General features: G+C 47.2%; 51 protein-coding genes (1 of these 51 running past the window's edge). 19 read left to right on the top strand and 32 right to left on the bottom strand.

Going from position 1 to position 57,671, the window contains the following annotated elements; genetic code table 11:
• Positions 1-539 carry the 5' portion of a leucine--tRNA ligase gene (leuS, locus tag NG796_RS09320; protein WP_261206084.1) on the bottom strand. The gene continues 2,026 nt to the left of window position 1, outside the view, so only the first 539 of its 2,565 coding nucleotides appear in the window; it begins with the start codon at positions 537-539; the stop codon falls past the left edge of the window.
• 661 nt (positions 540-1,200) lie between these two features.
• Here leuS and NG796_RS09315 point away from each other — a divergent pair.
• From NG796_RS09315 to NG796_RS09305, 3 genes are all read left to right on the top strand, one after another.
• Positions 1,201-4,140, top strand: coding sequence for a Calx-beta domain-containing protein (locus tag NG796_RS09315; RefSeq protein ID WP_261206078.1), 2,940 nt, complete (start codon positions 1,201-1,203; stop codon positions 4,138-4,140).
• Positions 4,141-4,959: 819 nt separating this feature from the next.
• Positions 4,960-6,036: a fatty acid desaturase gene (locus tag NG796_RS09310; protein ID WP_261206066.1), complete on the top strand. Its 1,077-nt coding sequence runs from the start codon at positions 4,960-4,962 to the stop codon at positions 6,034-6,036.
• A gap of 351 nt (positions 6,037-6,387) precedes the next feature.
• The gene (locus NG796_RS09305) at positions 6,388-8,310 is read left to right on the top strand and encodes a GTPase family protein (protein ID WP_261206057.1); all 1,923 of its coding nucleotides are present in this window, start codon (positions 6,388-6,390) and stop codon (positions 8,308-8,310) included.
• Between the two features lie 369 nt (positions 8,311-8,679).
• Here the strand turns inward: NG796_RS09305 and NG796_RS09300 are convergent, their stop codons facing one another.
• Positions 8,680-8,922, bottom strand: a complete 243-nt coding sequence (locus NG796_RS09300) for a DUF4278 domain-containing protein (RefSeq protein ID WP_261206055.1) — start codon at positions 8,920-8,922, stop codon at positions 8,680-8,682.
• Between the two features lie 519 nt (positions 8,923-9,441).
• Here NG796_RS09300 and NG796_RS09295 point away from each other — a divergent pair.
• The 3 genes from NG796_RS09295 (at position 9,442) to NG796_RS09285 (ending at position 12,723) form a co-directional block, all read left to right on the top strand.
• Positions 9,442-9,765 carry a hypothetical protein gene (locus NG796_RS09295; RefSeq protein ID WP_261206053.1) on the top strand — a complete coding sequence of 108 codons (324 nt, stop codon included), beginning with the start codon at positions 9,442-9,444 and terminating at the stop codon, positions 9,763-9,765.
• Positions 9,766-9,771: 6 nt separating this feature from the next.
• Positions 9,772-11,955 carry a pentapeptide repeat-containing protein gene (locus NG796_RS09290; protein ID WP_261206051.1) on the top strand — a complete coding sequence of 728 codons (2,184 nt, stop codon included), beginning with the start codon at positions 9,772-9,774 and terminating at the stop codon, positions 11,953-11,955.
• A gap of 249 nt (positions 11,956-12,204) precedes the next feature.
• Positions 12,205-12,723 (top strand): hypothetical protein, encoded by a 519-nt coding sequence (locus tag NG796_RS09285; RefSeq protein ID WP_261206036.1) that lies wholly within the window; start codon positions 12,205-12,207, stop codon positions 12,721-12,723.
• A gap of 68 nt (positions 12,724-12,791) precedes the next feature.
• Here NG796_RS09285 and lepB read toward each other — a convergent pair whose 3' ends face one another.
• The 3 genes from lepB to NG796_RS09270 form a co-directional block, all read right to left on the bottom strand.
• Positions 12,792-14,270, bottom strand: coding sequence for a signal peptidase I (gene lepB / locus NG796_RS09280; protein WP_261206034.1), 1,479 nt, complete (start codon positions 14,268-14,270; stop codon positions 12,792-12,794).
• 356 nt (positions 14,271-14,626) lie between these two features.
• Entirely contained in the window at positions 14,627-15,400 is a 774-nt protein-coding gene (locus NG796_RS09275) for an SDR family oxidoreductase (RefSeq protein ID WP_261206030.1), read from the bottom strand.
• An 11-nt stretch (positions 15,401-15,411) separates the two neighbouring features.
• Complete coding sequence (locus NG796_RS09270) at positions 15,412-16,038, bottom strand: 4Fe-4S single cluster domain-containing protein (RefSeq protein ID WP_261206019.1); 627 nt, start codon at positions 16,036-16,038, stop codon at positions 15,412-15,414.
• A 56-nt stretch (positions 16,039-16,094) separates the two neighbouring features.
• Here NG796_RS09270 and NG796_RS09265 point away from each other — a divergent pair, with 56 nt between their 5' ends.
• Both NG796_RS09265 and NG796_RS09260 read left to right on the top strand, forming a co-directional pair.
• The gene (locus tag NG796_RS09265; RefSeq protein ID WP_261206017.1) at positions 16,095-16,736 is read left to right on the top strand and encodes a transaldolase family protein; all 642 of its coding nucleotides are present in this window, start codon (positions 16,095-16,097) and stop codon (positions 16,734-16,736) included.
• Positions 16,737-16,831: 95 nt separating this feature from the next.
• Positions 16,832-17,737, top strand: a complete 906-nt coding sequence (locus tag NG796_RS09260) for a hypothetical protein (protein WP_261206275.1) — start codon at positions 16,832-16,834, stop codon at positions 17,735-17,737.
• 93 nt (positions 17,738-17,830) lie between these two features.
• Here the strand turns inward: NG796_RS09260 and arfB are convergent, their stop codons facing one another.
• Positions 17,831-18,244, bottom strand: coding sequence for an alternative ribosome rescue aminoacyl-tRNA hydrolase ArfB (arfB, locus tag NG796_RS09255; protein WP_261206006.1), 414 nt, complete (start codon positions 18,242-18,244; stop codon positions 17,831-17,833).
• A 228-nt stretch (positions 18,245-18,472) separates the two neighbouring features.
• Here arfB and NG796_RS09250 point away from each other — a divergent pair, with 228 nt between their 5' ends.
• The gene (locus NG796_RS09250; RefSeq protein WP_261205992.1) at positions 18,473-19,456 is read left to right on the top strand and encodes an SDR family NAD(P)-dependent oxidoreductase; all 984 of its coding nucleotides are present in this window, start codon (positions 18,473-18,475) and stop codon (positions 19,454-19,456) included.
• 14 nt (positions 19,457-19,470) lie between these two features.
• Here the strand turns inward: NG796_RS09250 and NG796_RS09245 are convergent, their stop codons facing one another.
• Positions 19,471-20,547: a hypothetical protein gene (locus NG796_RS09245; RefSeq protein ID WP_261205982.1), complete on the bottom strand. Its 1,077-nt coding sequence runs from the start codon at positions 20,545-20,547 to the stop codon at positions 19,471-19,473.
• Positions 20,548-20,628: 81 nt separating this feature from the next.
• Positions 20,629-20,892: a hypothetical protein gene (locus tag NG796_RS09240; RefSeq protein WP_261205980.1), complete on the bottom strand. Its 264-nt coding sequence runs from the start codon at positions 20,890-20,892 to the stop codon at positions 20,629-20,631.
• 303 nt (positions 20,893-21,195) lie between these two features.
• Here NG796_RS09240 and NG796_RS09235 point away from each other — a divergent pair, with 303 nt between their 5' ends.
• Together NG796_RS09235 and NG796_RS09230 are read left to right on the top strand one after the other, a co-directional pair.
• Positions 21,196-24,453, top strand: coding sequence for a DEAD/DEAH box helicase (locus tag NG796_RS09235; protein WP_261205978.1), 3,258 nt, complete (start codon positions 21,196-21,198; stop codon positions 24,451-24,453).
• A 5-nt stretch (positions 24,454-24,458) separates the two neighbouring features.
• On the top strand, positions 24,459-25,298 hold the full coding sequence (locus NG796_RS09230; RefSeq protein WP_261205958.1) for an SWIM zinc finger family protein: 840 nt from the start codon (positions 24,459-24,461) through the stop codon (positions 25,296-25,298).
• Positions 25,299-25,407: 109 nt separating this feature from the next.
• Here NG796_RS09230 and NG796_RS09225 read toward each other — a convergent pair whose 3' ends face one another.
• The 12 genes from NG796_RS09225 to NG796_RS09170 all read right to left on the bottom strand — a co-directional run bounded on the left by NG796_RS09225 (position 25,408) and on the right by NG796_RS09170 (position 35,008).
• Positions 25,408-26,073, bottom strand: coding sequence for a Na(+)/H(+) antiporter subunit B (locus NG796_RS09225; protein ID WP_261205952.1), 666 nt, complete (start codon positions 26,071-26,073; stop codon positions 25,408-25,410).
• The gene (locus tag NG796_RS09220) at positions 26,073-26,669 is read right to left on the bottom strand and encodes a DUF4040 domain-containing protein (RefSeq protein ID WP_261205951.1); all 597 of its coding nucleotides are present in this window, start codon (positions 26,667-26,669) and stop codon (positions 26,073-26,075) included. Before NG796_RS09220 ends, NG796_RS09225 begins: the two co-directional genes overlap by 1 nt.
• Positions 26,662-26,940 (bottom strand): monovalent cation/H(+) antiporter subunit G, encoded by a 279-nt coding sequence (locus NG796_RS09215; protein ID WP_261205933.1) that lies wholly within the window; start codon positions 26,938-26,940, stop codon positions 26,662-26,664. The genes NG796_RS09220 and NG796_RS09215 overlap by 8 nt, the downstream gene beginning before the upstream one ends.
• Complete coding sequence (locus tag NG796_RS09210) at positions 26,937-27,188, bottom strand: hypothetical protein (protein WP_317619291.1); 252 nt, start codon at positions 27,186-27,188, stop codon at positions 26,937-26,939. Before NG796_RS09210 ends, NG796_RS09215 begins: the two co-directional genes overlap by 4 nt.
• A gap of 11 nt (positions 27,189-27,199) precedes the next feature.
• On the bottom strand, positions 27,200-27,586 hold the full coding sequence (locus NG796_RS09205) for a cation:proton antiporter (RefSeq protein WP_261205930.1): 387 nt from the start codon (positions 27,584-27,586) through the stop codon (positions 27,200-27,202).
• Positions 27,587-27,588: 2 nt separating this feature from the next.
• Positions 27,589-29,031 (bottom strand): cation:proton antiporter, encoded by a 1,443-nt coding sequence (locus NG796_RS09200; protein WP_261205928.1) that lies wholly within the window; start codon positions 29,029-29,031, stop codon positions 27,589-27,591.
• On the bottom strand, positions 29,028-29,369 hold the full coding sequence (locus NG796_RS09195) for an NADH-quinone oxidoreductase subunit K (RefSeq protein WP_261205925.1): 342 nt from the start codon (positions 29,367-29,369) through the stop codon (positions 29,028-29,030). The genes NG796_RS09200 and NG796_RS09195 overlap by 4 nt, the downstream gene beginning before the upstream one ends.
• A gap of 436 nt (positions 29,370-29,805) precedes the next feature.
• Positions 29,806-33,399, bottom strand: coding sequence for a methionine synthase (metH, locus tag NG796_RS09190; RefSeq protein ID WP_261205923.1), 3,594 nt, complete (start codon positions 33,397-33,399; stop codon positions 29,806-29,808).
• A gap of 350 nt (positions 33,400-33,749) precedes the next feature.
• Positions 33,750-34,037: a DUF1778 domain-containing protein gene (locus NG796_RS09185; protein WP_261205908.1), complete on the bottom strand. Its 288-nt coding sequence runs from the start codon at positions 34,035-34,037 to the stop codon at positions 33,750-33,752.
• Between the two features lie 237 nt (positions 34,038-34,274).
• Positions 34,275-34,577, bottom strand: coding sequence for a DUF3368 domain-containing protein (locus NG796_RS09180; RefSeq protein ID WP_261205906.1), 303 nt, complete (start codon positions 34,575-34,577; stop codon positions 34,275-34,277).
• 9 nt (positions 34,578-34,586) lie between these two features.
• Complete coding sequence (locus NG796_RS09175) at positions 34,587-34,763, bottom strand: hypothetical protein (RefSeq protein ID WP_261205898.1); 177 nt, start codon at positions 34,761-34,763, stop codon at positions 34,587-34,589.
• Positions 34,760-35,008, bottom strand: a complete 249-nt coding sequence (locus tag NG796_RS09170; RefSeq protein WP_261205892.1) for a UPF0175 family protein — start codon at positions 35,006-35,008, stop codon at positions 34,760-34,762. The genes NG796_RS09175 and NG796_RS09170 overlap by 4 nt, the downstream gene beginning before the upstream one ends.
• A gap of 198 nt (positions 35,009-35,206) precedes the next feature.
• Between NG796_RS09170 and NG796_RS09165 the strand changes: the two genes are divergently transcribed.
• Positions 35,207-35,530, top strand: a complete 324-nt coding sequence (locus tag NG796_RS09165; RefSeq protein WP_261205891.1) for a DUF4926 domain-containing protein — start codon at positions 35,207-35,209, stop codon at positions 35,528-35,530.
• An 86-nt stretch (positions 35,531-35,616) separates the two neighbouring features.
• On the opposite strand, the gene NG796_RS09160 is transcribed toward NG796_RS09165, so the two are convergent.
• The 8 genes from NG796_RS09160 to sipA form a co-directional block, all read right to left on the bottom strand.
• Complete coding sequence (locus tag NG796_RS09160) at positions 35,617-36,006, bottom strand: 6-pyruvoyl trahydropterin synthase family protein (protein WP_261205889.1); 390 nt, start codon at positions 36,004-36,006, stop codon at positions 35,617-35,619.
• Positions 36,007-36,277: 271 nt separating this feature from the next.
• Positions 36,278-36,805 carry a DUF192 domain-containing protein gene (locus NG796_RS09155; protein WP_261205888.1) on the bottom strand — a complete coding sequence of 176 codons (528 nt, stop codon included), beginning with the start codon at positions 36,803-36,805 and terminating at the stop codon, positions 36,278-36,280.
• A gap of 30 nt (positions 36,806-36,835) precedes the next feature.
• Positions 36,836-37,528: a GDYXXLXY domain-containing protein gene (locus NG796_RS09150; protein ID WP_261205887.1), complete on the bottom strand. Its 693-nt coding sequence runs from the start codon at positions 37,526-37,528 to the stop codon at positions 36,836-36,838.
• A gap of 154 nt (positions 37,529-37,682) precedes the next feature.
• Positions 37,683-39,086: a DUF2157 domain-containing protein gene (locus NG796_RS09145; RefSeq protein ID WP_261205878.1), complete on the bottom strand. Its 1,404-nt coding sequence runs from the start codon at positions 39,084-39,086 to the stop codon at positions 37,683-37,685.
• A 219-nt stretch (positions 39,087-39,305) separates the two neighbouring features.
• Positions 39,306-39,938: a hypothetical protein gene (locus NG796_RS09140; RefSeq protein WP_261205876.1), complete on the bottom strand. Its 633-nt coding sequence runs from the start codon at positions 39,936-39,938 to the stop codon at positions 39,306-39,308.
• Entirely contained in the window at positions 39,851-40,399 is a 549-nt protein-coding gene (gene coaD, locus NG796_RS09135) for a pantetheine-phosphate adenylyltransferase (protein WP_015150586.1), read from the bottom strand. Before coaD ends, NG796_RS09140 begins: the two co-directional genes overlap by 88 nt.
• Before the next feature lie 654 nt (positions 40,400-41,053).
• Positions 41,054-41,953: a YegS/Rv2252/BmrU family lipid kinase gene (locus NG796_RS09130; RefSeq protein WP_261205869.1), complete on the bottom strand. Its 900-nt coding sequence runs from the start codon at positions 41,951-41,953 to the stop codon at positions 41,054-41,056.
• Positions 41,950-42,210, bottom strand: a complete 261-nt coding sequence (gene sipA / locus NG796_RS09125; protein WP_261205866.1) for a regulatory protein SipA — start codon at positions 42,208-42,210, stop codon at positions 41,950-41,952. The genes NG796_RS09130 and sipA overlap by 4 nt, the downstream gene beginning before the upstream one ends.
• Before the next feature lie 584 nt (positions 42,211-42,794).
• Here sipA and NG796_RS09120 point away from each other — a divergent pair.
• Both NG796_RS09120 and NG796_RS09115 read left to right on the top strand, forming a co-directional pair.
• Complete coding sequence (locus tag NG796_RS09120) at positions 42,795-44,639, top strand: CheR family methyltransferase (protein ID WP_261205851.1); 1,845 nt, start codon at positions 42,795-42,797, stop codon at positions 44,637-44,639.
• A 197-nt stretch (positions 44,640-44,836) separates the two neighbouring features.
• Entirely contained in the window at positions 44,837-46,174 is a 1,338-nt protein-coding gene (locus tag NG796_RS09115; protein WP_261205850.1) for an ATP-binding protein, read from the top strand.
• 223 nt (positions 46,175-46,397) lie between these two features.
• Here NG796_RS09115 and hisA read toward each other — a convergent pair whose 3' ends face one another.
• The gene (gene hisA, locus NG796_RS09110) at positions 46,398-47,171 is read right to left on the bottom strand and encodes a 1-(5-phosphoribosyl)-5-[(5-phosphoribosylamino)methylideneamino]imidazole-4-carboxamide isomerase (RefSeq protein WP_261205845.1); all 774 of its coding nucleotides are present in this window, start codon (positions 47,169-47,171) and stop codon (positions 46,398-46,400) included.
• A 346-nt stretch (positions 47,172-47,517) separates the two neighbouring features.
• Here hisA and NG796_RS09105 point away from each other — a divergent pair, with 346 nt between their 5' ends.
• The 5 genes from NG796_RS09105 (at position 47,518) to NG796_RS09085 (ending at position 53,456) form a co-directional block, all read left to right on the top strand.
• Positions 47,518-48,981, top strand: a complete 1,464-nt coding sequence (locus NG796_RS09105; RefSeq protein WP_261205842.1) for a GH25 family lysozyme — start codon at positions 47,518-47,520, stop codon at positions 48,979-48,981.
• Between the two features lie 303 nt (positions 48,982-49,284).
• Complete coding sequence (locus NG796_RS09100) at positions 49,285-51,729, top strand: dynamin-like GTPase family protein (protein WP_261205828.1); 2,445 nt, start codon at positions 49,285-49,287, stop codon at positions 51,727-51,729.
• A 106-nt stretch (positions 51,730-51,835) separates the two neighbouring features.
• On the top strand, positions 51,836-52,204 hold the full coding sequence (locus tag NG796_RS09095) for a KGK domain-containing protein (protein ID WP_261205820.1): 369 nt from the start codon (positions 51,836-51,838) through the stop codon (positions 52,202-52,204).
• A gap of 186 nt (positions 52,205-52,390) precedes the next feature.
• Positions 52,391-52,636 carry an HNH endonuclease gene (locus NG796_RS09090; RefSeq protein ID WP_261205813.1) on the top strand — a complete coding sequence of 82 codons (246 nt, stop codon included), beginning with the start codon at positions 52,391-52,393 and terminating at the stop codon, positions 52,634-52,636.
• Positions 52,637-52,787: 151 nt separating this feature from the next.
• Positions 52,788-53,456 carry a helix-turn-helix transcriptional regulator gene (locus NG796_RS09085; RefSeq protein WP_261205811.1) on the top strand — a complete coding sequence of 223 codons (669 nt, stop codon included), beginning with the start codon at positions 52,788-52,790 and terminating at the stop codon, positions 53,454-53,456.
• 23 nt (positions 53,457-53,479) lie between these two features.
• Here NG796_RS09085 and sppA read toward each other — a convergent pair whose 3' ends face one another.
• The 3 genes from sppA to pyrR form a co-directional block, all read right to left on the bottom strand.
• Positions 53,480-55,309, bottom strand: a complete 1,830-nt coding sequence (gene sppA / locus NG796_RS09080; RefSeq protein WP_261205804.1) for a signal peptide peptidase SppA — start codon at positions 55,307-55,309, stop codon at positions 53,480-53,482.
• Positions 55,310-55,513: 204 nt separating this feature from the next.
• The gene (fni, locus tag NG796_RS09075) at positions 55,514-56,590 is read right to left on the bottom strand and encodes a type 2 isopentenyl-diphosphate Delta-isomerase (protein WP_261205796.1); all 1,077 of its coding nucleotides are present in this window, start codon (positions 56,588-56,590) and stop codon (positions 55,514-55,516) included.
• A 298-nt stretch (positions 56,591-56,888) separates the two neighbouring features.
• Positions 56,889-57,428, bottom strand: a complete 540-nt coding sequence (gene pyrR, locus NG796_RS09070) for a bifunctional pyr operon transcriptional regulator/uracil phosphoribosyltransferase PyrR (RefSeq protein ID WP_261205784.1) — start codon at positions 57,426-57,428, stop codon at positions 56,889-56,891.
• Positions 57,429-57,671 lie beyond the last annotated feature (243 nt).

The following is a 57,671-nucleotide window of genomic DNA, read 5'->3' as shown; positions in this document are numbered from 1 at the left end:
GATCGCCAGGACCGACCCTCATTATCTACTTGTTCATTAGCGAGCACCGTTTGGTCAATGGGGTCCCAGTTAACCGCCGCTTCTTTTTGATAGGCGAGTCCGGCATTAAAAAACTGCAAAAATATCCATTGAGTCCACTTGTAATAGTCGGGGGAACAGGTGGCAACTTCTCTAGTCCAATCGAAGGCAATTCCCAGGCGTTCGAGTTGCTGTTTCATCTGGGCAATATTTTGATAGGTCCACTTCGCCGGATGAATCCCCCGTTCAATGGCGGCATTTTCTGCCGGGAGTCCAAAGGCATCCCATCCCATCGGATTCAGGACGCGATACCCTTGCATCCGCTTGAGGCGGCCAATCACGTCGGTGATGGTGTAAACTCGGACATGACCCATGTGCAGGTTGCCCGAGGGATAGGGAAACATGGACAGGGCATAAAATTTAGGCCGATCGCGGGTTTCTGGGGTTTGGTATAACTGGCGTTCTGTCCAAGTTTGTTGCCACTTTTCCTCAAGGGATGCGGGATTGTAACGGGATTCCACGACAAATCTCCTACTCAATTGCTCGATCGCGTTTGCATCGATATTTTGACATACTCTTGAGGAAATTTGGAGACCCCCGGTTGCTGCCGGTGGCGTCTGAGGCAGGATGAGAACCCCGGGAGAAGCGATCGGCTGTCTGGCCCTAATCCCTTGCCAACTGCCCCCAATTTTCTCAAAAAACTGGGTTCCTAACCTGACCCGCTACCCCCATTTGAGGGGATGCTTCTCATCCCTTACCCCCGCCCTTATGCTACTATTTTTACCAGGAATTTTACCATCAGGGAGCATCTGGACGCTGAAAATACGTCAGATGCTATATCGAAAACGCTTACAGTTGGGTCTCGATGTGGCATCGACAGGCAACTGGATCGGCAGCAAATTGCTGGCATCAACTGCCGGATGATTTGAAGAGGTCTTTAAATGGGGAAAGAACCGATGGGTGTAGCATTAAACTCTTCACCTATTTAAGAAAATCAAAGATTCATATTTTCGGCTGTCCCTTGGGGAGGGTCCGAGAAAATTTAGGAAGATGGGAATCCGTCATTTTGCAGGGCAATTTCCATTGATTTTAAATGCCAGATCGTGCCGACGCCCCGCTTCGCGATCAGATGCATTAGGGTGCATTGGGGCAAGCACAACGGGTTAATAGGAGGATTAACGGATGACGTTCATTTTTGGGGATAATCAAGGGAATACTTTAATAGGTCCGGATAGTGAAGATACTATCATTGGCGGTGACGGGAATGATTCTATCCTGGGCAATGGTGGAGAAGATATTCTCTTTGGAGGGGTGGGGGAAGATACCCTAATTGGCGGTCCCGGGGCGGATATTTTTGTCTTAGGATTGGGCACAGATAGAATTGTTGATTTTGAAAAAGGGGTAGATAGACTGGCCGTTTCTCGCACCTTAAGATCCGCACAAATTCGCCTCGAACCAATTTTTGATCCAACGGACAATCGGAATCCGAATGCGGTGGCGATCGCCACTCAATTGATCGTCTTCCAAAATGGCGATCGCCAGGTGATTGGGGAGGTATTCGGGTCGATTAATTTGGATGCTACGGATTTTTTAAATGAAACCCTAGACCCCCTCTCCAGTATCGTGGAGTTGAGTGCGGCCAATTTTACAGTTCAGGAAGGGGTTCCCAGTGTAGAAGTGAGGTTACTTCGCACGGGAAACCTAAGTGAGGCGGCCAGCGTGACGATTCTGCTAACCGATGGAACGGCGATCGCCTCAGCCGATTACATCCCCGGTTCTCGGGTAGTCACCTTTGTCCCCGGACAATCTCAGGCGGTGGTGACCCTGCCAATCATTGATGATCAGATTGTGGAACCGACGGAAACCTTCAATTTGAGCTTAGTCAATCCCACAGAGAATCTGGGAGTTGGAGGGCGATCGCAATCCACCATCACGGTTTTAGATAATGATATAGCACTCTCGTTGGGTGAGCAAACCTTTACCCAAAATGACCAAGGTGAGGCGATCGCCACGATCACAGTCCTCCGCAGTGGGATAGTAGAGGGTACAGTCGGTGCAACCCTCAATCTCTCTCCCGATATCCCTATCCCTCTCAATGATCTCAATACCCGGCAGATTCCCCTCAACTTTGCCCCGGGAGTCACCGCACAAACTATCACGATTCCCCTCGTCAATGAACTGATTGCCGCAGGGGTCGAAACCCTCAGTTTGACCCTCACCTCTCCCACCGGAGGCACAACCCTAGGCACAACAAATACCGCCACTTTCACCCTGATCGATAATACGGTCAATCCCGTTAGCATACAGTTCAATCAAACCAACTTTCAAAGTGGGGAAGATGGTATCCCCCTTGTTCCCGTCACCGTAACCCGCACAGGTTCTCTCAATCGTCCCGTTACCGTAACCCTTGCCCTCGCCGGGGAGACTGCAACTGCACCGGCGGATTTCAATAATACCCCGATTTCCGTAACTTTTGCCCCGGGAGAAACGATCCAAACTGCCTCACTTCCTATCATCAATGATAGCAGTTTAGAACCTGATGAAACCTTAGCCCTCACGTTAGTTAATCCCACCGGAGGCGCAACCCTGGGAACCCCGAATACCGCCACATTTACTATCCTTGATAATGATGCGGCGTTGCAGTTTACTCGCCCCGATTTTAGTGCCGTCGAGGACGGTACCCCCATCCAACCCGTTCAAGTTCAGCGCATCGGGTTTACAGGAATCCCCACTGGGGTTACCATTGGATTACGTGATGCTACGGCTACCGCCCCCTTGGATTACGACCCCACCCCAATTTCTGTAGAGTTTGCACCGGGGGAAACCCTCCAAACCGTAGAACTTCCCCCAGTGGATGATGACATCCTAGAACCGGATGAAACCCTCAATCTAGCCTTACTGAATCCCACCGGCGAGGCAACCCTGACCGAACCGAATACGGCAGTATTCACGATTGTTGATAATGATGTGCTATTGCAGTTTAGTACAGGGAACTTTGTGGTCAATGAAGATGGCACAGCGATCGCACCCGTAACCCTCACCCGGGAAGGCCGACTGGAGAGCGCCTTTTCCGCCGCAGTCACCCTCACCGATGCCACGGCGACTGCTCCCTTGGATTACAATAATACCCCAATTCTTGTCAATTTCGCCCCCGGAGAAACCGTCCAAACCGTTGCCGTTCCCATTGTTAATGACACCGAAAGCGAACTCAACGAAACCCTCCAATTAACCCTCACTAATCCCAGCACAGGGTCACGAATTGGCCCGCAAAATGCAGCAACTTTGGCGGTTTTAGACAATGATATCCGCGTAGAATTTAGTGCGCCCACCTTCATCGTCGCAGAAGATGGCACCGAAATTATCGCGGTCACCGTCACCCGCGCGGGAGGACTCCATCTCCCTGCCGGTGTCACCCTAGTTTTAGGGGATGGGACCGCCACAGCACCATTGGATTATGATAATACCCCAATTCCCGTCACCTTTGCACCGGGAGAAACCGTGCAAACCGTGACCCTTCCAATTGTCCCTGATGCGATCGCCGAAGTCCCAGAAACCCTCAATCTGGCCTTAGTCAATCCCACCCCCGGGGTAGAAATCGGTACCCAAAGCAGTGCCAACCTCGTCATTTCCCGCAACGATCTACCGGCCTTACTCAACTTTGAAGGGGTGAGAAATTTAGACCCTGTAAGCGGATTTTATGGCGATCGCGGGATATCTTTTTCTGGCAACGCCTTGGGAATCATGAGTAACGATGCCTTAGATGCCTTGGGATTTCCCGATGAATTCGGCGGTAATTTTGCCCCTCCCCCCAGCGGTACAACTGCCCTCACTTATGGAGAAGAGGGGGCGATCGTCATGAACGTAGAAGGAGGATTTGACAATCAACTCTCCTTCTTCTATGCCTCCCCCTTCACCAGTCACACCGTCACTCTCTATGATGGATTAGGCGCATCTGGCAACATCTTGGCATCCATTCCCTTATCCACCACTGCCGCCGGTTCCTTACCTCATGTATATGGAGAATTTGAGCAAGTAACCCTTCCCTTTGCCGGAGTCGCCCGTTCAGTTAGTTTCGGCAGTGTTCCCAACAAGCTTATCCTAGATGATATTCTCCTCGGATAATGTTTCTCATGTTCGTAGTTCCGTCGTTACTACGAACATGAAACAACAACTGAAGGGGTTACTAAAAAAAAGGGAAAGCGGCGATCGCAGGCCCAAAGTTTGAGACACTCCTTACATTCAAAACCACTGCCCATTAACCCTTCGATAAACAGTGCTAAATAGTGCGAACTTTACTCCTGTATCCGTTGGTTTCCTCAAACTTTTTGGTCTGACAACAATATTTTAGAATAGGGCGATCGCCAAGTGTTGTTACCCTCATTAGGATTAATCAGGGTTGATGCAATTTAGTGAATTTCAAGGTCAGGAGGCATTGTCTGCTGTAGCCGTAACTGCTAAGGTGGCTTAATGAGTTCAGGTGATTGATGATGAGTGATTGGTTATGAGTGATACCAGTCAATACCTTTAACCAATTTCTTTTTATCAAATTACCTATTGCCAACTAGAAATCTTTTTTATGACTGCGATCGGGTATCCCGAGGCAGAAATAGGCAGAGGTTATGAGTTTTAGGCAGAATAATTCATAATTTTGAAATGTTTCTTAACAATTCAGCTCAAAACGGGTTAAAATGAATTCCGTTTATCGGCTGCGTTTTTCATCTTCCGTCTCCCGGAAGTTTTTTATAAAGCGTCAGGGAGTTCTGAGGGTTTTCAGACCCGTGGGGTTCAATCCGTTAGATCATGAGGAGAACCGCATCGGGGACATGAATGGACTGAATAACGAGGGTCTCCTTGGGAAAAGACTTTGAAGCCTTTCCAGGCTGAAAGGGACGGGTGAAAGGTGAAAGGCCGGTTTGAAAATCAGGTAAAAGCGGAAATTTCGTGCAAGCAAACACAGTTTTTAATCAGACGACGGGTACAGTTTCACAGACACCAACCCAAGAGTTACCCTTTACTCTTCAGGATGTGAAGGCGGCAATTCCTGCCGAGTGTTTTGAACCCTCGATATTCAAGTCGCTGAGTTACTTTTTTCTGGATATTGGGATTATTGCGGGACTGTATGCGATCGCATACAATCTGGATTCCTGGTTCTTTTTCCCCATTTTCTGGGTGATGCAAGGGACGATGTTTTGGGCATTGTTTGTAGTGGGTCATGACTGTGGTCATGGCTCTTTTTCTAAGCTCAAATGGTTGAATAACCTAATCGGACATTTGTCTCATATTCCCATTTTAGTGCCTTACCACGGTTGGCGGATTAGTCATCGGACCCATCATGGGAACACGGGAAATTTGGACACAGACGAAAGCTGGTATCCGGTATCTGAGGAAAAATATAATCGGATGCCTTGGTATGAAAAGCTATTCCGCTTTTATTTACCCTTACTCGCCTATCCGCTTTATCTGTTCAAGCGATCGCCCGATCGCGACGGTTCCCATTTTCTCCCCAGCAGTCCCCTGTTCCGTCCCTCGGAAAAATGGGATATTGTGACCAGTTCGGTCCTGTGGGTGATGATGGTCGGATTTCTCGGGGTACTCACCTATCAATTTGGGTGGGTGTTTTTGGTTAAATATTACCTCGTACCCTACATCATTTTCGTGATGTGGTTGGACTTAGTGACCTTCTTACATCATACCGAAGATGATATTCCCTGGTACCGAGGAGAAGATTGGTATTTTCTAAAAGGTGCGCTTTCCACCATCGATCGCGACTATGGATTTATCAATCCCATCCATCATAATATTGGCACTCATGTGGCGCATCATATTTTCTTAAATATGCCCCACTATCATTTAAAGACAGCAACTGAGGCGATTAAACCCCTGTTAGGTGATTATTATCGCTCCTCTAGCGAACCCATTTTAAAGAGCTTCATTCGCTCTTATTTGTCCTGTCATTTTGTGCCAAATAATGGGTCTAAAGTGTACTATCAATCTCCCTGGAAGACCGAATCTAAATAACTAGAAATAGTCCCAATCCCTTGGAGTTGGGACCGTTGGCAAATGGCCCGCCTGTGCGGGCTATTTTTTTGTTCTGGATTGTAAAAACCCGCAGGCTGTTCGCGTGGCGTTCCGTAAGGAAAGACTGGGGCTATATGGACAAAGCCAGCGGGCGCGGGCTACTCATATAGAATTCGGCATTCAAAGATCTATCAAAACCCCCAGGCTTCAGCCTGCGGGTTTTTTTATTGGGTTTAGTCTAAAATTGGGGGGAAGACTGGATGCACCTATCCTGTCAAACTAGACCAATGTAGGCGCTGTTCACTCTATATCAATTTAAAAAATCCAATTTATTTCAGGAGGCAGAGATCAATGGTTAGATTAAAAACGTGGCAATGGGTTGTTTTAGCCTTGCCGATCGCCGCGATTGTCAGCTTTTTGCTGGTGGCAGCCGGAACCCAAATTCATGAATGGAATCTGAACTGGATTTGGGCAATTTTCACCCTGGTTTTAGTCGGGTGGCGATGGTTATTAGTGCAGTGGACTCAACCGATGATGGCGGAAATGGAAGCAGCGATCGCCCAGGTGAATCAGGACATCGAAGAGTCTAAGCAACAAAACACCGGACCTACTGCGGATGAAGCCACTCAAAAAGCTGAAATTGCCTTACAAAAAATCTTAGAAACTTCTCGGACTGACCCGCCGATTTGGGAGGATTTACAAATCTTTGGAACGCGATGTCAAGAAGTCGTAACGGCCATTGCCTTAATTTATAATCCCCAAGTTAAATATCCCCTGCTGAATATTTACATTCCCCAAGCCTATGGACTGATTCGAGGGACTGTGGATGACATGGACCGCTGGATGCAACAACTCTCCCCAGCCCTCAATCAAGTCACTGTAGGACAAGCTTTTGAAGCTTATGAAATGTATCGAAAATTGGAACCTTCGGCGCGCAAATTGTTCCAAGTGTGGAACTGGGTACAATGGTTTGTAAATCCTGCGGCAGCGGCTGCCCGAGTGGCTTCCCAGGGTTCTAGTAATCGCGCTACGCAAGAATTATTAGTAAATTTGGGACAACTGTTGCGAGAGGCGGCATTACGGAATTTGAGTCGGCAAGCGGCTACTTTGTATGGGAAGCGGACTGTATTACCTGAGACGGCTTCACCGCTGTCTACTCCCGCTTTACCGAAAGCCAAAACCCAAACCCTGCGAGAGATTATCTCCCAAGCAGAACCTGTGGAAACGATCGCACAAAAACCCGTGAATATCTTGTTAGTCGGGCGCACAGGGGCAGGAAAAAGTAGTCTGATTAATACGTTGTTCGATAGCGATCGCGCCGAGGTAGATTTGTTGCCGAGTACGGATTTAATCTCTAACTATCACTGGCAGAGTGAGGGCGGGGAAACCCTGATTTTATGGGATACCCCAGGATATGAACAAGCCAAACGGGCTGATTTGCGAGAAATGGTGCTCGACTATGGCAAAACCGCCGATTTGTTATTGTTAGTCACCCCCGCGATGGATCCGGCCCTGCAAATGGATGTGGATTTTCTCAAAGAAATCAAGGCAGAGGTATCGGATTTACCGGCGATCGCCGTGGTGACTCAAGTTGATCGCTTGCGTCCGATTCGGGAATGGAATCCGCCTTATGATTGGGTTTGGGGAGATAAACCGAAGGAAAAATCGATTCGGGAAGCAACTCAGTATCGCACTGAACAATTGGGGGAATATTGCGATCGCATTTTACCCATTGTGACCCAAGACTCACAACAAGGGCGAACGGCTTGGAATGCCGATACCCTAGCGGTGGCCCTGATTGAGGCGATCGACCCGGCGAAACAACAGCGTCTCGCCCGATTTTTGCGCGATCGCGAATCTCGGATTGTGACCGCAGCTAAAATTATTGATCGCTATACTTTCCAGATGGCAACTACCCAAGGATTGACCTCGTTACTCAAGAGTCCTGTCCTCCAGTTTATTTCCACCCTTTCCACCGGGTCCCCGACCCTCGCCTACGCCTTGGCCGAACAAATTCCTGTAGAACAGTTACCCATAGTCATTGGTAAACTACAAATGGCTTATGACTTATTTAATTTGTTGAATACCGACGCTAAACCCTATCAGTTTGATTTGCTTTCCCTGTGGCCCTTGCTGCGCGAGAATCGGGGAACCAGCGATCGCAACGCTTGGGCTTTCGGTCATGCTTTAGTCGAATATTGGACCCAGAAATTAACCTTAGAACAATTGCGATCGCGTTTTGAATCCTATTTAGAGCAACAACCGATATCCTGAAGGGTGCAGGTTTGGGTCGTTACGCCGTTTAGCGGAACAAAACTCCGTCATTTGGCGGATGCCCGGGAGGAAAACTCCCGGCCATAATACAGATTAAGAGAGTCAATTATAGAGAAAGGAACTGCCCCAGTTAAACCAAATAACTGGGGTTTTTGCTTTTTAGGGAACTCCAAAAAATAAAATCTTCTATCAGAGATCCCCCCAACCGATTGGCGTTCTTAAGGGGGGCTTGAATAATTCGGCATTACTTCTAATGCAGAACTTTTTTTATGGAAATCCCTTATGGCCCCAGTTAAACCAAATAACTGGGGTTTTTGCTTTTTATTCAGGAGAGAGTCGCTGGATTAACAGCCTGATTTTAAATGGAATTTAAACTAAAGCCGGTTGTAATGGCATGGATTCAAGGGCGTTTTGCGGTTGTCCAACTGCCGGATCTAGGGAATAGCTAACTCCTCGGTACTGAAGGGTCACCGCAGGGGGTGCAGAAATTTCCGATTCAGAATGAAGAGAATAGCTGAGTCCGCGATATTTGGCTTGGAGGGGAGATTGGGTAGCAGGTACAGAGGCAGCAGTAGAGGTTTGATAGGAGATACCGCGATAGGATAAGTGCATTAGTTTTCGTGGGGGGTGAATGGGTTGTTGCTTCTATAATGCGCCAGGGAGATGGGGAGTAGTGTGATACCCCTCTCACTTTTGAGTAACTTTGATCGCTTCAATTCTGGGGATTAATCACCTGTAGCTACGATCGCAATCACAGGCACCAAACAAACCCTGGCCTTTAAAGGGTGAGGGATGGAGTTAACCCGATAACGACAATAAAAAACCCCCAAATTTTTGGGGGTTCGCCATGCACATTTCTCAATCTCTATCAATCCTACTGTTCACCCTTGAGAAAGAAATCCGCCAAAGTGCGGATTTCTAGGGGTTAAATGTACCTATTTTTGCCAAAATTCCTCCTAAATTTCTTCATCATGAGGGTTGGCAAAACCCATCAATCGTCTCAAATTTTCCAGAGTCATCTCGTTCAAACCGCCTGATTAGACCGAGGTTCGCTACAATCACAGGAGCAGCTTCCCCAGTCTCATGGGGGACTGGAGTTCAATAGCATCCTCCTCGAATCATCGAAAACTTATGAATCCTCAAGAACGCCAAAAATTAACGCGCCAACTGGAAGATTTAGAGGCGCAAATCCACCAAACGCAACCCTTGCCCACCTCGACCCCGGACGCCCCCTCCTTAAAATCGGTCTATCAACAGTTAACTCTGTGGTATCAAGGGCTGCCTGATGGGGGGAAAGTGGTGGCGATCGCCGTCGGGGGAGTCTTTGCCTTATCTGCCGTGAGTACGGTCTTAAATTTGGTTCGGTTAGCCTTTACCTTGGCCGCCGTTGGGGTGTTAGGGTTTGTCGGATATAAATTATTTTTAGCGTCCAAATCCTCCAACCCAAATCAATAAATCAGAGTGACCGGGAAATCTAAAGACCCAAAGCGAACTGGACCCAAGGCCCAATCGACTAAAAAAAGCAAACCCCCGACTCAGGGGAAAATCCACCCCGTACCCCTATTCCCCCGTCGGTTGGCTGCGAGTACGGTAGAACTGGCGCTGATTGCTGTTAGCGCCCTAGTTCCCCTGTCTTTGGGATGGCACGCCACGCGGTATCTGAATGTGCAACCTGTCCCCCTGAATCCGGTTCTGATGACCCTGGAACGGGCGATCGCCCAGACCTTGGCCCTGCCCCCAACTTGTAACCATCCCCGAAAACAAAGCTGCACCCGTCTGGTCCCTCCCCTCGTCAATTTCCTCTGGACAATTGGCCCGATCGCTGCCTTAACCGTCAGTATTTGGCAATTATATCTACTCGGACTCACGGGTCAGACTTTACCGAAGCGCTGGTTGCGCCTCCAGGTGGTGACGGATTCGGGAAAAGCGCCCGGTTTTGGGCGTGCACTATTGCGAGAGGCTGTAGGCCGCTGGGGAGTAACCCTCACCAGTGCCTATCTGATCTGGCTGATCACCGGCGCTGTACCGGACTTAGTAATCTTAGGAGTAACAACGGCCTTGATGGTGGCCTGGGATGGACTCTGGAGTTACTTTGATCCCAAGTCCCGCACCCTGCACGATCGCCTCGCTGGAACGTGGGTCCGCAGTAGCCGACACAGCGTTTCGGGACCTAGTAGAAAAATGAACAGCAGCAACTCAAAACCGGCGGGGATTCAGTTAGAGGCAGGCGGCCCCCTTGAACGGATACCGGAATCAAAACCCTTGTTCGATCAGGGATGGAATAGGATTCGCCTACACAGTAGCGCCAAAAAAGCTCTGGCATTAGGCGTGGGGTTGGCGGCAATTTTGGGAACTTTCGTCACGACTCAACTTTATATCCAATCCCAAGAAAATGCTCGGACTCAAGCGGCGCGGGATCAGGAAAAGTTTCTCACTTGGGTCCAGCAATTTGCACCGGATGAACGTCAAGGTGCGATTCTGGGATTAGCGAGTTTCGAGAATCCCGAGGCACAGTATCAGATTTTAGCGGATATGCTGGCTTTGGAAACCGATGCGGCTCAATTGGATGTTCTCCAGCAAGCCCTAGTCAGCAGTGGCGAGCGATCGCTCCCCTATTTGCAAAAATTAAACCAATCCACCCGCACAGACCTGGATTCCCTGCGTTATAGCACCAATGAGGAGCAGTTGGAAGTCGTGCAACTGCGACTCCAAGCCACCCAACGGGCGATCGCTAAACTCCTCCACCTCTATAGCACGGAGTTCGACACCCTCGATCTCAGCCGCACTCATTTGGGCCAAGTCACCACAGAAGCGGCCCCCTTCACCTTGGTGTTAGAAAAAACTGACTTATCTGGGATTCGATTTCGGGGGACGATTTTAAGCCATGCCAGTTTTAAAAGTAGTCAATTTTCCAGTCCCGGACCCGATCGCCGTTTCGGAAGTGTGGATGACCAAAAAGCCGACTTGACTGCCAGCATTCTCACCGATGCCGACTTGACGGGAGCATTTTTGAGTCATGTTATTCTCGCCTATAGCAATCTTAGTCGCGCGAAACTCGATCGGGCGAACCTCTCCCATGCGCAACTCACCGGGGCCAACCTTAGCAGTGCCCAGGCGATCGGGGCAGATTTGCGAGAGGCGGACCTCACCAATGCTACCTTGGTGGGTGCGCAGTTAGGAGAAGCGAACTTAAGCGGCATTCTTGCTATCGGTGCTCGGTTCCCCCGGGTGGTGGCAACGGGGGCGACCCTGGCAAAGGCGAATTTAACGCGATCGGACTGGCAAGGGGCAGATTTGAGTCGGGGGAATTTCACCCAGTCTAATCTTCAAAATGCTAACTTGAGCGAGACCCGATTGGCCGGTGCAAATTTGAGTTTTGCTCAATTACAAAATGCTAACTTTCACCACACTGATCTCACCTCGGTGAATTTTCAAGGGGCGAATGTAGAAGGGGCCGATTTCCAAGGGGCCGTGTTTTTCAAACCCCATAGCCAAAGTGGCGATCGCCTCTTGCAATCCACTGACCCTGCTACATCCGGATTTTTGCGGGGGGTTGATTTTAGCAACGCGCGAAATTTAGATAATAAACAAATTGTTTATATCTGCGCTCAAGGGGGAATTTATCCCCTGTGTTCCCAACCTTAAAAGGTGGGTTTTCCCCAGGGCCTCTGTTCCGAATGCCAGACCTGAAACCAGCTTGAGGGTTGAAATACGGAAATTTTTGAACCGGGTTAACCCGGGTTCACCCTTGATTCAGACCCTTGAATTCTCTGGGTTTTGCCGTTCCCGAGGGGATAGGGAAACGGACTGGGTGATGTTCCATCGATTCAACTTAAGCTAGAATCGACGGAACATTGGAAGTATTCGTTTTTAGTGGGATAGAGGAGTAGGGAAATGGAACGTCTGAAAAAAATTGGATCGACTTTGGGTGCACTCATGTTAGGGACCGGCGCGATCGCCAGCAGTTTAGCCCTGGGGAGTCAACCGGCATCGGCTCAAGCCGCGTATGGGAGCTATATTGGGATTGGTGGATCTGCTGGAATCAGCGAACTCGATGGCGATCGGGAAAACGCTTTTTTACTATCAGGCCGCTATAAACTGCTCCCCGTGCCGATTTCATTACGCGCTCAGGCATTTTTTAGCGGCGATGGGACCGCAGTCGTTCCCACCATTTCCTACGACTATCCCCTCACCTGGCAAACCGATATTTATTTGGGTGCAGGGGCGGCCCTCGCCACTGGGGATACTCCCGTGGGTCAAAAAGTCAGCTTTGCCATTCAACCCGGGGTAGATTTCGCGGTTCCTAATACCCGATTTATCGTCTTTGGGAATGCGGTGATTGCCCTCGATGCTTATGACGATGAAAGCAAACCCGCCGTTTCTGTCCAAGGCGGCGTCGGTTTACGATTTTAAGCCGGGGCGATCGGGTGGAGTGTTTAGAGACTTGCTGGGCAGGTTTCTAAACACTCCCCTACCCGGATTTACCGCAATGGTCCGATCCGTTCTGGAGGCCAGTATATTTTATACGCCTTGCCGATAATGTGATTTCTCGGTACATAGCCCCAAACGTGAGAATCAAAACTATTGTTACGATTGTCTCCTAATACAAAATAACTATCTGCCGGAACTACTTGCGGTTCTAAATTATACTGGGCCGGACCTTCAACATAGTCCTCAGAAAGCGGATCATTATTGATATAAATAATCCCATCCTTGAGCCGGAGGACGTCTAAGGGCATCCCGATGGTACGTTTGATAAATAAATCGCCCGCATTGGGGTCAAGAGTTTTCGCAAATTCCGGAGCACGGAAGACAATCAAATCGCCCTTTTGTGGAGGACGCCCCCGAGCTTTGAGCGCAAGGATTTGGTCCCCAGAACGGAGGGTGGGAATCATTGAATCACTGGGAATCGTAAACCGTTGTACAAAATCATGTTCGACCCAAGCGGGAATCAAAATCCCTGTGAGCTTGAAGGCGACAATTAAAATGACAATCATCACAATCGGGTCCTGGGAATGGAGGGCCGATCGCGGACAGGAAAAATAAGCATGATAACAGGCGATCGCATACAGCAACGGCGGAACCAGCAACCATCCCGGATGAAATCGGGCAATATTAGAGGCGACAATTAGGCTAATCATCAAGACTGCACCTAGCCCAAAGTTTCTTAAATAGATATGGCCTAGTCCGGGTAACAATTGAGATAAAAATACGGCAACCCAAGGATTATTTTTATTTCTTTTATTTTTAAGAACCCGTTCCAATCGTAAAAAAGAAAGGGTTTTAAAACATCGATGAGCATCGATAATATTGACCAAATAAATGCCAAGAATGGGCAAGACTAATCCCAAACTGGTTAGGGTATTTCCTTCGGGACTAAAGAACGCAATGACTGCCACAGTAATTAAAACGGCTTCAATCAAAATAATTCCCAACCCGCGAAAAATTTTCCCTGCATAAATCTGTCCGAGTCCGGGAAACAAGACGGATAAATTAACCGCTAACCACGGGTCTTTTTGGAGTTTGGCAGGGCGCGATCGCCTCCGTTGTATCCGATCACCGGAGGAGGACCGAGGGGTAACTCGGGATAATCCCCCTACAAAAGCATCTGTTTTGTGGTTATTTTGCGGTTTGCGCCGCCGGGTAGCACCGTTTCGCACATCAGTTCCATTGCCGAGGGCAAATTCTTCACTCCAAATCACTGAGCGATCGCGATTTTTGCCCAAAATCCGGACCCGCGCGATTGCCGGAATTTTCAGCTTGGTCAATAGTTCCCGAATCGTAGAAACGCACCGTTGCCGATGTTTGGGAGTCGGCGCATGAACACTGACGGACAATAAACCCTGATGCAAACGCACCTGTGCTCTCATGCCGTGGGGGGTTAAACTCTCATCAATCAAGGCAGCGATCGCCCGCAAATCGCCTTGTTTCGCTTGTGCTTTGAGCTTTGCCAGTGTCATGATGCTATTCCCCAAGATCTGGTACAGCACAAATCACCCCAACCCTCAACCCTCGCTAAGTTGAGAGTCGGTTTGCCGGGAATATTGCCCTGAATTGGGGGATTAGAGGTGTTGGAAAAGTCTGGATTGATCCCCCCAACCCCCCTTAAGAAGGGGGGCTTTTGAGGGTTCTGCGAAACGTTTCTAGTTAACCCTGTTGGGCGATTAGAGGTGTTGGAAAAGTCTGGATTGATCCCCCCAACCCCCCTTAAGAAGGGGGGCTTTTGAGAACTCTGTAAGAAGTTTCGGGTTAACCCTTCACCCTGAGTCCTAAATTGCATCTGTAGTCTGTCCTTCATGCGCATCTTTCATTCAGTTTAGCGTCGGCGATGAACAAGGGTCGCATTCGCCTGATCCACCGGGACAACTAACATTTCGCTAATATTCACATGGGGGGGTCGAGTGACAGAAAACAGCACTAAATCCGCAATATCCTCCCCAGTGAGGGGCGTTAAATCTTGATATACCTTGTCGGCGCGATCGCGATCGCCATGAAAGCGGACGAGACTGAATTCTGTTTCAACTAAACCCGGTTCAATTTCCGTCACCCGCACCGGAGTCCCGATTAAATCTTGCTTCAAACCGTCGGAAATCGCCCGGACAGCGGCTTTTGAGGCACAGTACACATTCCCACCCGGATAGGCCACCCGACCAGCGATCGAGCCTATATTCACCACATGACCCGCTTGCCGTTCCACCATCCCGGGTACCACTGCGCGAGTCACATAGAGCAATCCTTTGACATTGGTATCCAGCATTTCCTCCCAGTCATCAATATTGCCTTCATGGAGTTTGGATAATCCCCGACTCAAACCGGCATTATTGACTAAAATATCAATCTGATTCCAAGGGTTGGGAAGATTGGATAAGGTAGCGTCAACTGCTTGGCGATCGCAGACATCCAACCCCAAAACATGAGTCTGAATCTGATACTGTTGCGCCAGTTGAGTCCCTAATGCCTGCACCCGTTCCAAACGCCGCGCCGCTAAAATTAAGTTAGCACCCGCCTGGGCCAACAATTGGGCGCAAGCGGCCCCAATCCCACTACTTGCACCTGTAATTAAAACAATTTTACCCTTGAGGGACACCATAATTCTTGCTATCAACGGTTATCAATCACCTGTTTAAAGGTATCAGAGAAATGGCGAGGCGGTACACCCACCATCAACGCGGAATCATTTCTCAGGTGAATTTCCACATCCCGCAGACGAGAAGAAAATGCAGGCGCTTCACCTAACAACCGAGGGGTGAGAAAATGCACCCGTTGATTAGCAGAACCGCGCCACCCTTGGTTATCGTTGAGTTCAGGTCTATAAAGTCCATCAATTAACACATCAATTTGGGATAATACCCGGGCGATCGCTGGGTCAGATTTGGCCTGTAACTGTTCTAATGTAAACCCGGTATAGCAGATAATCGAACAATCCACCCCGGCCAAACGTGCAAATAATTCACTGAGTGCCTGCGCTTGTAACATCGGTTCTCCCCCAGAAACCGTTAATCCTTCCGTTCCCGGGACCGATAAAATCATCTCCGCCAACCGTCCCGGTTCCACCCAAGTCCCCGACACCTGGGGAATCCAATCTGGAGAGATACAACCGGAACAGTTAAAACAACAGCCTTGCACCCAAATTGCAAACCGCTGACCCGGACCGAGAGTACGGGTAATGGGACAAAGTTCGGCCAAGTTCAGTAAGGTCATGGGGTTAAGGGTTGGAATAGGGTCCATTGTCAAGATATGCCAATTTCCCGTATTTTTGGGATGGAACTGAACGGGAAAAAATCATGGCAATTTATTTAGATTCAGCGATCGCCGCAGAAGCCGAACTGGCCCAAAAAATGGGCTGGGTGAAAGGCATCACCACCAATCCAACCTTATTGGCAACCAGTGAGTTATCTCCCGAGGAGACGTTGAAAACATTGGTAACCCTCACATCGGGACCCTTATTTTACCAGCTTACAGCATCGGATTTTCAGGGCATGGTCAAAGAAGGCCAAAAAGCGCGGGATATTATCGGCGATCGCACTATTTTAAAAGTTCCCGCTACACCCATTGGGTTTGAAGTCGTCGCGCATCTATCTCCAGACATACCTTGTTCCGTCACCGCCATTTATAGTGCCGCCCAAGCCGCCGTCGCTAAGGAAGCGGGGGCAAAAATGGCGATCGCCTATGTCAATCGCGCTACCCGATTATTAGGGGATGGCATTGCCTTAGTGCGATCGATGGCTGATATTTTAAAAGGCAGCGATGTAGAAATTCTCGCCGCCAGTATTAAATCCCCAGAAGAAGCCGCCGCCTCCTTACAAGCCGGGGCGCATCACTTAACATTACCCCTCGCCATGTTGAGAGCCATTTCCTCCCACGAACTCTCGCAACAAACCGTAGAAGAATTCAATCACAAAGGCATCGGTTTAAATTTCTCATAACCGACAAAAAATTGATTTATAATAATAGGAGTGTACAGGCTTTGCCAAACCACTCCTATTTTCAATATCAGGGATATCCGCAATTAAACCAAATCATGACCCGAACTGCTCATGACCAATTTGCGAAACAATATTTAGAGGAATTATTAGCCTATCTGGGACAAGTCCAAACCAGTCGTGATGTTCCCAGTGAAGTGCGACAAATCGATGTCTATTTCGTTCCGGCTGCTACTCCCTCCACTGCACCAGAAACCCTGGGAGTTTTGGGACAAATGGCAGCTACAACCGGCTTGTTTGAAGTTTTTAGAAACCCACCCACCCCCGTTGAGATTAGAACCTGCAAACTCAAACTCTACTCCCTACAAGGAGACCTCTTGCGACAAGCGCGACGAGAGAAGAACTCCCTCGATGAATCCGACTTACCGCGACTCTGGGTATTGTCCCCCTCCTGTTCCGAAAGACTGGTGAACGGATTTGGTGCCCAACTGGATCAGTCAGGAAATTGGATACGGGGTATTTATTTTATGCCAGAATTTGAGAAGACCGCACTGGTGGCGATCGACCAACTCCCCGCCAACCTCAATACCCTATGGTTGCGAGTCTTAGGAAGAGGGACCACCCAACAACAAGCCGTGAATGAATTACTCTCTCTACCCCAGGGACATCCATTTCGGCGCAACTTGTTAGAAATTCTCTCAAACTGGCGCATCAACGTACAACTCAGGCAAAATCAAGATGAAGAAAATCGGGAGTTAATTATGAACTTATCCCCAGCTTATTTAGAGTGGCGAGAAGCCACCTTACAGGAAGGAATCCAACAAGGGGTCGAAGAACACCGGAAGAAAACAGTTGAAAATATTTTACGGTTTAGATTTGGTTCGATTGATGAAGAACTGATTTCCATTATTGAGGCATCATTGCAGGTATCCGATGAAGAATTAACTCCGTTGTTATTAACCCTTTCTCGGGAAGAGTTACTGCAACGTTTTAGCCGCTCATAGTCATTTGAGTTGAGTGGCATAAGTTTGCCACTCAATATCAAGTTTCAAAAAAATTACCTAAAATCAATCTCGCCTCTGTTTTAATCCGGATGATTAATCCATAACCGTCCGTCTCATCGCTTTAATCTGTCCCCGCTTTGTTTTGCTATCGAGGCGTTTGCGCTGAGAACTGCGGGTGGGTTTGCTTTTAAAACGCTTTTTAGGGACAGCAACCGCACTTTTAATCAGTTCTTGTAAGCGCATCAAGGCTTCATTACGGTTTTCTAACTGACTGCGAGATTCTTGGGCTTTTATAATAATGACACCCTCTTGGGTAATCCGATGATCGCTGAGAGTCAATAGGCGATTTTTATAGCGTTCCGGTAGGGAGGATGCTTTAATATCAAAACGTAAATGAATCGCGGTTGCCACCTTATTTACATTTTGCCCCCCTGCCCCTTGAGAACGAACCGCACTAATTTGAATTTCGTTTTCTAGGATACTGACGGTGTTGGAAATTTGTAGCATAATTTAAGAATAAAATGAGAATTTCACTGGGTTGGTTTAGCAACTTGTTAGAGGATTGGCAGCGGCGATCGCTATTCTATTATAGCCCATCGGGGAATCAGCGAGTTGGCGGAGATACCTTATAAAAATAGCCCGTGACTCAAGACCAATCACCACCCTACCTTAATGCTTGTAGTAAAATGATTCATTAATTAAAACATTCATAACCCAAATAATCATCAATTCATCATGACTAAATCACTAGAAGGCAAAGTTGCAGTTGTGACCGGGGCGACCAGGGGCCTGGGCAAAGGGATTGCCATTGGACTGGGGGAAGCGGGGGCGACGGTGTATATCACTGGGCGGAGTCTGGACCCGACGAGGGGAGAGGGGGAACTTGCCGGGAGTCTGAAAGAGACGGAAGCGGCAGTAGAAGCGGCAGGCGGGCTATGTATTCCCGTCCAGGTGGACCACAGTGATGATGACCAAGTGCGATCGCTGTTTGACCGGATTCAATCGGAGTTCGGACAGCTTGACCTGTTGGTAAATAATGTATATGCTGGGGTGCAAACCTTGATGAAGAGTCAGGGTCGCCCATTCTGGGAGAGTGAACCGAGTTTTTGGGATGCTTGTAACAATGTGGGTCTGCGAAGTCACTATGTGACCAGCGTTTTGGCGGCCCGCATGATGACTCCGCGTCAGCAGGGGCTGATTTGTACCATTTCTTCTTGGGGAGGGCTATCTTATATTTTCGGAGTGCCTTATGGGGTGGGTAAATCCGGTTGCGATCGCCTCGCCGCAGATATGGCAGTAGAACTCAAACCCTATAATGTTACCTCCCTCTCGATTTGGCCGGGGATTGTGGGAACGGAACTCATGTCCAGTATGGTGGATCAAATGGCCGTAAGTGAGACGGACGATCGCCAATTTTCAGGATTCCGAGAACGGTACAACTGGGAAACCCCTCTCCTCACCGGACGGGCGATCGCTGCCTTAGCTGCGGATCCCACGGTAATGCAGCATACCGGACGGGTGCAGATTGTGGCAGAAGTGGCGCAACGGTATGGACTGGTAGATGAAGATGGCACCTCCCCAGTGTCCTTGCGATCCCTACGCTTTGTCCTCCCTTTTGCGGTCCCTCAATTGAGACCTTATGCTGGACTCGTTCCCAATTTTAATCTGCCTTGGTCTCTAATGCTGCTGAGTCGGTTAGGTTCACCCCGTCTGGGTTGAAATCGGATTTTCCCTCAAAAGGTGATAATGGTTTTTTCCTGCGATCGCTCATGTTGCTGTTGAGCACTCCTTAATTCCTGATCCAGTTCAGATAAATTCTTCTGAATCTTCTCAATTATAGCCTCAATTTTAGGGCGATTGATGGGCAATTTTTGCCCTAATTCTACATCAGTTTGATAATGAATTTTTAAATGGGTAATTAATTCATGGGTTTCTTGTTGATAGCAATTAAAATCAGTAATGGCTTGGGATAATTCTTCTTGAGCATTCTGGTAGGCTAACTGCTGTTCCTCTAATTCTGCTAACAACGGCAGCAACGCGCTTCCTAGGCGTTGTCGTTCCGTTTCGGTTAAGGTAATCAGTTCGATAGTTTGTTGTTGAGTTCTGGTTTGTAAGGTGGAACGGCGCAGTTTTAGTCTTTCTAATTCTTGGGAAATGTTGTGATTGAATCCTTGAATTGCCGCAATTTTCGCCTCAATTTCTGCTTGTTGACGTTTGAGGGTTTCTAGCTGATTGCGATCCTGTTCTAGGGCAGTTTCTCGGTTAGCAATCTCTCGCCGTAAGTCTTCTAAATTCGTGGTTGTTAATTCCTGTTCAATTGCTGTGAGTTCTGCCTGCGTCTGTTTTAACTTTTGTAAAGTTTCCCCTGCTTGATGGAGTTCTAATTCCCGATGAAATAGGGTCTCCGAAGCGGCTAAAAGTTCGGCTTTTTCCGTAGTAATTTGCTGAATTTCGGCGGTGCGATCGCGGATTTTATCGACTAATGCGGGAGGGGTGGTGAGTAGAGGCAACCACGGGTTTAAAATCGTCAGTTGGGTTTGTAGGGTTTGACTCAGAGCGATCGCCAAGGATTCTAAAGTCTCTGGATCCTCTGTTTCCAGCGATCGCAGCAACTCTGGGGGAAAAATGGCCTCCCAGAGTTTCATTCCCTGTTGTACAAATTCAAACGGAAGGGTGACTGTTTCAAATTGATGAAGAGACGATAAAAAATTCGTCTCTCCATCTTCAGAATCTAAACCTAAATTCTGAATTTTCTCTAATAAATTGGCGATTTTATTGAACTGCTGTTCTAGGGTTTTTGGGCTGGTCATGTCCTGGATCGGGTAAATTCCTTTTTCCAGAATACAGAACAACCGAAACAATGCATTGAACGGAGGATTAAAAAAGCGGTTCTAGCGGCGATTCACTTCAGCTTTGGAATGCTCTGGGGTAGTCAGACTGGCTGCGGTTGTACGATCCAGGTTTTCCTGTTCCCATTGGATTAGATCTTGCAGGGCTTTCCAAGAGGGCGTAAAGGCGGGACTAGCGAGAGAACAGGATTTCCAGGTGGCTTGAACGGGAACGTTAAGTTGTTGGCAAGCCCCACCCCGTCTTCCTTCCGGCTCATAGTACCGACAATTTCGACAGCAAGAAGTTAAAGAATTTAAGGGGTTCATAGCAATGTTTTCTTTAAAGGTCTGTTAAAGATTGAACCCCGTTTTCTATACAGTTACTGCGTGAATTTATACCGTTTTAACCCAAATTTTATTAAAAAATGTAACAAATTTCTTTGAGTCCCTACTATCATGATACGGCTTAATACCAACTAAAATGTAACCCAAGATACGAATCAAGAGATTCTTTCCCAGTGAAATCTCTTTCAGGGTTGTCCGTGATTTTCAGTTGGGGACTGGCAATCTAGGGTTCCTGAACTTAGATTAGTCACCGAAGCGCGATCGCCCCTTGCGCGATAAGGGATTATGGTACTCTATAAACTACCCCAATCATCAGGGGCATCTGTTGCATCTCTCCTCGGCTGCCTTGCCGGAGGACATCCCCTAACCTCTCAACCTTGCGATTTGTGTATGAAAATCCTTCATGGCACCTGGATCCCAGATAACACCAGCGAGTTCATTCGTCAGGGTCAATTTTACCTCTGGGTTGAAACGATTCCTAAACCCAGCCGTCAAAAGCCCAGTTTACGCCATCCCGCCCATTTAGAAAAAGCGGAGTTGGCGGAATTTTTGCGGTCTAATTTGGGAATTCCTGAACTCCGGGAAAATGGGATTAAAAAGCGGATTTCATCTCAATATTTTATTCTTCCCACCACGGGGAATCACCCCTTACCTTCCGTAGAACTATTTCGCTACCTCGAAGATGAACCCCCAGAAACTTATGAATTTCATCCTTGGGAGATTGATTGCTATCATGTCGAAGATATTGTCAAGTGCGACACGGTAAAATCGGTCACTAAAACCTTAAATGATTTACATTTTATCGCCATCAATAATTTAGCAGAGGTTCAGCTAGGCGCAGATTTAATGTTTTGGTATCAGTACAGTCAAGTCTTTAAACAAATTATTCTCAAAGACCAATACATTCCAGCTTTAAAATATGCCACCCTAAGCTCCACCACTGGAAAAGGGAAAAAATCAAAAACGGTTCAAACTGACGAATATTACTCGACTTGGGAAATTTTATCCGCACAATATGAAACCGATATTCAGCAGTATAGCGAGGCCATGCCCTTGGCTTGTGTTGCTGGGTTTTCTGCCATCCCCCAACCTTTAGAGTTTTACGAAAAGTCCAGTTTGCTGCGGCATTTTTCAGAATGTTTATTAAATAATTTGGTTGGCGAGACTCCTATTCCCCAAACCGTCTCTAAACAGTTTAATGACTCTTTTATCTACACCTGTCACAGTAACCCAAGAAGGCCAGATATTTCCCGAGAGACTTACCAGCAATGGTCTAGTTGGAAAGAACGATTATCCGGCGCACAATTAACCGCCCCCTTTTACCTCTGTTTTCAACTCCAAGAAGGAACCGCAGACCAGCCCGAACAGTGGCAAATTAATTTTATAGCCTCTTCTAAAAAAGACCCTTCTTTGAAACTTCCATTAGAGGAGTATTGGAGTTTAAGCAAAACGGAGAAAAAAACATTTTACAAAAACTTTGGGGCAGACTTTGAAAAAAATCTACTGTTAAATTTGGGCTATGCCGCCCGGATGTATCCGTTACTCTCAAAAGGGTTAGAAACGGACCGCCCGACGGGGTTAGAGTTAACTTTGGCGGAAGCCTTTGAGTTTCTCAAAGAAAGTGCCTGGATTTTAGAAGATTCCGGTTATAAAGTGATCGTTCCCGCTTGGTGGACACCGGAAGGACGCCGACGTGCAACCCTGCGCCTGAAAGCTTCTTCTAAAAAGAAATCCGCAGGACAAGGGAACAAAGGGCTATTTAGTTTACAGCAGATTATTCAATATAAATATGAGCTTTCTATCGCTGGACAGCCGGTGAGTGAACAGGAATGGCAGCAACTGGTGGAGGCGAAAACTCCCTTAGTCCAATTTCGGGGAGAATGGATTGAGTTGGACGCAAAAAAAATGCAACAAATGCTGGAATTTTGGCAGTCTCATAAAGATGAACAGCCGGAAATGTCCTTACAAGAGTTTATGCAGAAAATCAGCGATGCCTCCGATGAAATTGAAGTTGACCAGGATGAAGTTTTAGCGGAAATGATGGCTAAACTTCGAGATAGTAGTCGTCTGGAACCCATTGAAAATCCAGCGCAATTACAAGGAATGTTGAGAGAGTATCAAAAACGCGGGGTTGCCTGGGTCCAATATTTGGAACAGTTGGGACTCAATGGCTGCCTTGCTGATGATATGGGGTTGGGAAAATCATTACAAGTAATTGCCTGTTTGGTGTTAGAAAGAGAGGGAGGAGAGAAACCGTTACCCACGCTATTAATTGCACCCACTTCAGTGATTGGCAACTGGCAAAGGGAGATTGAACGGTTTGCGCCTCATATTACTTCAATGGTGCATCATGGCAGCGATCGCCTCAAAGATGAGGAAGAATTCAAAGCGGAAAGTTTAAAATATGATGTGGTGATTACTTCGTTTACTTTAGCCCGCAAAGATGAAAAACTATTTAAGGGGGTAAAGTGGCATCGGGTTGTCGTGGATGAAGCGCAAAATATCAAGAATCCGCAAGCGGCACAAACCAAGGCGATCGCCAAACTTCCCTCTACCCATCGCCTCGCCTTAACGGGAACCCCCATTGAAAACCGTCTGTTAGATTTATGGTCGATTTTCAATTTCTTGAATCCGGGATATTTAGGGAAAGAAGCCCAGTTTCGCAAAGGGTTTGAAATGCCCATTCAAAAAGACAATGACCCGATTAAATCCACGACATTAAAACGATTGGTAGAACCTTTTATCCTGCGTCGGGTGAAAACTGACCGTTCGATTATTAAGGATTTGCCCGATAAAGTCGAACAGAAACAATATTGTAACCTCACCAAAGAACAGGCTTCTTTATATGAAGCGGTGGTTAAAGATGTCGCAGAACAGTTAGAACAAGCGGAAGGAATTCAGCGCAAAGGCTTGATTTTATCCACGCTGATGAAACTGAAACAAGTTTGTAACCATCCGGCGCAATTTTTACAAGATAACAGTGAGTTTTTACCTTCGCGATCGCACAAATTGGAACGACTTTTGGAGATGGTAGAGGAAGTGATCGCCGAAGGAGAAAGCCTGCTAATTTTCAGCCAATTCACCCAAATTTGTGAGGCATTAGAGAAATACCTCAAACAAACCTGCTATTACAAAACCCACTATCTACATGGGGGAACCCCGCGTGAAAAACGGGAAAAAATGATTGCGGAGTTTCAAGACCCCGAAACCGAACCTTCCATCTTTATTCTGTCCTTAAAAGCCGGTGGGGTGGGGATTACCCTGACGAAAGCCAATCATGTTTTCCACTTTGATCGCTGGTGGAACCCGGCAGTTGAAGATCAAGCCACCGATCGCGCCTTCCGAATTGGGCAAGAAAAAAATGTATTTGTTCATAAATTTATTGCGATCGGAACCCTGGAAGAACGGATTGATCGCACCCTGGAAGATAAAAAGCGCCTCTCCTCGGCGATCGTCGGCAATGATGAATCCTGGCTAACGGAACTGGATAACGACAGTTTTAAAAAACTGATTGCCTTAAATAAACAAGCAATTTTGGAGTAAAAATCATGGCAAAATTTAGTAGAACCTGGTGGGGAAAACGCTTTATTGAAGCATTAGAAGACTTTACCGATTCCAGCCGACTGGGAAGGGGCCGGTCCTACGCGAATAATGGCAAAATTAAAGAGTATCGGATTATCAATAACCAAATTACCGCTAAAGTTCGGGGTTCGGTTAATCCCTATTTTGGGGTCTACAAAGAACCCCTTTATACGACCAAAATTGAAATCACTCCGATTTCCTCAGCGCAATGGTCTAAAGCCATTAAAACTATTGCGTCTAATGCCAGTTTTGTCTCCAAACTGTTAATGAATGAAGTGCCGGATAATATTGATTCCGCCTTTTCTGACTTGAAACTGCATTTACTTCCGGACAGTCGGACAGACTTCAAAACCAGTTGTTCTTGTCCCGATTATGCCAACCCTTGTAAACATATTGCTGGGGTTTATTATTTAGTGGCGGCGCAATTAGATTCTGACCCGTTTTTACTCTTTGAATTGCGGGGACTGTCTCGGGAAGATTTGCAAACTGAACTGGCAAAAACCCCATTAGGAGAAGCGCTTTCTGCCTCCTTACATGAAACGGCGATCGCCCCAGAACCCTCGGAATCCTATTACACCCAACCGGAACGAGTCCCCCTGAATGCCACCGCCGATTTAAAAGAGTTTTGGATGGGTTCCAAACGACTCCCACCGCCACCGCCACCCCCCCAACCAGCGATCGTTCCCGCTATTCTGATTAAAAAAGCCGGAGATTTTCCTCCCTTTTGGCACAAAGATATTTCCTTCCTGGAGGTGATGTCCGACTTTTACACTCGTGTCAAAACCAAAAATAAAGAAGTCTTGTAAGTCCAGTCCCTTTCCCAATGCCAAGGGGAAGGGGACTAGATTAGGAATGGTTTTGCCGCCTCAATGGGATGACCTAAACTGTAGGCGAATTTTAAACAAACTCGAACCCTCACAGCAAGCCACGATAGCGAATAAAGAGTAGAATTACCGCCCATGAACCCAAGGCTACTTTGATAGCAACCAGAATGTTTAAAATGGGCAACATTCCCCCACTCAGCAACGCACCCAGTTGACCGTGAGGTAACTCAATTCCCGCTAGGGTAAACATGGATAAACAGATGAAAGTGATGACCGAAATCTTCTCCCAAGTCGCGGTATGCCACCGCTTATAAATAGACTGCATCACTTCCATTGATGAAGTAATAGCGATTAACCCGATCGCCGTCCCTCCTGCTACCCCGGCAGCAAACCCTCCCCCAGGACTTAAATGGCCGCGAAGTGCCAGTTCGACGCCCACTAATGCGGCGATCGTTGCGCCTAAGCGGGCTAAAACAATGGAGGGTGGATCGTTGAATTGATGTACATGAGCTATGGGTTTTTCATTAGCCAGTAAATATTTTACTCCAAAAATGGCAATTGAAAAAACCACAACTTCAAAGATAGTATCGTACAACCGATTTCTCAAAATAATGGCCGATACGGTATTAGGTACACCACTCTCCCGAATCACCGATTGCACAATTTCTAAGGTACTTTCATCGGTTAGGATAGAATTAGAGGTGAATAAAATTTTCAGACAAAGAGCGATTCCCGCCAGAACATAAATCCATTTCATTAATGCTGCTCCGATGAAGTTAACTGACTCATTAAAGGATTGAAATAAGTAACCTGGGTCTCCGATGGCAGCTCATCTTTCATGATTTCATAAAGACGCTTAATCCGCGTGGTGGTTTGATATGCGGTTACTTTTTCTAAGGTAGTTGTGAAGGTGAGATCGCCATGTTCCACCAGGGTTGGCTTCACATAAATGGCATGAATTTCTCTTTCTTTAAAGGCTTGATTCAAAGCTAATTCATCGGGATACGGAACTAATTCAAGGCGCATATACCGTTTAGCCAAAACCGCTCGTAAATCCTCGATGGGTTTTCCGGCAGGGCGATCGCCTTCTGGATATTCCCCTTCAATAAACCCCAGGCGCATCACCATTGAGGAACGCACCGCCACAGCGGATAGAGTAACCGCCAGCAAGGTTCCCATTAACGCTTCCGTTAAGGCCACATCTGGGGCCCCCAACAGGGCATAAACCAAAGCTGCCACGGCCCCTAATATCCCCCGAATAATGAGGGCATGAAAGGGATCGGTTTGCACCACTAACATACAAGCCGATAACGGCAACAGCGCCACGATCGCATAGATATAAAATTCAGTCATGAGACTCCTGTGCACTGGAACAATAGGCTAAAACATATCCCAAAATTGTATTCCAAATGGCTAAAGAAATCAGGGCCAGCAGAATTAAAGGCCATTCCCTCGGGATTTTCAGCAGCAATCCAATGGTAATAGCCATAGAACCCAGGGTATCCGCCACCGAAAGAGCATGGAGCTTATATAACACCGATCGCTCCCCTAGTAAGGGAAAAGTCCCCCAAAACCAGAAGAAAATTCCGACACCGATACAACCATAACTCAAGATGTCAATCATACTTCATTCAAGCGTTTCAAAATGTGAGCAAGCAACATTAAACCGGCATTTCCAACGCTGAGAATAATCACGGCTGTGACCCCGATATTCCAATCATCGCGAAACACAGAAACGACTAAAATCATGATGGAAGTTTTCGTGGCACTACTGGCAAAAGCTACCATTTTTTGCCAAACATCATCATCTTTCCAGGCTTCATACATGGGAATTAACAGCGCCAAAATCATGGCAAACAGTATCCCATTCATTGCTAAATTCATTAGGGGCTTCTCCGGCGCAAACGATGGACTTCATACCAGCCTTCTTCGTGATATCTCGAAACAATCGTCTTGGGGGTAAAGGTAATCAAAAAGATATCTAAAAAGATTAATCCGGCGGAACGACGAGGGGGGGCTTGTTCCATCGTGATCTCTTCAAACCGATGAGGGAACAAGATGATTTCAAAGGCTTCCTTATAGGCGATCGGAACGGCCACGACAATCTCCCACAAAGCTCGCATCCAATCTTGAATCTGCCCCCTAGTTTTATGGTTGTGAGGTAACAGTAGGGAAATCGTGACTCCGATTAGGATATTCGGTAAACTCAGATCCGAAGTCAACAGAAACCAGATGATCAATCGTAGGATTAAATTGAGATATCCTATCATAATTAATGCCCCCTCCAGGCCAACCAGAACAGCAGAACGGCAATCAGACTCATCACCCCAGTCAAATGCTCAAATTCCTCGAATTTTCGGGGTAAATTCAAAACCCACCGTTGAATAATCGCTAGGTAAATCACGGCCCCCACTACCACAATCCCAATTGCTTTGAGAATATTGGCAACCGTATAGAGTTGATAATGAACCGCATTGGCAAAAACTAATCCTCCCAACAACAGCCCGATCGCCAACCAAAAGCCCATCCGCATTGGTTGTTTAGGTTCCGTGTTGCCATGAGGGAGAAACATAAATTTGCCAAAACACATGACAGTTCCCACCGCTGCCAAATTCATGGGAATACTTTGCCAAGAAAGCAAATGTTGTAAGGTTAACATCTTGGCTTCAAATCCCGCCATTAAAGGAAACCCAGAAATAGATAAACTGGCTAATCCCAGGGGAACCCATAATGCAGTATTCATGGGATTGGTTTGCAGGGTTTTGAAGTCGCGACTTGGCAAATTCCCGGCAATTAGAAACAAACTCGATTTCACTAATCCGTGGGTGAGGGTATAAAACCCTGCCACTTCTGGGGCGGAAATAATCCACCCTAACTGGGAAACTGTACTAAAGGCTAAGAGGCGTTTTGTATCTTTTTCAAACAACGCATAACTCACCCCTAAAATCGCTGTTCCTACCCCAAAAATTCTAACAATGGGACTAACTTCCTCTAAAATTAGAGCACAACGAACTAAAGGATACGCACCGGCTTTGACGACAATTCCCGACAACAGGGCCGAAACCGGGGTTTCTGATTCTGAATGGGTTAAGGGTAACCATAATCCCGATACAAAAATTCCCGCCTTGGTTAACAATGCCATGAAAATTAAAGCCAAGGCTTCTGGGGGTGCACCGCGCAATCCTTCAAAACTAAAAGAATGATGCGCTTTATAAACCAGAACGGCCCCCACGAGATAAAATAACATGGCGATATTGCTAACAAATAGATAGCGCAACGCCACCCAAATTGAGCGATCGCTTCTCGAATAGCTCACCAGCAACGAAGCCGCAATTCCGCTCACCTCTAGCGCCACATATAAGCTCATGAAATCGGTGCAAATAAAGGCGGCATTCAGGCTGCCATGCAGCACAATCATTTGGGCGTAAAAGAAAGCAGTTTTCTCCGTTTCCCAGCAGTAAAAAATTACCGCAGCGGTGACCAAGGCATTGGTTAAAATAAAGTAACCGCTTACTTGATCAATGAATAACGTCACCCCCGCTGAATCAAGTAATTGCAAAGCCAGGGGCGATTCCATTAAAAACACCTTGACGGCAAATACAGCAGAAGCCACCGCCGTGAAGGTCGCGAGGGAGCGATCCAGTTGGGGAATGATAAAAATAGTGAAGCCAGCCAAAAAGGGCAGGGCCATCCAGGCGATCGTCAGGATATTCATGGGGTATTATTTTTTTCTATTTCGGAGAGTTCTAAAGTTGGATTATCCCGGGCTAATTTCATGACCCCAACTAACATTACAGCCTGAATTGAAAACCCAATCACAATCGCCGTTAAAATCACGGCTTGGGGAACTGGATCAGCGTAGGCTACGTTGTCAACCCCATCAGCGGCGACAATCGGGCTCACGACACCCCCTCGGGATGCCACGAATACATAATAGGCAATTACCCCTGTACTCATGATATCCATTGAGACAATTTTCATCACTAGGTTCTTTTTAAAAAGAATTCCAAAGAATCCGCATAAAATGGTTGCAACAACAAAAGCTTCTAACACGGCAAGGGTGGACAGGGTAAGGAGGACGGGTTACGCTCAAGGAACGATTTAATGTAATGAGCTTACAATAATTAGAGAGAGATTGGAATATCCTACTGGAAAAAAATCATAAAAATTTTTGGGGTAGTTTACGCAGTCTCGCTTATAGATACTCATCTAAAAAGGCTGATGGGATTGAATCTTTAAAAGCCCTTCTGAGAAGGGCAAGTCAATTCATGAATTTCCCCTATCTCAATTATTGAGTCTCCCTATCTGAGCCCTTCAGGGTAAACAAAAAGCCCCCCGTGAATCCAAGATTTCTGCCTCGGGCTTCCCCTTTAAAAAGGGAGAGGGGGATCCAAGGGGGACGGGAGGGACTCAAGGGGGGAAAGGGGAATCAATCCTGAATGATCGCATTTATCTCTTGATTTGAGGCAGCATTCCGCCCCGGAAGAGATTAGGCGCTAAAGTATTTCGCAACCGGATGATAAGTCACGATCGCCGTGGTGGATTGTTCCGGATAAAGCTGTTCACTTTCATCCATATACAAGTTAATGCGATCGCTGCCTAACAAATCCAATTGCTTATACTGGTCCTGCATATTCGGACAAGCGGGATAGCCAAAACTATACCGAGAACCGCGATAACGTTGCTGCAAAATTTCCCGAATATTATCCGGTTCCTCACTGGCAAATCCCAACTCCCGGCGAATTCGGGCGTGTAACCATTCGGCGATCGCCTCCGCTGTTTGCACCGCAATCCCATGAAAATACAAATAATCCGTATAGCGATCGCCATCAAATAACTGTTTGGCGTACTCCGTCGCTACTTCTCCCACCGTCACCGCGTGCATGGGAAATACATCAATATGACCCGTTTCTTTCGGTGCAAAAAAGTCCGCGATACATAACCGCCGCATCGACTTTTGTCGAGGAAAATCAAAGGTAGTAATAGGTTCCGTTACCGCACCTTTTTCCCCTTCCTCCGGCTGATAAACTAGCAAACAATTCCCCTCAGCCTGACAAGGAAAATAGCCATAAACTGCCTGGGGATGTAACAATTTTTCCGAAAATATCCGTTCCTTCCAAGTCTCTAAAATTGGATGCACCGTTTCCGCCAAAAAGGCATCATACTCTTCCCGAGATTGACCTTGGGGCTTGCGGAATTGCCATTGTCCCACAAACAGCGCTTGCAAATCCATATACTCGAACACTTCCTCCAAAGGAATATCCTCGGGTTGCAGCACCTTCGTTCCCCAAAATGGCGGCGTAGGGCGCTCAATATCAATCGCCACGGCATCAGAACGGCGGGTATCCACTTCCGCCGGTTCTTGAGATTTTGGAGTTGCCTTTTCGACCTTTTCCCCATTCTCAGTCGTTGCTAATCCTGCACTTTCTTTCGCCTCCGCCTCATCCAAGAACCCGGTTAAATCATCCCAATTTTGCGCCGCCTTGGCAGGCATCAATTTATCCATAAAATGCAAGTCGGAAAAGGCATCTTTCCCATAAATGACTTGACCTTTGTAAGTATTCTGACAATCCTCATGGACAAACTTCGGAGTTAGTGCCGCACCCCCCAAAATCACCGGGACACTGATTCCCCGTTCGTTAAACACCTCCAGATTTTCCTTCATAAACGCAGTAGACTTCACCAACAGTCCACTCATGGCAATACAATCTGCCCGATGTTCCTCGTAGGCTTGGATAATATTCTCTACCGGCTGCTTAATTCCTAAATTAATCACCCGATAGCCATTATTCGTGAGAATAATATCCACCAAATTTTTACCAATATCGTGAACATCGCCTTTCACTGTGGCAATAATCACCGTCCCTTTGGCATTATCTTCAGACCCTTCTTTTTCCATAAAAGGTTCCAAATAAGCCACCGCTGCTTTCATGGTTTCTGCCGATTGCAATACAAAGGGTAATTGCATTTGTCCCGAACCGAACAATTCCCCAACCACCTTCATCCCATCCAACAGATATTGATTAATAATTTCCAGAGGCGGATAGGTTTCTAATGCCACGGCGAGGGCTTCCGTCAACCCAATCCGTTCGCCATCAATAATATGATTTTTGAGCCGTTGTTCAATGGGCAAACTGGCATCAATTGAGCGGTCCCGTTTCGTAGTTTTCCCTTGGAAAAATTCCGTGACTTTCGCCAGGGGGTCATAAACACAAACATCCCCCTCAAACCGACGGCGATCGTAAATCAAATCCCGGCAGACTTCTTGCTGTTCTGAGTCAATTTTAGCCAAAGGTAAAATCTTGCTGGCGCTGACAATGGCGCTATCCAACCCCACCTGCATTGCTTCATGTAAAAACACCGAATTCAGCACTTGTCGCGCTGCTGGATTCAAGCCAAAGGAAATATTAGAAACCCCTAACAAAATGTGACAACCGGGCAGTTCTTCCCGGATCCGGCGAATTGATTCAATTGTCGCTTTTCCATTCTCCCGATCTTCTTCAATCCCGGTAGAAATCGGTAATGCTAGGGTATCAAAAAACAATTCATGGGCGGGGACACCATAGGCGATCGCCGCATTATATGCACGCTTGGCAATTTCAAACTTGCGTTCCGCCGTCCGCGCCATCCCCTCCTCATCAATCGTACCCACAACCACCCCCGCCCCATACTGCTTCGCCAAATCTAGCACTTTGTAGAATCGGGGTTCCCCATCTTCAAAGTTGGTGGAGTTCATCAAACACTTACCCCCGGCAACTTTCAACCCCGCCTCCATCTTCTCCCATTCCGTGGAATCCAGCATCAGAGGTAGGGTTACATTTGTCACCAACCGGGACACCAACTCGTGCATATCCCGCACCCCATCCCGTCCCACATAGTCTACGTTCACATCCAAAATGTGAGCGCCTTCTCGCACTTGTTCCCGTCCCAGGGCTACTAATCCATCCCAATCTTCCGCATTCAGCATCTCCCGGCACTTCTTAGAACCGCTGGCATTCAGCCGTTCCCCGACAATCAGAAACGAATTATCCTGTTCATAGGGTTGCGCACTATAAATCGAAGCCGCAGCCGGAGTATATTGGAACAAATTGCGAGGCGCAGGAGTGCCATTTTCCCCCCAAACCCGCACCGATCGCTCCTTCGGCTTCAAACTCTTCGACAATTCCGCTAACTGAGCAATGTGAGGCGCTTGCGTCCCACAACACCCGCCAATCACCTGCACTCCCAAATCTTCTACAAAGTGCATCAACGCCATCCGCAACTCCATCGGCGTCAACTTGTAATGCGCCTGTCCCCCAATATTTTCAGGTAACCCAGCATTGGGAATACAGGACACCACAAACGGGGAATTTTCAGTTAAATACCGGATATGTTCCTTCATTTGAGCGGGACCCGTGGCACAATTGAGACCCAAAATATCAATGGGATAGGGTTCTAAAATTGCCAAAGCTGCACTAATATCAGAACCGACTAACATCGTTCCCATGACTTCCATCGTGATGGAAACCATCAAGGGTAATCGCTGACCTCTTTTTTCAAAAACCGCTTCAATGCCATTCAATGCCGCCTTAATTTGCAACACATCCTGACAAGTTTCCACAATTAATAAATCAACCCCGCCATCAATCAACCCCTCAGCTTGTTCACTAAAAGCATTTTTCAGCGTATCAAACTCAATATGTCCCAAGGTGGGTAATTTCGTCCCCGGACCCATTGAACCGGCGACAAACCGAGGCTTTTCCGGGGTAGAATATTCCGCAGCCACGCTTTTAGCTAATTCCGCCGCCATTTTATTGAGTTCATAAGCGCGATCGCCCAGATCATATTCCGCCAACACAATGGAAGTCCCGCCAAAGGTGTCAGTTTCAATCACATCGGCACCCGCTTCCAGGAACCCACGATGGACAATTTTCACCGCTTCCGGCTTCGTATAGACGAGATATTCGTTACAACCTTCCAAATCCTTGCCGCCAAAGTCATCAGCAGTCAGGTTCTGAAATTGCAGACTCGTACCCATCGCGCCATCAAAGACAATAACCGGGCGATCGGGACTATGCAGACGTTGAAGAAAAGCAGGGGTCATAGCAACATCAAGATAAGATTTAGTATTTGATTACTTTATCTTATTCTGGTTTGAGGTTCAGCAGTCCAGACCCCAAGTTTTTGGATCCACTCTCCCCCCAGGCGCGATGGAGAATGAAAGTATAATCAGCACAGGGTAGGCCCCTTGAGCCTGGGGACCTCTGGTTTCTGGCAGAGTGGCAAGGAATCCGTGATGATTTGATATCCAATTCGCTGATTCCCTCACCAATCACACCCAACTGCGCTGTCAAGCCCCGAATCCATCTTGATTCAGAGAATTAAATCGATTTTTTAGTAAAAAATCGCATCATTTTTGGGGGTTTGAATTCCGGAAATCTGAGCAAGTTTCAATTAGTTTTTTATGACGTCTTTGTATTGAGAAAATGCAGATTTAATTTTATCATTTAGCTGAGGAGGATTAAGAATAGAATTCGCAAAGGCTACGCTATCCTCCTGGCTGAGTTTAAGAGTTTGATGCTCTTGAATCACTCGAATAGCTTCTGCCTGAACCGTTGAGACAATAAAATCATTAAGGCTAAGTCCCTGAAGATAGGCCGCTTTTTCTATAAGTGCTTTCGTTTCTGGGCTGCTCTGAGCTTCTAGTCGCGCCCTCAATTTTGGATTGATTTTATTGGCCATATTGATAACCCAGAGAAATTTTAGAGAGGCTATGTATGCAATTTTATTGGGCAATTTGCCGGATGTCAACCACAGTTGCTTTTGCAGATGGGCAGTGGCGATCGCCTCCGACGGCGAGAAACGGTTTGGTTCAAAGGAAAAGACCCTGGGGGGCGATCGGGTTGGGATAACTCAACTGACGATTATAGATTGTCAATGGGATAGGTGGGGAGAAGGCGATCGCCTCTGCAACACCAATTACTCGCCAACATCCTGTAAAACCCGAGCGTATAGTTCGTCGCCAACCCGAAACCGAGAAATATCAATTAACTCATCGATTAAAGGTTTAATTTCAGTAATCAATTCCCGGCGTTTAGCAACAATCAAAATACCTAAAACCCCCGTGAGTTTTATTCCCAGGCGAGAAGCAACGGCTCGACCTTTCCGTTCATCAATTAAGAGCCGATCCGCGTTTAATTCTCGGGCTAAGGCGATCGCTTCTGCTTCCCCTGGATCTAACGGTTCTTGTTGCAGTGCTATCACGAAAGAAGGGTTAACCACCGGACGAACTTAAATCCAATCTAAATCCTGCACTTCCCTCGTACCAGGGACGGGAGTCTCCACCCCAGTTAGCTCGTTGTAAACCGCTTCAGGAATAACAATCTGAGTATAAAGTTGTTGCAGTAGGTCTAGCTGGCGAATGGCCGCCAGATTGGTAATGGGTGAAGTGTTGCTAACGACTGTCACAAATCCCCCAATTCCTTGAGATTTTTAATATCCAATTCATAATCTTCTATTTCATAAAAATACGGGGGAATATTGCGAGAAATCAGCAACTTCTCAAACCCAATTCTTGGCATCCCAGCTAATTGGCTGGCTTGGACCAAAGAGAGCTTTTGTTGTTGGAAAAGCAGCATGGCAATTTCCTGCTTTAACTCGGCCTCAGTTATTTGTGCCGCTTCCAGGATTTCATCGGGAATGGTAACGCTCATGATTCGGGGTTTCTCAACTGGCTACTGTCATCTTACCGGATAAAGCAGGGAGTTGGGGGCGATCGCTCCTGGGATAAATCAACTGGCTATTACAGATTGTCAATGGGATGGGTGGGGAGAGGGCGATCGCAGGGGGTGGATAGTAGAATTGGAAAGTGATGCCGCTAAATTAGTAACCCTATATGTTAGAAAAAGACTATGGAGGACCCTCAATTATTTGATATCATTGAACTGTTAGTCGATTTACCAAATTCTCATCTGTCAGCCGGAAGTCAGGGCGCGATTGTGGAGTGTTTTGCCGAAGGTGAGTATGAGGTGGAGTTTGCCAATGAAGAGGGAGAAACTTTGGCGTTATGTACCCTCTCCTCGGAAGCGTTTATCGTGGTTTGGAAGGCGAACACGAAGAGTTGGTTTTCCGTATCTGAGCGACTGGGGGCTGTGCTTTCCCGTTTATCGGAGGAACGTCAACAGGAAGTTTTAGAGTTTGCTCGTTCTGTTTATTCTCCTGGGAAATCTGGATGAATTCAGCAATTTTTACAACCCGCTACATCGGGGCAATTCCCCACAAAAAGCAGCTTTCACAAAGGCTGCTTTTCTATTTTTTCCCCTCAATCATCCTCATACTCAGCCCAGGAATTGGGGGTTTCTGAGACGGCTACTTTTAAGCGTACTCCTTCTGGTAAGCGGCGCTTGGTTTCGTCATAAATGTATTTGGCGATCATCTCTGCGGTGGTTTCATATTCCGGTGGCATGACGTCATTGAGGACGCAGTGATCTAATCCGCCTTTGGTGACGTCTCGTTTTGCCCAACGGAGGGTTTTGAAGTCAGCAACCATGACTTCGTGTGGGCAGTATTCTGAGGAGTGCAGCTTGTGGGTTGTGGCTTCTATGCGCACTCGATAGGTATGTCCGTGCATTCGTCCGCAGGGTCCATCGTAGTCTTTAATGAAGTGGGCACTGTCAAAGCTGAATTCTGTTGTGACTTTCCATTTTGGCATTGTTTTTCCCTCATGCGATCGCAACCCTACCCGATTCGGACAATAATTAAGGATCCGATCCACTGCGGTTGAACTAATCTTTTAGTATAGTCCAAACTCTCTTAAAACATAACACTGGAGTTATAAAACTGCTGGCTGAAGTGACTCCGGTAGAGGCGATCGCCTTCAGCTTACCGTCTCTTGTCAGTCAACGTCTTTTGATCGCCTGGGGCTTTTGGGACATTAACCTCCCAAAAGCCTTTTGAATCCGGCGCTGTCCTCTCCGGACTATTTACTCTAAAAACTCGATCGCAATCCGATCGCCGACTTGTATCCCCAGTTCCGCAGCGCGTCCTCCTCCGAGTTCCAGCACATGATCAACCGGGGTATTTGGCGGTCCGTAGAAGGGACAAGGGTTGGTGGTACAGGGGGGAACATCAGCGGCGATCGCTAGGACTTCTCCATCCCGCAAAAATATCATATCCAGGTTAATTTCAACGTTTTTCATCCAAAAGGTGACGGTTCTAGGCGGATTAAACGGAAATAACATCCCCCGATTTGGGGCAATCTCACTTCGGTACATCAATCCGATCGCCTGCTGTTGGGGTGTGGTTGCCACTTCTAAATCAATGGTTTGGTCGCCGATGGTTGCTTGTGCGGTAATGGGCAAATCTTGTCCCCTCTCTATTTGGACGATGGGTGAAGAAGACACCACTTCCCTATTGGGTTGGGCGTCGGCAGAAGGGGGTAATCCCGAAGGTGTACACCCCAATAAAAACAGGCTGAGACTGGTGACAATCAACTGGGCTAAACTATTCATATTCTAAGAGTTAACAGTTACTGGTTTGATTCAATTTGAGAGGGAATAGTTGCGATCGCCGACCCACAAATTAACCGGGACGGCTTTTCCTCGCGGATTCACTTTAAGCTGGATCATTAAGGGTTCTAGTTTTTCCTCCTGGGCCGTCGAATCCAAGCGTTCCAAAATTTCCTCCCGTTGCGATCGCATTAGGTAAAATTTTTCTCCCTCATACTCGACCAAATCTTCTAAAGATCTCCCCTTAATCATCACTTGATTTTCTCCTAATTCCGTGGGGCGATTGCCACTTAGCCCCACTGCCACCCAAGGGGTTGGCACTTCCCCGGCTTCTTCCTTGGTGGGCGGTTCCAAAATTACATAAAGGGTCAAATCCGGGTCTAACAATTTGGCGTTTGGGTTACACTGATTCTGCCGATTTCGGCGTTGGTTATTCCGGGGACAAGGTACAGGAGTTCCCGGCAGTTCTTCCCAACCGGGAATTTCTTCGAGTTTTTTGAAGCTGGAAATGTTATAACTGACCCGATTGGAAGAATTTCTAATAAATTTACTCACATTAACAGGTTCGGTTTCTAAAGTCACTAATTTTCCATTGGCTTCGGTATGAACTGCAAAAAATGCCCCGGTCAGCATGGCGGCAGTTTGAATGCACAGAGGAATTAAAAATCGGCCTAATATAAAGCTGGGTTTGATTTTTTCTGGGGAAGAATGCTGCTCGTTTTGCATAATTGATAAAACCCCCTTCTAGGCAGATCAGGGGAAGGGTCAGAATTAAAATTGACGAAAGAATGCTGATTTTTAATCTAAGGGTTTTGTTTTAACTTAACCTGCGCAGGAAAAGACCTATTACTATACACCTCTGTGCATGAGTGTGGGCTATTCATTCTCCTAAGTCTTGGTTTTCAATGGGTTTAATCCCAGTGCCTACGGTGAGGCCAATAGCAATTGTAGCCATTCCACAGAGAACAAAGACAATGGATTTCAAAACTAATCCGGTTTCATACTCCAGAACTCGGGTGAGAATTTGCAAGGTTAATAGTAGCGTACCCCACCAAAAAATTCGCCGATCGCCTTGGGTAAGACCCTGACGCATCAATCCGTATGCTAACAAAAATAGCAGGATGTTAAACAGTAAGGGACCCAGCAGGGGTAAGGGTTGGATGCCAAAATGCCAGAACAGCATTCCCGTGGCGATCGCAATCACCAGACCGATCGCATGATTTAAGTAAGCATCGGGGGAAGAAAAACGCCGGAAATTCTCTCCAGGACTGGTAAAATGCCACGCTAAGGCCAACCAACTCCCCAAGACAATGAGGATATCGAGGAGGTAGGCAAACCCTTGTTGAAGGGGAATTTCGGCAATGGTGGGATCCCAAGGCCCAATCAGGGAATCTGAGGACCAAAACCAATGGAAGGAGATTAAATAAAAGGAGACGGCGAGAAAGATTAGGGCAAAGGTGCGGGCGATGGGTCTAAATCGGGGGAGTTCTTCGACCTCATCAAACACCCCCGTTAATTGCCAGGGTTTATCATCGTAACTCCACAGGAGGGCAGGGGGTAGGGCGTAGGCGATCGCCAGTAGCCAATGATTTGGGACATTCAGCAGACTGAACCCGACGATTAGATTGACTTGCACCGACTGAATCAGGACCAGGGTCGCCAATCCAAAAATCCAGGGCGATCGGCACCAGTAGGCGAGGGGCACTAAGAGGAAGGCAGCAATTAGGGGCAGATGGAGGATCACGGTCCGGATCCAAAACAATCCGTCTCCTTGATAAACTTGGGCTAAACCGGGCCAGTATCCTCCCCCAATTAACAGAGTGGCTAAAATTCCACAGCCGCTCAAACGCAAGCTGTAAGCCATGACCAGCACCGCTAATCCCCAAATTAACCAAAATTCTCCCCACGAGGGATTCATGAGGAAAATTTCCCCAATCAGGGTGATGTTTAACCCGAGGAGGAGGGAACTCAGAAAGAATAATCCTTGACCTGTGCGGCTTTGCCATCCGGGGAAGCGATGCGATCGCCCCAGTGGATCGCCCCACAAATAGAAGGCACACAGATTCACGGCAATAAAGACTACCGCCAGGACAGCGGTTTTGATTTCCCGGTCCCAGACATCCCAATTGGCTTGGACTAAGGCGATCGCCCCGCTGGTGATCAGCAGGGCTCCCAACCCCACTAGGATCGCAATAAACCGAGTCTGATTCTGGCGATCAAGCGCTTCAAAGAGATAGCGACGGGACAATTCTTGATAGTGATCCTCGGAAATCAAGCCCTCCATTGTCCATTTCCGAGCCTCTGTGCGTAATTGGCGGCGAAATTTTTCCGAAACCATGAAGGGAAAGGATAAAAGAGGACAGCGTTGAAGGTGACAAATCCCCTGGTTGGGTTAGGGGAGTCAGTCCCCCGGGAGGGGGGCTGGGACCTGGGTATTCATTTCACAAGAGGTCAAAAACCTCAACTTTCGGCTAGGGGTAGGGTTGAGATGAGGGGTAGGGGTTTACTTAGATTCGGGGTCGAGTTGGGATCTCCCATTGCGAATGACGCGCAACATTTCTGAGAGTTGGCTTTCCAGGTTGTAGAGGACGCGATCGGCATAATCATCCGCGCCTTTTTCGATCGCTTCCGCCTCGGCGATCGCCCGGGACCTCATGTCCTCTAGGTCCTCCATCGCTTGCCGTCGCAACCGTTCGATTTCCGAAATCGTCTGTTCCTGGGCGGATTCGCAATCAAGCTGGACCTGTTGGCGCAGATGGTCTGATTCTAGCTTTGCCTGTCGGACAATTCCCATTTCATCGAGAATTTGGGCCGCCCTTTGCTCGGCAGCTTCCAAAATTTCCTGGGCATATTGTTCCGCTTGGACAATGATTTCGTCTTTGTGGCGGATGATTTCCTCTACTTCCTCAAAGGCAGCAGGTAAATTCAGCCGCAGGAGATCGAGCTGCTCTAGCAACTGCTCCTCATCCACCAGGGTCCTTCCCGTAAACGGGATGCGCGGACTTTCGAGAATCATCTCCTCCAGTCGGTTTAGTTCCCTCTGGATATCTAGGAGTCCCTGCTCGTGCTCGGGAGATTCTTCTGGGAGACTCGATCTGTCGTCTGGGTCAATCCGGGCTGTGTCTTGGCGTAACATCGGTAGATATCAAGCGCAACGTGCTGGGGAACAAGGTGATCGATGGAGCCGCCAAATCGGGCAACTTCCTTTACTACACTACTGCTTAAAAAGCTGTATTCGTTAGAAGTTGCTAAAAAAACGGTCTCGATTTCAGTCGCTAGGGTTTTGTTGGTATGAGCCATTTGGAGTTCTAGCTCGAAGTCCGAGAGCACTCGTAGTCCCCTTAACAGGACACTCGCCCCTCGAATTCGGGCATAGTTCACCGTCAAGCCCTCAAAACAGTCTATTTCTAAATTAGACAAATGGGGGGTCGCAAGGCGAATCTGTTCTAAACGCTCTTGCACGGTAAACAGTGGGGTTTTATTGGGATTAAGGACCACCGCCACAATCACCTGGTCAAACAGCTTACACCCTCGCTCTATGATGTCAAGGTGACCTAGGGTAATGGGATCAAAGCTGCCCGGATAAATTGCAATCACAAGGATTTAGTTATCAGATTCGCAGGGAGGGACTTTTGAGGTCAAGTAGGATGGCATTTCGATTAGGGCAAATGTGACGTTTGGACATCGGCTTTTGTTGAAATGGCAACGGCTACTGCACCCCATCATACCACCTTTAGGATGAGTGGCAACTTAACTTGCCAGCTTGTTCATAGTTAAGACTCATTTTTGAGAAAGCAACTCTCTATTTTTGGTGAATTTTTTTAGAAGATATCTGCTCACCCTGAACAGTTTAGGTGATTGGGATTCTGACCTATAAATTACAGGTCCAATCAAACAAAACATTAACTTGAGGACTTCTGCAAAATATTAGAGATTTAGAATAAAATAGAGACTTTTTCCAATTCAAACGGACTCGCCTCAGTGGATTGGGTCCTCTTGAACCCTTCCACTATTTCCTCAATTTCCGGCTCCACCCTTGCCAAAGCTTTGATGAATATAGATTTTTCCCCTGATTCAATCAGCGAACCCCCACCCTTGGACTCCTTCCTAACGCACAGGGGAGAGGACCGGCGGGGCTTTTACCCTGATTGGAGGGGGTGATTTATAGCCATCATCTTTGTAACAAGGGGAGTGGAGTAGATGGGTGTGTGGGACCGGAAGTGGCCCCATTCTTCATCTGTCCTCTGGGGACTAGATATCCGGAACCATGACATTTAAACTCAAGGGAAGGCATTCCACTTCTATCGGGGTAGTCCCTCGCAGTTCCCCATCTACGGTCACTTTTTGGGGGGGATTGGTGGTGACTTTGATGCGGTTAGTCCGCAGGTATAAAACATCATTGTGTTGAGACGCGACCCCCCGTAATGCGCCCGTCATTAAGCTAGAAACGGCTCCCAAAGTGCTCATTTCCGTCTGGGTGGATAGAATCGTGACATCGAGCAATCCATCGTCGGGGATGACGCCTCCAGGTCCTTGAGCCAGGACTGAGGTGGCGGGTGCAGCGTTGGCAACGGTGACGGCGATCGCCCGCAGTTTGCTAATTTCTCCGTCCATTTCCAGCTCAACGTTAAAGGACTGGATCTCCCAGAGTTTTTCGATTCCGGCAACTAAATAAGCCATTGCACCAAACCAGTTTTTGGCTTCGCGATCGGCTTGTTCCACGGTTTCTGCTTCCCATCCCACTCCTGTGAGCAAAATGCAGGGTTTCCCGTTACAAGTTGCGCCATCGATCGCCCGAATTAATCCAGATAAAATCGTCTGACAGGCTCCGGGTATATTGGTGGGAATTCCCAAGGCAGTGGCAAAAGCATTGGCAGTCCCTCTCGGGATCACTCCGAGGGGAATTTCTGTAGTAATTAAGGCTTCAGCTACCGCCGAAACAGTGCCATCGCCACCGGAAGCAATCACTAAATCAACTCCCCGGGCGATCGCCTCATGAGCCAGTTGACTTGGGTCTAAATCAGGTTTCGTATAGCGAATATCCAGTTTAATTTCTGGTTCTAAAAGTGAGAAAATCTGTTTGAGTTCGGCCTCGGGATTGCCTTTGCCAGAACAGGGATTAAAAATTAAGCAAGCTGAACGGGTGCTCATAGATTTTCTGCGGTTTCTTCCTGAGAGGTTTCCAAGGTATCCTGTATGGGTTCAATATAGTGGCTTTCGATGAGAAACGCCCCTTTTTTAAAGCGGACGCTCCAATATCCTCCGGGTTTGCGATCGATGATTGTGCCTTCTTCCCCCAAGCTGACGGCGTTGGGTGGACGGAGCATGGGGATGGGTTCAGCAGTTTTGAGGTAGGCGGGTAAGGCGACAACCCGGACGCGATCGCCGAGGGCGAATTCTTTTGACATTGCTTTGAGAATTTGAGGATTTATCTCTTAAATTTTAAAGGATAAAATCCATCCGGTCTAAACCAATTAAATTAGGGTATGATTGAACCATCAGAGGTCATCAGGAGTGACCTAAACCATTTTCCCCTAAAATTTATTCAACCCGCTCCATAATTCGGGGTTTTAATCAATGACATTAGCCGAAAATATCTTCGGGAGAGCGCCAATGCGATCGCCCCTTGTTACTCCATCGGCTTTTGATATTATAGCGCTCCCTATTTCCCCCAAGCGGGTCAATTCTCTCCAAGCGAATACCCCGGGACCTAACCTGCGGACTATCCTACCCCCGGTGATCATCAAAGGTCCTTACCCAACTTTTTTCTCAACAATACGAATACACTTCCCAATTGACGAGGGGAGATTTTGAGCCACCGCAGTACCCCAGCAGGCTAACAGGGGCAACCTTAAAATCTCCCGAAATTGGGAATATCCCCTATTGCGCCAGTAACTTTTATGAGAGAACATAAAATCTGTACTGCGATTAACTTACCTTCGCTGATTCTCTTATATCCTCTCTTAACTGCGTTCTCATCAAACCATCAACAATGACTGCAACTGATCAGACTTCAATCTTTGAAGCACTTTTAGAGTATCTGCGCCGATCGCGTGGCTTTGATTTCGTCGGATATAAGCGTTCTACCCTCCAGCGTCGAGTCACCAAGCGAATGCAGGTGCATCATATTGACAACTTTGGGGATTATCTGGAATACCTGAAAGTTCACCCAGAAGAATTCCCCGCCTTATTCAACACCATCTTAATTAACGTTACCAGCTTTTTTCGAGATCTCACGGCATGGCAATACTTAGCGACGCATACCCTGCCGCAAATTATCAAACACAAATCCCCGGAAGAACCCCTGCGCTTCTGGATTGCGGGTTGTGCCTCGGGAGAAGAAGCCTACACTTTGGCTATTTTACTGGCAGAAACCCTCGGTATGGAAGAGTGTCTGCGCCGGGTGAAAATTTACGCCACCGATGTAGATGAGGAAGCCTTGGCACAGGCACGGAATGCCAGCTATAAAGCCAAAGACATCGAGTCCCTCTCGGAGGAGTTTCAGCAGCGATACTTTAAGGAAGTCGGCGATCGCTTCGGGGTGGCTAGGGATCTCCGTCAGGTGGTGATTTTTGGTCGTCATGACTTGATTCACGATGCTCCCATTTCTCGCATAGATTTGCTGGTATGCCGCAACACCCTGATGTATTTTAATGCGGAAACCCAAAAGCAGATTCTGGGTCGCTTTCATTTTGCACTCAAAGACACAGGCTGTTTATTTTTGGGTAAAGCCGAAATGCTACTGACTAACGCTGATCTATTTAGTCCCTTAAACTTACAACACCGAATCTTTCAGAAAGTGCCAAAAATGGACCGGCGTGAGCGCCTCCTACTCTTAGCGCAGAATAGAAAAGAAGAAGCCGGGATGCGCTCGGCTTTAAATATCCGTCTGTTGGAAGAGGCTTTTAATGCGACGCCCGTGGCACAAATTGTCGTGGACTCTCAGAACAATCTCGCCCTAGCCAATCAGTTAGCTCGCGCCCGTTTTGACATCGATCGCCAGGACTTAGGACGACCCTTCCAGGATTTAGAAATTTCTTATCGTCCCGTGGAGTTGCGATCGCAGATTGAACGGGTCTACAAAGAGGGAAACTCGATTCTCGTTAGCGATGTAATTCGCACTTGGAGCGATGGCAGTATTCAGTATTTGGATATCGAAATCTCCCTCTTACAGCAAAATACCAACGATCCCCTGGGTGTAAGTATCACGTTTAACGAAGTGACCCGCTATCACCAGTTACAAGAAGAACTCGAACGGTCTAACCAAGAACTCGAAACCGTGAATGAAGAACTCCAGTCCAGCAATGAAGAACTGGAGACCACCAACGAAGAACTCCAGTCCAGCCATGAAGAATTGGAGACGACCAACGAAGAACTCCAGTCTACCAATGAAGAACTAGAGACGATGAATGAGGAACTTCAATCCAGCAATGAGGAACTTCAAACCATCAATGATGAACTCGGGCGGAAAACCATAGAACTGAATCTATGTAACGCTTTTTTAGAATCTATTTTTGCTAGTTTACAATCTGCCGTGATTGTGGTAGATCGTCAATTTAATGTTCAAACTTGGAACGAAGCAGCCCAAAATATTTGGGGACCAAAAGCTGATGAAGTCAAGAACAAATCCCTCTTTAATCTGGATATTGGCTTACCCTTAGAACGTCTGCGGGACCCCCTTTATCAATGCTTGAGTGGAACTCAATCGGGTCAAGAAATTTTCATGGATGCGTTAAATAGTCAGGGTGACTCGATTCAGTGCCGCCTGAGTTTTAATCCCCTCAAAGATGGAAGCAAAGAACCTCATGGGGTAATTCTTTTAATTAAAGAAGTTTAACCGGGGTTCTCTTTTGGAATCTTGTTTCTTCTTCCCCCTGGGATTTGTGCCTCGATTTGACAAATATAATCCCCGGATGAACCGGGAGTCCCCACTGACTCCGGGGTTAATTTATTGATGAATTGGTCTGTTGAGTGGATGTATGGGCAATTTGCTATTATCCTAAAATGAGGACTGAAACAGACTAGAGAAATACAATGGACAATTTTACCGGACAAATTGACCAAGCTAGAGTGCGTTTAGAGCAAATGCAACAACTGGCTCAGGGTTCTCCCTCTCCTCCACCGGACTTGTTAAAAGAGGTGTTTGGCGAACTTTCCAAGGCATTGGAAGAATTGCACGTTGCTACGGAAGAGCTTCAGGAGCAAAATCAACAACTGCTCTCGACTCGGGAACAAGTAGAAATACAGCGGGAGCGCTATCAACAGTTATTTGAAGAAGCACCGGACCCTTATTTAATCACAAATGCGGTGGGGGTGATTGAAGAAGCGAATGCAGCAGCGGAACAGTTATTTAACTTACATCGACCCTTTGTGATAGATAAACCCCTAGCAGTTTTTGTGAAACTGGAGGAACGGAGTGCCTTTCGGACCCAACTTGACCAACTCCGAACCGTAGGAAGGTTAACGGAATGGGAAATACAAATGCTCCCGCGCGATCGCGAGTCATTTCCCGCTGCAATTTCTGTTTCTCCCGTTCAGGATATCCACGGAAATTCTAGTGGGTTTCGCTGGTTAATTCGCGATATTAGTGAGTTAAAAGAAGCTGAAAAAAATCGCCAAGAATTGGCAATACAGCGAGAATTACATCGAGTTAAGTCTCGATTTATCCAAATCCTGTCCCATGAATTTCGCACCCCACTCAATACCATTCATCTATGTACCCAACTCCTAGAACGCTATAGTGATGGAGTAAAACAGTCTAAACGAACACCAATTTTTGAAAAAATTCGCTATACCCTTAAGCAAATTACCCTACTTTTAGATGATATTTTAATTTTTAATGGAGATAAAGATTCTTGTGCTACTCAATTTTCACAGCTTAATTTAAAACAATTTTGTTTAAAATTAATAGAAGAATATAAGCTGCTTTATACACCCGGAGAGCGCTCTATTGATTTTCAAGTGAGTGGAGACTATCATGCAGTAAATATTAATACTAAATTACTAAAACATAGTATCAGAAATATTCTTTCTAATTGCTTTAAATTTACTCCAGAATTCAGCAAAATAGACATATTTATCCAGTGTAAAAATACGGAAGTAGTCTTTACCTTTCGAGATCGGGGCCTCGGAATTCCCGCAGAAGATCTCCCGCGCCTCTTTGAAATCTTTTATCGAGGCAGTAATGTCGCCGATGTTCCTGGGTCGGGTTTAGGATTGGCGATCGTCAAAAAATCTGTAGACTTGCTTTCCGGGGAAATCTCCGTAGAGAGTACCATCGGGGTTGGTACAACTTTAATCATTACCCTCCCCACCACCCCAAGCTCAAAATCCTTACCGTTACAAAAGAGCGTCCCTTCAACCGGAGAATAGAGTAAACTTCAGAAAGCAAGAGGGTTGCTAGATACTTAGTGAATAATATTATTTATTTTTTTATATTTTGTTGCTTGTTCATAAAAACCTAACCCCCCAACCCCTTTCCCTGCAAGGGAAGGGGGAGAAGAGAATTTTTTAGGGTTAATCCATCGGACTTGATATAACGACTGAAACTGTTTCCATCCCTACATCCCCACTCGGGTGGGGATATGTGTTAATTTCAAGCAAACGTCGAGGAACCGAAATCCGGGGGCACATCCTGAATCCGTCCAGGACCGATCGCCTGAATTGCTTCTTTCAAGGAAACATCCCCCGTATAAAGCGATCGGCCAACAATCACACTATTGACCCCTAAAGGTTCCAGGGCCAGCAAACTCAGCAAGTCCGTCAGGGAACTCACACCACCAGAGGCCACAATGGGAATATCCACCGCCCCCGCCAGTTCTCGCAATGCGGCAATATTCGGTCCTGCTAATGTGCCATCGCGATGAATATCCGTATAGATAATGGCCGCCACGCCTAACGCTACCATTTGTTGTGCGAGTACCGTCGCTAACACTTCCGAAGTTTCCAACCAACCCCGGGTCGCAACTTTGCCATCACGCGCATCAATTCCGACTACAATGTGACCCGGAAATTCTTGAGCGAGTTGCTGGACAAGTTCCGGTTTTTCAACTGCCACAGTCCCGAGAATGGCGCGATCAATCCCGAGGGATAATAAATTGGCAACAGAGGCATAGTCTCGTAATCCCCCACCGACTTGGATTGGGACGGATACGGCGCGGGCGATCGCCTCAATGGTTGTCATATTACGCGGTTCCCCCGCTTTTGCCCCATCCAGGTCCACTAAATGCAAGCGCGTCGCACCTTCATCAACCCATTGTTTGGCAACCGCCACGGGGTCCTCATTAAACACATCTGAGCGATCGTAATCCCCCTGATACAGACGAACACAACGACCTTCTAATAAATCAATCGCTGGAATCACTTCCATAACCAATCTGACCTCAAATTTTACTCAATTACTATGGCACGGGATGGGATGAAAGTCATCGATTCCTGATCAAGTTAAATCCTGACCCTTTCCCGATCCAAGTCATCACCATCCGTATAGTTTAGCTATCACTCCAAGGGGGTATTTTCGGGGACGGGTAGGAGAAGCAGAAGCTTTTTCCTGTCTATCTTTCCCCTCTGCACAACCAGCGGCGATCGGCCCTCGTGCAGGGGCTAACACCCGAGGAATTGCCTCCTAATTGTATCAAACATCCGGTCACTTCCTTGAGAAGTTTTGCCGAAACAAAGCCACTCAGTTCCTCACTCTTTCAACAAGATCTACCATTATGTGTGCAAAAGGTATCGATGTTTCCGATTGGCAACACCCCGTAAATTGGAATTCCGTGGTTGGGGATGGCATGGGGTTTGCCTTTACCAAAGCAACCGAAGGCGCTACGTTTGTGGCCGATTCCTATCGCAGTAATTGGGCGGCCATCAAATCCGTAGGAATGGCACGGGGTGCTTATCACTTTTATCGGGCTAAACAAGACCCCAAAGCACAAGCGGATATTTTCCTCAAAACCGTGCAACTAGAAGCGAATGATTTGCCGCCGGTTCTGGATATTGAATCTACGGATGGAGTTGGCGCAAGTTCGATTATTCGGGATATTACGACTTGGATCGAAATTGTCGAGAAAGAAACCAAGCGTCGCCCCATTATTTACACTTTTCCCAGTTTTTGGGAACGGATTGGTAATCCTACAATTTTCAGCGATTATCCCCTATGGATTGCTCACTATCAGACCAACAATCCCTGGGTTCCTGGAGGGTGGGATGGTTGGACGTTTTGGCAATACACCGAAAGCGGTAGAGTCAGCGGAATTAACGGCGGTGTTGATGTCAACTGGTTTAATGTCTGTCGCCAAGGCGGGAAAGGCTCTCATGTTAAATATATCCAAATGTGTCTGCGGGATAAAGGATTTAATCCCGGGTCTACTGATGGGGTATTTGGGGCAACAATGCACTCAACGGTGATGGCATTTCAACGGGCGATGAATCTTACCGTGGATGGCATTGTGGGCGTTCAAACTTGGACCGCCTTGGTGAGTGCAATTAAACCCCCAACCCAAGTGCAACCGACGCCTCCCCCGGTTTATATTCCCACCCCAACACCGACGCCAACGCCCTCTCCTGTACCTAACCCGACGCCGATTCAGTCGGGACCAACTCCTGTAATTCGGTTGATTGATGTCTGTCGATTTTATCAAGGATTTTCCCATCAAAATCAAGCATTAGACTGGTTACAGGGTCAATTATCTCAGGCAAATTTACTAGAATTTGCCCGTCGCTGGCGGGGTCATGCCTCCGCATCCTCCCCGATTAATTTTGTGGATGTGGCAAAATTTTATCAAGGATTGCCGATGCAAGACCAGGCGATCTATTGGTTGCAGGGTCAGGTTTCCAGTGGGATTTTAAACGAATTTGCTCGGTGGTGGCGATCGGGGAATCAGCAAATGGCCGCTCAATCTACCAATATCGATTTAGTCGATGTTTGTAATTATTACCAAAGCTTGAGTAACCAAAAGCAAGCGCTTCAGTGGTTGCAAAGTCAGATTCCTAACAGTACCTTATCTGAGTTTTCTCGTCAATGGCGCAATCGGTCATCAGTTGCGGTTGCTGGGAATATTTCTTTGGTAGATGTCTGCCAATATTATCAGGGATTAAACCATCAACAACAGGCGATCAATTGGTTGCAACGCCAGATTCATAATTCGGTGTTGGATGAGTTTACCCGCAAGTGGCGCAGTTAATGGGTTTCTGGGGGTGAGAGCTTGAGACTATTAAATCATCCCTGAATTTAATTTAAACCGGCAAGAAATCGGGGCAACTGCTAAACAGTTGTCCCGATTTTTATGGAGAGGAAATGTCTATAAAAACCCGCAGGCGGAAGCCTGGGGCTATACGGACAAAGCCCGCCTGCGCGGGCTCATACATAAAGTCAACTTTGAACAACCGGATTTGATATAAATAGGATTTTCTACTCATTTTTCTGGGGAGTCAATTATGGGATACTAGGAGGATTCCATTTTAGTTGGGCTTTCTTCAAAACCGCTATGACTCAATTGCTGCCTCAGTGTCAACAGCTACAGAATCAGGTCGATCGCATCCTCGAATTGTTGCATCAAGAACCCGCGTTGCGACAACAAGATATCACCGCTGTCCAGTCCTCGTTGAAAAAGGCAATTGCCCCTAAGTTTGAAATTGTCTTTGCTGGGGCTTTTAGTGCAGGTAAATCCATGCTGATTAATGCCTTGTTAGAACGAGAATTGCTCTACAGTGCCGAAGGTCACGCCACGGGAACTGAGTGCTATATTGAATATGCCGAACCGGACCAAGGGCGAGTCGTTCTCACGTTTTTGAGTGGAATTGAGATTAAAGACCAAATCACCGCTTTATGTGAGCGTTTAGGCATCAAAGCAGCGACGAATATTAACGAACCAGAAGTCCTGAAACTGTTGCGGGAGATTGCTCAAACTATTCTCAATAAAGAAGGGGGTGAAAGTAAATCCCAATTAGCCAAACAAGCGAAGGCATTGATATTATTGCTGGATGGATTTGCAGAAAATAGCAGCCGCATTCATCCGGTGAATAATAACACATTTTCGATGGAACAATTTAACTTTTCTAACCTCAAAGAAGCCGCCAGCTATGCGCGGCGGGGTAGCAATAGTTCAGTGTTGAAACGGATTGAATATTACTGCTATCATCCATTGCTCAAAGATGGCAATGTGCTGATTGATTTACCGGGAATTGATGCGCCGGTAAAACGGGATGCGGAACTCACCTATCGCAAGATTGAAGACCCAGAAACCTCAGCGGTGGTATGTGTCCTCAAACCCGCTTCTGAAGGGGATATGACGACGGAAGAGACCGAGTTACTGGAAAAAATGCGGTCTAATCCCGGAATTCGCGATCGCGTCTTTTATGTTTTCAATCGCATTGACGAAACCTGGTATAATACCCAACTTCGACAACGCTTGGATGAGCTAATTGTCACCCAATTCCGAGATACCAAACGCCTCTATAAAACCAGTGGATTGCTGGGATTTTGGGGAAGTCAAATCAAACAAACCAGCGAACGCGATCGCTATGGATTAGATACCCTCTTTGCCGAAAGCGTCAAAAACACCAGCATCCAGGAAGACACCCCGCAATTTGTCAATGAATTTAACCGCTACTGCGCCAACTCTGGGAAACTCTCCCCCAGTCAATTTAAAATAGCGGTTTACAGCTACGAAACCCCCAATCAAAACTACGTCCGTATTCTCAATGAATGCGGAACATCCCTCCTGAATCAGCTTATTTCTGATAGCGGCATTGAAGAATTTCGCACCAGCATTACCAACTACCTAACCCAGGAAAAACGCCCCCTCCTCTTTAAAACCCTCGCTAATGACCTCCAGCCTATCTGCCTCCTATTAAGTCGCCATTATGTCCAACACTATCGGGACCTAGAGAGTCAACCCGTCAATATTGAAGGGTTAAAATTGCGGCGAATGGAACAACTAAACTATGACTTACGCCGCCTAGGAATGGCTTTAAATGACCATATTACCCAAGAAGTGAATGAAGTCGTAACCAATCAGTGCCTCACCTTTGAGGAAGACTTCCGCAAACTGAAAGTCCGCATGGTTTGCCGCATGGATGAACTGTTGAATACTTTTTCAGTAGAAGAAGCATATCGGCAAGCAACCCTCACCCATCCTCGTAACTCGACTGCACCATTACTGGCGATTTTAGTCGAGGCCTTCTATTACTTGTCCAATGAATTAGAGGCAGTTTTGGCCGAAGAATCCGAACGAACTATTGCCAACTACTTTGCCTATTTAATCGACCGAATTCGCCGTCAAGACTATTATCGAGAATTATGCCGATTAGTTGGGGGCGATGCTGGACTAGAACAGACCATTAAAAATCTACAAGTGCAAGTTCAGCAAGCAATTCGTGCGGCGGCAAGCACAGAATGCGATCGCTTTGTGCGGGAGAGTCCTCGCTTTTACGATGAAGGCACGTTTTCGATTTACCAATTCCGTAAAGTGCTGCAACAAACTTCTCAAAGTTTTGATTGTGCCAGCATGAAAGATGCGGAACCCGCTATTCGTCAGTTGTTAAAACTGGATTTTGAACCGAAGGTCAAACACACGATTCAAAGCACCTTCCGGCAAACGGTGAATCAAACCTTGAAAACTCATTTATTGCCGCTAGTCAAGCAGCAAGAGGAGATGATTCTGCAACAATACAACCGAGCGCGATCGCACCTAGAAAAAACCCTAGAACGGGAAGCACAGGAGCAACTTGAAAGCAATCAAATCCACTTGCAAGAAGTTCAAGATAAAATTGCCGATTATAACGAGGTAGTTTCTGGGATTAATAGCTGCTTACAGGCAATGCTTTTAGACCGCTATCAGTTACCCTTGGCTAATTTGCAAGAGGCGACAGAAGTGGAAATTGTTGAGGAGGAAGAGGGGGAATTATCAGAGGTGATGGAGATGATTTAACGCGATTAGTGTCAATAGGGTAGGATGTGTCTCGGCACATTTTATCCTATTGACAAGGTATTTCAAATGTTGTAATATAGGGAAAATCTGTTAAAAATTCAGTGCTATGAGTAGTAAATTTGAACCAGTCAATGATGAGGAAGTAGTATCTATACCTCAAGCCAATCAAAGAATACCCTCACTGAACCATCCCATGATTAAATTTGGGGATTTAAGAGGAGCATTAATAAAAGTAATAAAAGGCTATTTCCTGAGTGCGAGCAGCGATGCAGATGAAAAACTAAAATGGCTGGGAGATGGTGTCGATGTTGAAATTTTAAAATATGGTTCTCCAGGCTGGAAAAAAGGGAAACTAAGAATCAAAATTAACTTAGAATTTTGCCCAGACGAACCAGAACACCAACAAACATTGAATCAACGTGAAACCCGTGAATTTGAATCACCGCTTGATGAGATTAGGCGGATGCAGGGATGAGCCAAAAATTGCCTTATCATAGTACCAAAACCTATTAGGCGGCAGAGCCGCAAAATGCCCGTGTCACGGCAGAGCCATGACACGAGAATCTATTATATAATATTAGAATTCTCGTGACTTGGCTCTGCCGAGTCATGCACTATTGGAGGCTCTGCCTCCTGTGTATCTTTAATCTATTAAAAATCTATGCCTAAAACGCCTCGAATTCGTATTCCCGCAGCGGTTAGAGTGTATGTTTTGGAACGCGATCGCCATCAGTGTCAAAGTTGTGGCAAAACCGAACAAGAAAGCGAACTGAATATCGATCATATTATTCCCCTGGCAATGGGCGGATCCAATGATATCAGTAATCTGCAAACCCTTTGCCGTCCGTGCAATCAACGCAAAAGTGCTGACTTAGACCCTCGATTTCAGCGTCGGTTTGACTTATAATTGTTATAATTTGGATTTAAGGGAAGAATGGGGGGACCGGATGAGGGATGAAAGACAACCAGGGACCGTCTTTTGTTCTAATCAAATGCCTTCTGCCTGGATGCTTCCGCCTTCATGCTTCCGCTTTGATCCTTCATCTTTCCCATGTCCAATGACCGATGATAAACAAAAAGCAAAAGAGCAAATTCTCTACCTGTTAAAGATGCAAGGGGCCACCAGTGCGACGGACCTAGCAGAACAGTTAGAGGTGTCTCCGATGGCAATTCGGCAGCATTTACAGGCACTGCGGGGAGAGGGTTTGGTAGATTACTCGGAACAACGACGTCCGATCGGGCGACCTGTGAAGTTGTGGCAATTGACCGATCGCACCCTCAACCTATTTCCCAATACTCATGCCGATTTGATGGTCGAATTTCTGAATAGTTTTGAGTCGGTTTTAGGGGAAGCAGAATTAGAGAAAGTTTTAGCGGAACGCTCTCGGAGACAAATTCAAGGATATCGCGTTCAGTTTGCCACTTTAGAAGGGGATAACGCTCCAAATTCACGGGAATCCCGACTCGATCGCCAAGTGGAACGCCTTGCAGAAATTCGGACGAAGGAAGGATATATGGCAGAGGCGATCGCCCAACCGGATGGGTCCTGGTTATTCATTGAAAACCACTGTCCCATTGATGAAGCTGCGCGCACTTGTCGATTATTATGTCGGTCCGAATTGGAAGTTTTTAAAACCCTATTCGGACCAACCGTCACCATCGAACGAGTGGAACATATCATGGAAGGCGATCGGCGTTGTGCCTATAAAATCACCCGTAATTCCTAACCGCAACCCTACAGAACCTCATTTTAACGAATCTGGAAGGTAAAGGGTAGGCGAGTATAAGCATGGAATGGGTCATTCAAATTTTTGACCATTGAAACTTCCTCATAGAGTTGCTGTAATTGTGCGGTTAGGGGGTCGGGTTTCGGAGTGGGGACCAATGCTTTCAGGCGACTTCCTAGTAAGCGATCAATCAGGATTTGTTCAAATGTGCGAGTTTGGGGATATTCATTGACCTTCCAAGTATCACCCAGTTCTGCTAATTCCGCTGCGGCCAAAATTGCATCATTCAAACCGCCAATTTCATCCACTAATCCCAGTTTTTGTGCTTCTTGACCGGACCAAACTCGACCTTGAGCAATCTCACTTACCTTTTGCGCCGGTAGATTGCGAGACTCAACAATCAGGTTCAAGAATCGCGCATAAATGCGATCGACCATTTGCTGAATAATCGCCATTTCTTGGGCAGTTTTTGGGCGAGTAATGGTATCAATATCCGCATAAGGTCCGGTTTTCACTACATCCCAGGTAATCCCCTGCTGATTGCCCAAACCTTGTACATTGAGCAGCATTCCAAATACACCAATGGAACCCGTCACCGTATTCGGTTGAGCAAAAATTTTCGACCCATAGCTAGAAATCCAGTATCCACCGGAAGCGGCGACATTGCCCATTGAGACGACAATCGGTTTACTTTCAGCAATCAACTGGACCTCACGCTGAATCACTTCCGATGCCGTGGCAGAACCTCCGGGACTGTTCACCCGTAAGACAACCGCTTTAACATCCTCATTCCGGCGTAAGTCTCGCAATTCTTTAGCGAGGCGATCGCCTCCCACCTGAGTGGAACCGCCTTCCCCACTCACAATCTCACCATCGGCATAGACTATGGCAATTTCCGGGGCCGATCGCGCCTTATTCCCTTTTTGTTCCTCACTAACGGTCGCATACCGGGGTAAACTAATTTGCTCAAAGGTGCGGTCATCCTCTTTTTTACCCGTGAGTTCCTTCAGTTGTGCCACCACTTCATCAAAATAGGCGAGGCGATCGACAAATCCCTGTTGTTGTGCCTCCGTTGCCATCAGCATTCCCCGGGTATTCACCACCTGCTGCACCTGTTGCGCCGTAATCTTCTCACGGCGATCGATTGTTGCCAGAAAATCACTCCAGATATCACTCAGTAGTTTTTCCGTCTGTTGCCGACTTTCCGGGGAACTTTGGTTTAAGACAAAGGGTTCCACAGCGGATTTATACTTGCCGACCCGGGTCACCTGAACCCCGACGCCGTACTTCTGCAAACCTCCCGTCAAAAAAGTCGTCTCTGAACTCAACCCATTCATTTCGACCATTCCGAGAGGATTGAGGAGAATTTCGTCAGAAACCGAGGCGAGGTAATATTCCCCTTCATTCCAATCTTGGTCATAGGCAATAATGGTTTTACCGCTGTCCTGAAAGCGTTCCAGGGCCTCACGCACTTCCCGCAGGGTGGCAAATCCGTTATTGCCACCAAAAGAGGTAGAGTGGAGGTAGATCCCGAGAATGCGATCGTCCTCTCGGGCAGCATCAATAGTTTCTACCACTTGGCGCAAGGTCATTGTACTCGGTTCCGAGTCTTCTGAGAGGGTTCGGGATAATGCTTCGGCAGTGGTGGAGGTGGGTTGAGAATCGGTGATATTCATCGAAAGGTCAAACACCAACATGGAGTTATTTTCGACAGTCGGTCCCGCATCTTTTGAGGAAGTGGCGATCGTCCCGATCACAATCAAGAGTCCACCTAGACTCAGAACACCTAAAACGCCTAATCCGACAATCGTCCCGAGGATACTAGCAAAGGTGTATTTGAAAAAATCTCGCATTTTGCAACGGTCCTTTATGTTATCTGCGCTGCTTCCGGCGTCGGTGTTTTGAAAACAGACCCGAAGTTGCGATCGCTTATCTCTTCTATGTTAATCCTTCTCGGACGGTGATACAGGATTGGTTAGAAACCGGGTTTCTTTACCCGATTTTCGGACAAAGCAAGCTATTATTTCATGCAGAAACCCGGTGATCTTCCCTGTCGGTTATGGACGCCCTGGGGAATGTAAAGGTTGAAGGGCCTTAGACGCTTTGAGTTGGGTGAGGGTGGCATTGCCAGTACAGAACAGAACTGTAGAAATTTCTGCGAGTAAATGTTCCACCAGGGTCTGAATCGCCGCCTCGGATTCCGCTGCTGCTTGGAGAAAGGGCCATGCTAAACCCGCAAGGTCCGCACCCAAGGCGATCGCCTTCGCGACATCCAACCCTGTTCGCAATCCCCCCGAGGCAATTAAAGGAATCTCCGGGGCGATCGCCCGAATTGACGTGATACAATCCGCTGTAGGTAAACCCCACTCTGCAAAGGTTGTCCCTAATCGGCGTTGTCGGGAATCCTTCGCCCGTTCTCCTTCCACCTTCGCCCAAGAAGTCCCCCCAGTCCCGGCCACATCGACTGCCCCAACCCCTGCCTCAATCAATTTTTGGGCCATCTTTGCCGAAATACCATTGCCCACCTCTTTCGCAATCACCGGCACGGGTAATACATTGCATAATTCATGGATTTTGTCAAGCAATCCTCGAAAATTTTTATCTCCCCGGGTTTGAACCGCTTCTTGCAAGGGATTGAGGTGAAGAATTAACGCATCCGCTTCCAGCAAATCGACGGCCTTGCGACATTGATCCACCCCATAACCATAGTTCAATTGTACCGCCCCTAAATTCGCAAATAACAGGATATTCGGTGCCAGCGATCGCACCGCAAAGGTATCTCCCACCTCCGGTTTTTCCACCGCCACCCGCTGGGAACCCACCCCCATCGCAATCTGAAACTGTTCCGCCACCACCGCCAACCGAGAATTAATCCGCTTCGCCTCCTCAGTCCCCCCCGTCATCGAAGAAATCAACAAAGGAGCACCGAGGGATTTTCCTAGAAACCGCGTCGTCAGATCAATATCCTGCCAATCCAGTTCCGGCAAACAACAATGGGTGAATCGATAACGGTCCAAACCCGTCCCATTCAACCGAAATTGTACATCATCTTCTAGGCAGACCCGAATATGTTCCGCCTTCCGAGATTGGGTTTCTTCCCCAGAGTTTAAAGGTGAGTTAACCGTTGTTGACATTTCAGACAATTAGCCAGGATATAGAGACTCTGTAGATAGTTTCTCACGATTAGGGAGATTGGGGGGATGGGGAGGATGGGGGAGATGGGGGAGATGGGGGAGATAGGGGAGATAGGGAAGATGGGGGGGATGGGGGAGATAGGGGAGATAGGGTATAAGGATAGCAAGTCGTTACTACAAACTGTCGTTACTAATTCCTCCTCCCTATCCTCCCCATCCTCCCCATCCTCCCCATCCTCCCCATCCTCCCTATCCTCCCTATCCTCCCCATCTCCCCCATCTCCCCCATCTCCCTCAGTCAAATCACCTTAATCAGTTCCACCCGATCGCGATCGTCTACTTCATTGAAATAAACCTTAACCTGTTCCTCCTTGGCCGTGGGGAGGGTTTTGCCGATGAAATCGGGATGAATGGGAACCTCCCGATGACCGCGATCGACCAGAACTGCCAAGCGAATCAGAGAGGGTCTGCCATAATCGGCGATCGCATCCAAGGCAGCGCGAATCGTGCGACCCTTGAAAATCACATCATCCACCAACATCACCTCTTTCCCCGTCAAATCAAACGGCATTTCCGTTTTTGCCGGAGTTCGCATCCCCATATTGTCCAAATCATCTCGATAAAATGTAATATCTAAAGCACCGACTGGCACCTGAATCTGTTCTAGGAGTTCAATCTGACTCGCCAACAGATGGGCGAAGGGCACCCCTCGGGTGTAAATGCCGATCAGCACTAATTCTGACAAATCATTCGATCGTTCCACAATCTGGGACGCCAGTCGGGTTACAGTCCGCCGCAGTTCTTCTGCGGATAGGATTTCAATCACGTTAGCATTCATATCTAGTCTGAATGGGAGAATTTATTATTGATAGCGCAGATTGCAAGATTTGGTTAGAGGTTGCCGCAGATTTGGGACATTAGGAATCTAAAGGTCGTTGCACAAGGTATATCAATCCACTGAAGACCGACTTCAGTCATTACTACAAACACAGATAATTCCCCCCATCCTCCCCATCCTCCCCATCCTCCCCATCTCCCCCATCCTCCCCATCTCCCCCATCCTCCCCATCTCCCCCATCCT

The organism is Laspinema sp. D2d (assembly GCF_025370755.1).
Classification (GTDB): Bacteria; Cyanobacteriota; Cyanobacteriia; order Cyanobacteriales; family Laspinemataceae; genus Laspinema.
The sequence above is the reverse complement of the archived record's forward strand: the minus strand, read 5'-3'. Positions and strand labels throughout refer to the sequence as shown.

Bases quoted from the DNA above. Each gene is read 5' to 3' on its own strand.
- NG796_RS09265 (WP_261206017.1), top strand. From the start codon at position 16,095: ATGGCAATTTATTTAGATTCAGCGATCGCCGCAGAAGCCGAACTGGCC.
- NG796_RS09270 (WP_261206019.1), bottom strand. From the start codon at position 16,038: ATGGACCCTATTCCAACCCTTAACCCCATGACCTTACTGAACTTGGCC.
- NG796_RS09315 (WP_261206078.1), top strand. From the start codon at position 1,201: ATGACGTTCATTTTTGGGGATAATCAAGGGAATACTTTAATAGGTCCG.
- NG796_RS09305 (WP_261206057.1), top strand. From the start codon at position 6,388: ATGGTTAGATTAAAAACGTGGCAATGGGTTGTTTTAGCCTTGCCGATC.
- NG796_RS09160 (WP_261205889.1), bottom strand. From the start codon at position 36,006: ATGCCAAAATGGAAAGTCACAACAGAATTCAGCTTTGACAGTGCCCAC.
- NG796_RS09300 (WP_261206055.1), bottom strand. From the start codon at position 8,922: ATGCACTTATCCTATCGCGGTATCTCCTATCAAACCTCTACTGCTGCC.
- sipA (WP_261205866.1), bottom strand. From the start codon at position 42,210: ATGTCAAAAGAATTCGCCCTCGGCGATCGCGTCCGGGTTGTCGCCTTA.
- NG796_RS09275 (WP_261206030.1), bottom strand. From the start codon at position 15,400: ATGGTGTCCCTCAAGGGTAAAATTGTTTTAATTACAGGTGCAAGTAGT.
- NG796_RS09105 (WP_261205842.1), top strand. From the start codon at position 47,518: ATGTGTGCAAAAGGTATCGATGTTTCCGATTGGCAACACCCCGTAAAT.
- NG796_RS09215 (WP_261205933.1), bottom strand. From the start codon at position 26,940: ATGATTGACATCTTGAGTTATGGTTGTATCGGTGTCGGAATTTTCTTC.
- NG796_RS09130 (WP_261205869.1), bottom strand. From the start codon at position 41,953: ATGAGCACCCGTTCAGCTTGCTTAATTTTTAATCCCTGTTCTGGCAAA.
- NG796_RS09095 (WP_261205820.1), top strand. From the start codon at position 51,836: ATGAGTAGTAAATTTGAACCAGTCAATGATGAGGAAGTAGTATCTATA.
- NG796_RS09090 (WP_261205813.1), top strand. From the start codon at position 52,391: ATGCCTAAAACGCCTCGAATTCGTATTCCCGCAGCGGTTAGAGTGTAT.
- NG796_RS09240 (WP_261205980.1), bottom strand. From the start codon at position 20,892: ATGAACCCCTTAAATTCTTTAACTTCTTGCTGTCGAAATTGTCGGTAC.
- NG796_RS09115 (WP_261205850.1), top strand. From the start codon at position 44,837: ATGGACAATTTTACCGGACAAATTGACCAAGCTAGAGTGCGTTTAGAG.
- metH (WP_261205923.1), bottom strand. From the start codon at position 33,399: ATGACCCCTGCTTTTCTTCAACGTCTGCATAGTCCCGATCGCCCGGTT.
- NG796_RS09235 (WP_261205978.1), top strand. From the start codon at position 21,196: ATGGTACTCTATAAACTACCCCAATCATCAGGGGCATCTGTTGCATCT.
- NG796_RS09120 (WP_261205851.1), top strand. From the start codon at position 42,795: ATGACTGCAACTGATCAGACTTCAATCTTTGAAGCACTTTTAGAGTAT.
- NG796_RS09295 (WP_261206053.1), top strand. From the start codon at position 9,442: ATGAATCCTCAAGAACGCCAAAAATTAACGCGCCAACTGGAAGATTTA.
- NG796_RS09245 (WP_261205982.1), bottom strand. From the start codon at position 20,547: ATGACCAGCCCAAAAACCCTAGAACAGCAGTTCAATAAAATCGCCAAT.
- NG796_RS09155 (WP_261205888.1), bottom strand. From the start codon at position 36,805: ATGAATAGTTTAGCCCAGTTGATTGTCACCAGTCTCAGCCTGTTTTTA.
- NG796_RS09220 (WP_261205951.1), bottom strand. From the start codon at position 26,669: ATGACTGAATTTTATATCTATGCGATCGTGGCGCTGTTGCCGTTATCG.
- fni (WP_261205796.1), bottom strand. From the start codon at position 56,590: ATGTCAACAACGGTTAACTCACCTTTAAACTCTGGGGAAGAAACCCAA.
- NG796_RS09170 (WP_261205892.1), bottom strand. From the start codon at position 35,008: ATGAGCGTTACCATTCCCGATGAAATCCTGGAAGCGGCACAAATAACT.
- pyrR (WP_261205784.1), bottom strand. From the start codon at position 57,428: ATGAATGCTAACGTGATTGAAATCCTATCCGCAGAAGAACTGCGGCGG.
- NG796_RS09250 (WP_261205992.1), top strand. From the start codon at position 18,473: ATGACTAAATCACTAGAAGGCAAAGTTGCAGTTGTGACCGGGGCGACC.
- NG796_RS09100 (WP_261205828.1), top strand. From the start codon at position 49,285: ATGACTCAATTGCTGCCTCAGTGTCAACAGCTACAGAATCAGGTCGAT.
- NG796_RS09185 (WP_261205908.1), bottom strand. From the start codon at position 34,037: ATGGCCAATAAAATCAATCCAAAATTGAGGGCGCGACTAGAAGCTCAG.
- hisA (WP_261205845.1), bottom strand. From the start codon at position 47,171: ATGGAAGTGATTCCAGCGATTGATTTATTAGAAGGTCGTTGTGTTCGT.
- NG796_RS09140 (WP_261205876.1), bottom strand. From the start codon at position 39,938: ATGTTACGCCAAGACACAGCCCGGATTGACCCAGACGACAGATCGAGT.
- NG796_RS09285 (WP_261206036.1), top strand. From the start codon at position 12,205: ATGGAACGTCTGAAAAAAATTGGATCGACTTTGGGTGCACTCATGTTA.
- NG796_RS09165 (WP_261205891.1), top strand. From the start codon at position 35,207: ATGGAGGACCCTCAATTATTTGATATCATTGAACTGTTAGTCGATTTA.
- NG796_RS09150 (WP_261205887.1), bottom strand. From the start codon at position 37,528: ATGCAAAACGAGCAGCATTCTTCCCCAGAAAAAATCAAACCCAGCTTT.
- NG796_RS09230 (WP_261205958.1), top strand. From the start codon at position 24,459: ATGGCAAAATTTAGTAGAACCTGGTGGGGAAAACGCTTTATTGAAGCA.
- lepB (WP_261206034.1), bottom strand. From the start codon at position 14,270: ATGACACTGGCAAAGCTCAAAGCACAAGCGAAACAAGGCGATTTGCGG.
- NG796_RS09205 (WP_261205930.1), bottom strand. From the start codon at position 27,586: ATGATAGGATATCTCAATTTAATCCTACGATTGATCATCTGGTTTCTG.
- NG796_RS09260 (WP_261206275.1), top strand. From the start codon at position 16,832: ATGACCCGAACTGCTCATGACCAATTTGCGAAACAATATTTAGAGGAA.
- NG796_RS09210 (WP_317619291.1), bottom strand. From the start codon at position 27,188: ATGAATGGGATACTGTTTGCCATGATTTTGGCGCTGTTAATTCCCATG.
- arfB (WP_261206006.1), bottom strand. From the start codon at position 18,244: ATGCTACAAATTTCCAACACCGTCAGTATCCTAGAAAACGAAATTCAA.
- NG796_RS09145 (WP_261205878.1), bottom strand. From the start codon at position 39,086: ATGGAGGGCTTGATTTCCGAGGATCACTATCAAGAATTGTCCCGTCGC.
- NG796_RS09085 (WP_261205811.1), top strand. From the start codon at position 52,788: ATGACCGATGATAAACAAAAAGCAAAAGAGCAAATTCTCTACCTGTTA.
- NG796_RS09225 (WP_261205952.1), bottom strand. From the start codon at position 26,073: ATGAAATGGATTTATGTTCTGGCGGGAATCGCTCTTTGTCTGAAAATT.
- sppA (WP_261205804.1), bottom strand. From the start codon at position 55,309: ATGCGAGATTTTTTCAAATACACCTTTGCTAGTATCCTCGGGACGATT.
- NG796_RS09200 (WP_261205928.1), bottom strand. From the start codon at position 29,031: ATGAATATCCTGACGATCGCCTGGATGGCCCTGCCCTTTTTGGCTGGC.